Source organism: Mesorhizobium sp. GW821-FHT07A06 (genome assembly GCF_059419085.1).
In genome coordinates, this window is the sequence record NZ_JBWKRC010000001.1 from 1,029,207 (window position 1) to 1,075,717 (window position 46,511).

Consider the following 46,511-nt stretch of genomic DNA (forward strand, 5'->3'; position numbering starts at 1 on the left):
TGACGATCCGCCCGCTAACCCGGCCCAAAGCCAAGTCAAGGGCGGAAGCGATGCGTAAAGACCTCGCACCGCGTTCCTCGGCGTCAACCGCGAGACGCTCGTCGATCAGGCGCTTGCGCTCCGCCTTGCGCCATCGACAGACGTCGGGCCATGCGTCTTGGACGGCAGGCTCAGTGCCGTACCCGGGGACAAGCTCATGCATGAAGCATGGCGGAGAGGCGTATTCTCTCGTCTCGGGGTGAACATCCTCCTGGTCAGACATCGCACGCTCCATATCCGTCGCGGCGGAAACCCGCATCGCCTTGGCTTGGACGTTGCGCTGCAAAAAACAGAAAGGCAAACGGAATTAAATGCTGTATTGATGCAAGATTATTGCACTAAACCAGGAGCATTGATGGACATCGACCGCGCTCGCACGTTTTTAGAAATCGTCCATTCCGGCAGCTTTCTGAGGGCTGCCGACCGGCTCCACGTCACCCAGACTACGGTAAGCGCGCGGATACGCACGCTGGAAGATGAACTCGGACGTCAGCTCTTCATCCGCAACCGCAATGGCGCGCAGCTGACGCCAGCGGGCCGGGAGTTCGAGCGGTTCGCCCAGTCATTCGTGCAAATCTGGGAACGGGCACGACACCAGCTCGCCATCCCATCGGGACGGACAAGCGTCGTTGCCTTGGGCGGAGAGCTCAGCCTATGGAACCCGCTGCTGCTCGACTGGCTGGTCTGGATGAAGAAGGCCAGGCCGGGAATCGCTATCCAAGCCCAGGTCGGCGTGCCGGACCAACTCCTCGAGCAGCTCAGGACTGGCGTTCTGGACATTGCGGTGCTCTATGCGCCGAAGCTGCTGCCAGGTTTCAGGGTAGAGCTTCTCGTCGAGGAGCAGCTCGTCCTGGTCCGGACCACCGACAGAGACGGGGAACCGGTCAGCTCCAAGGACTATGTCTATGTCGACTGGGGGCCGCTGTTTGCGGCCCAGCATGGCGCCAGTTCCTCTGCCTTCGGAGAGCCGGGATTGATGGTCGGCCTGGGTCCGCTTGGGCTGAGCTACATCCTGCGCGCCGGCGGAATGGGCTATTTCCGCAGGGGCGCGGCGGCTCCCCATATCGAGGCGGGACAGTTGGAGGTCGTGGAAGGCGCGCCGGAATTCACCTATCCGGCCTATGCCGTCTATCCGGAAGCCAGCGAGGCGCGAGCCGACGTGCAGGAGGCGCTACGCGGCCTGAAGCAAGTTGTGAAATGATCGTCTTTCCAGGTACGAAGCCACGGTTCGCATGTCTGGAAGTATGGATCGCCACGGATTGACCGAACATGCCTTATCCGTTCCACACCATTGGCCACTCGACCCGGTCGATCGCCGAATTTGTCGCGCTGCTGCGGGTTGCCGATATCGCCCTGGTGGTCGACATAAGGACCGTCCGGCGATCGCGGGCGAACCCGCAGTTTAACAGCGAGGTGCTCCCCGAAAAACTGGCAGCGTTTGGGGTCGGATATGAATACATTGCCGAGCTTGGCGGCCTGCGCGGCAAGGCGCGCGACATTCCACCTACGCTCAACGCATTCTGGATCAACCAGAGTTTTCACAACTACGCCGACTACGCGCTGTCGGCGGAATTTCTTGACGGCCTAAACCGACTTGTATCCCTCGGCAGGCAACGGCGATGCGCCATCATGTGCTCGGAAACCCTCTGGTGGCGTTGTCACAGAAGGATCGTCGCGGACTACCTGATCAGCCGCGGCGAGTCCGTTTTTCATCTGATGGGCCATGACAAGGTCGAGCCGGCGAAGCTCACCGACGGCGTGAGGGCAAGAGCCGACAGAACGCTTGTCTACCCGCCTTCACAGCCTGCGGAATAGTCGAGCCCTCAGGCGGCTGACGGACCCGGGTCGTCGAACTCGGTGTCGAAAGCCGCCATGCCTTTGTTCTCCGCCTTGTCTTGCAGCTCATCAGAACGATGGACGACGCGGAGAACCGGTCCGTCCGGTCGCCACGAGCCCGGCGCAGCACCCCCGCCAGCTTCAATCTTTCGCGCCTTGCCGCTTCTGCGCATCGCCTGGGAAAACCAGCGTGACGGTTTTGGCATCGCCCGTGTCGGGCTTGAATGTCACCGCTGAGCCCATCTGAACGATGTCGGCGGAGACCCAGCCATCGGCGACAATGCGCGCGCGCTCCAGTTCGGCGAGCAGTTCATCGGACGCCTCCGGATTTCGTGCCGCCACAGTGCTCGCAAGCGCTGATAGACGCGTGTGGTCCGACTGTGAGATGCGGATGTTCGGCTTACGCCGGGTTTTCGCATCGTTTTGCATTTGAATACTCGTGCTTTTGCTCAGACCAGCCGCCCACCGAGGGAGCCGGGACCGAGCCAATTCGTAAAAATCTTGATGAAACGCCGATGTTCCGGAGGCTCGAGGCCCTGCGGGACCATCCCATGTGGGTAACGCACCGCCCCTCGGCTCGGGGCGCGCATGGCAGCCGATCCGGGGGCTACATTCCCGATAAGGTCACGATCGGTTGATCATTAGAATTGGGCTTGCTCTCGATACAGGGGACAGCAATGATCAGCGTTTACTCCGCTGGGCCATCGAAGGCTTAAAAGCCGACTGTTCATGCCATCGGCAGGAGACTGTCATGAAGAAGCTTACCTCTCGTGAGGCTACATCCGTCATCCTGTCGAACATGGGCAAGCTACTGCCCGATCTCGAGGCGCTCTACAAAGACATTCACGCCCATCCGGAACTGTCGATGCAGGAGACGCGAACAGCGGGCATTGCCGCTGACAGGCTCAAGGACGCCGGTTACGAGGTAACCGCCGGGCTGGGCAAAACGGGTGTCGTGGGACTGCTCCGCAACGGCAAGGGGCCGACGGTAATGCTGCGTGCCGACATGGACGCGCTTCCAATCGCCGAGAACACCGGCCTTGCCTATTCCAGCAAGGTCACGGCCACGGACCCGGAAGGGAAAACGGTCCCGGTCGGGCACATGTGCGGCCACGACATGCACGTCGCATGGCTGGTCGGAGCGGCGACATTGCTGTCGCAGGCGCGCGATCACTGGAAGGGCACCTTGATGGCTGTCTTCCAACCTGGCGAAGAAACCGCCCAAGGCGCACAGGCCATGATCGACGACGGTCTGCTTAAACGCTTCCCCACGCCCGATGTCGTGCTTGGCCAGCATGTCATGGTCGGTCCGTCGGGCACTGTTGCCGGTAGCGCGGGGCCAATCACCTCTGCGGCGGACAGTCTGCAGATCCGTCTGTTCGGGCGCGGCGCGCATGGCTCGATGCCGCAAGCAAGCGTCGATCCGGTCGTCATGGCGGCATCCGTTGTCCTGCGGCTTCAGACCATTGTTTCCCGTGAGGTTGCCGCCAACGACGCGGCGGTGGTCACGGTCGGGGTGTTGCAGGCCGGCACTAAGGAGAACGTCATTCCCGACGACGCCATCATCAAGCTCAACGTACGGACATTCGACGCCGGTGTGCGCAAGCACGTGCTTGCGGCGATCGAGCGGATCGTAAATGCCGAAGCAGAAGCCTCGGGCGCCCCCCGCAAGCCGGAGATCACGCCGCTCGACCGCTATCCCTTGAATGTGAATGACCAGACCGCAAGCAATCGCATCGCCGAGGCGTTTCGCGCGTATTTTTCTGCCGACCGAGTAAAACACACGGGCCCCGCGCCGGCGAGCGAGGATTTCGGCTGCTTTGGCACTGCCTGGCAGGTGCCTTCGGTATTTTGGTTTGTTGGCGGCAATGATCCCAAGATCTATGCCAAGGCCAAGGCAGCGGGAAAGCTGAACGAACTGCCGGTCAATCACAGCCCGCAATTCGCGCCGGTTCTTCATCCCACACTAGAAACCGGTGTGGAGGCGTTAGTGGTCGGCGCGCTGGCCTGGATTGGCGAGAACGCGAAGTGACGCCTTTGGGATGGGATGGGCGAAGGTTGTCGGGAACGGGCTGCCTTTTAAGTGTGGTCACGCTCATTTGAAAGCTGTTTCATGCCTTCGGGCCGATCCGCTAAGCTTGCAGGGGCGGAGCCGTCATGATCACCATTGAGACGTTTGTGCACGTTCTCGACCTGATCGGCACATTCGTCTTTGCCATCAGTGGCGCTGTTGCCGCCGTCAATCGTCGTCTCGACATTTTCGGCATCCTCGTTCTGTCTTTCGTGGCGGGGAATTTTGGCGGGATCACACGCGATTTGCTGATCGGCGCAGTCCCTCCGGCTGCTCTGACGGATAGCCGATATCTGCTGGTTTCTGTGCTGGCAGGGCTCATCACGTTCTTTTGGTATGCCGGTGTCGACAAGCTGCGCAGCCCGATGCTTCTTTTCGATGCAGCGGGACTATCGCTCTTTGCCGTCGCGGGCGCACAGAAGGCGATCGAGTTCGGTTTGAACCCGGTAATGGCCGCCCTCCTTGGTATGTTGACCGGTATCGGCGGCGGCATGACGCGCGACGTCCTTCTCGCAGAGATCCCACAAGTGCTGCGCTCTGATCTCTATGCCATTGCGGCACTCGCTGGCGCATCCATCGTCGTCATGGGCGATATGCTAGGGCTTTCCTATGGCATCTCGGCCTTTGCCGGAGGGGCCTTGTGCTTCGGCCTTCGCTTCATGGCAATCAGATACGATTGGCGTCTGCCTGTAGCACATCTGTCGGCGCGAGGACGGGCGGCAGCAGACCCTTCGAACGAGGAAGATCCGGGCTGAATTTCTTGAGGATGGCCGCGCTAGCTAAAGATGGCCTGCTGCCAGCTTTGTAGCGCCCGCCTGGCCAACATGGATATCCAGGCTTGTCATCGGCTTTGCGCACCCAACAGGAATTTGACTGGCGCCTGTCCTTGATTAAGCGGATACTGCTGTTGGGTGGGTGGTAAACGCCGGAGGGCCTGATGACCACACACAAGGTCGGCTACCTGATAGGCAGCCTCGCCAAGGCTTCGATCAACCGCAAGCTTGCAAAAGCACTCGTTCAGCTTGCCCCGCCAGAGCTTGAGATGTCGGAGATTTCCTTCAAGGATTTGCCGCTCTACAGCTACGACTACGATGCGGATTTTCCACCTGTCGCGCGCACTTTCAAAGACTCCATCGCCGCTGTGGAGGCAGTGCTTTTCATAACACCCGAGTATAACCGCTCGATCCCAGGCGGGCTGAAGAACGCGATCGATTGGGCGAGCCGCCCTTACGGCAAGAATTCCTTCACTCGCAAGCCATCGGCGGTCATTGGGACATCGCCGGGAACTATCGGAACCGCTGTGGCCCAGCAAAGCTTGCGCAGCGTGCTGAGCTTCTGCAATTCGCCGCAGATGAATGCTCCGGAAGCCTACATACAGTTCACGCCGGGCCTGATCACGGACAGCGGCGAAGTGACGGTTGAATCCACCGAGCAGTTTTTGCGCAACTACATGGCGGAGTTCCATATGTTCATTGCACGGGTACTTCAGGTTCTTCCCAAAGACGCCTGACGTGTCTGAGCGCTATCACGGTGTTGCGTCTTCCGATACCTTCACGGCTGACAACTGATCGTTGGCAGCCTTTCACCAGGGAGGTTCTCGTGATCGATCTTGTGACCGCGCCCTATGCGATATTGCTCCTTCGATTTTGCCTTGGGGCCATGTTCATTGCGCATGCGATGCCCAAGTGGCGCGTATTCACCATTCCGGGGACTGTCGCGTTCTTCAACTCCCTAGGTCTGCCAGGCTGGTTGGCCTATGCGACCATTGCCGCCGAACTGGGTGGAGCGGCGTTTCTCATTCTGGGTATTTATCCGCGTTATGTGGCTGTGCTGCTCATTCCCCTCATTATTGGGACGATCGTAACCGTTCACGGCAAGAAGGGATGGCTGTTCAGCAATACCGACGGAGGATGGGAATATCCAGCCTTTTGGGCGGCGGCTCGTTTAGCCGTATTTCTTCTGGGTGACGGCGCGGCCACGCTGGTGGCCTCGCCGCATCTTGGGTTTTGACGAGGAGAAATGCCGGACGCAAAATCGCGATCGTGTCACGGCGTCGCTGTAACCGAGGAAGGCCCATGGAACAGTTTGTCGATCAACCGAACGCCGCCCGCCGGCTGCTGCTTTTCGGGCTTGTTTCGGCATATGCAGCCTCCTTGATCCCGTGGGCGCTGGCTCAGGAAGTGACGGAAGCGGATACGGCGCCGTTCCTGGCGCTGTCGGCCATCCTTGCAGGTCGCCAATCGCTGGATTCGGCCCAGGCGTTGCGGCTCTACAAGGCCCTTGTCGCCGACGATCCCGGGTTCCCCGCAGCCGCGAAGGCGCTGCTCGACACGATCGAGCAGCGTAAGATCGATCCCATGCGGTTGCAGAAGACGCTGGACGACGAGAAGTCGCCTCTCAAGCTTGTACCTTGGCGGATCGTGACGGCCTGGTACATGGGCATTGTCGGCGACGGAGCCAAGGCACGCTGTCTGGCGTTCGAGACCGCGCTCAATGCCCAGGCGGTCTCTGACGTGCTGAAGCCGCCGACCTACGCTTATGGCGTGTATGGAAGCTGGGCCAACAAACCAATCTGAGGGAAAATCATGGCCGATGCCCTGTCAGCGGATTTTGTTGTCGTCGGCTCGGGCATCATTGGGTCGCTGGTGGCGCGACAGCTCGCGCTGACTGGTGCGTCGGTCATCATCCTCGAAGCGGGCCCGCGCGTTACCCGCGCAGAGTTGGTGGCCCGCTTTCGCAACTCGCCGCGCCGCAGCGACTGGATGTCCCCCTATCCACCGGCTGCCTGGGCGCCGCACCCGGTCTATCAGCCTGAGCCGAATAACTATCTCGTGCAAGCCGGACCCTATCCTTACGCCGCCGAATACATCCGACAGGTTGGTGGCACGACGTGGCATTGGGCGGCCCAAGCCTGGCGAAACCTGCCCAACGATTTCAAGATCAAGTCTCTCTATGGCGTCGGCGTCGACTGGCCGATGAGCTATGACGACCTTGAGCCATTCTATCAGGAAGCCGAGGAGATCATGGGGGTTTCGGGCGCTCCCAATACCGGTTCGCCTCGCAAAAAGCCCTTTCCGATGGAACCCGTCGCCGAACCCTATGCCATGCGGCGCCTGCGCGAGCGGCTCGCCTCCGACTATCAAGTTGTGTCCAACACCACGGCGCGCAACAGCCGCCCCTATGACGGGCGGCCAGCCTGCTGCGGCAACAACTCGTGCCAGCCGATCTGTCCCATCGACGCCCAATACCATGGCGGGCTTGCCGCGCACGCCGCCGAGGCGGCCGGGGCAAAGCTGGTTTCGAACGCCAATGTCTACAAGCTCGAACATGACGAGAAAGGCCATATCGCGGCGGCACTCTACTACGCTCCCGACAAGGTTTCGCATCGCGTTACAGGCAAGACCTTCATCGTCGCCGCCAACGGCATTGAGAGCCCGCGCCTGTTGCTCCTGTCGGCCAGCGACAAGTTTCCCAAAGGTCTTGCCAATAGCTCCGACATGGTCGGCCGCAATCTCATGGATCATCCCAGCACCTCGCTGACCTTCGACGCGGACGAGGACGTATGGCTGGGGCGCGGACCGCAAAGCCCGAGCTCCATCAACACTATGCGCGACGGCTCGTTCCGCTCCGAGCATGCCCCTTACCGGCTCGACTTCACCAACATCTCGCGGGTCGATGGCGCGACGAAGAGCCTGATCGCTGCGGGCGTCTATGGCAGCGAACTCGAAAAGCGGCTGCGCTTCAGCGCGGCTCGCGAGATGAACGTGAAAAACGTGCTGGAGGTGCTGCCGGACCCTGCGCATCGGATTACGCTAAGCTCCGAAAAAGACGCGATGGGCATCCCGAAGCCAGAAGCGCATTATGCCATCGCCGATTACACCAGGCGCGGTCACGAGCGTTCGCAGCAGGACTTTCGGCGCATCGCAGAGTTAATGGGCGGAACGAACCTACGCTTCAGCAGGGACGGCGACTTCGCCAACAACCAGCATATCTGCGGCACTCTAAGCATGGGCAGCGATCCCAAGACCTCGGTTTGCGACCAGTGGGGGCGCGCGCACGACCACGAGAACCTGTTCCTTGCCAGCACCGGCGTACTGCCGACCTCCGCGACCTGCAATTCGACGGAGAACGGCCTTGCGGTAGCCCTGCGCTCGGTCGCTCATATGCTGGGGCGGCAAGCTGCCTCGACCGGGGCCGCCGCGAGCGAGGCGAAGATATGAGCCGCGCGATGCCCAGTCTGTGCGCCCGTTTCGCGGTGACGATCGCGCTGTCGGGCGCTGCCACGGTTGTCGCGAGCCCTGCCTTTGCCGGCGATGCGGATCTGATCGCTCAGGGCAAGTACATAGCCACTGCGTCCGACTGTGTGGCCTGTCACACCACGGCCGGCGGGGAAACCATGGCCGGCGGTCTCGCCATCGAGACCCCGATTGGCTCGATCATGTCCACCAACATCACGCCGTCGAAAGAAAATGGCATCGGCAACTACACGCTGAAGCAGTTCGACGCGGCGTTGCGCAAGGGAGTGCGCGCCGACGACAAGCATCTCTATCCGGCGATGCCCTACACATCCTATGCCCTGCTTTCGGATGAGGATGTCGGGGCACTTTATGCCTACTTCATGAAGGGCGTGGCACCGGTCGAAACAAGGCCGCCGGAGACGAAACTGCCGTTCCCATTCAACATCCGCCTGTCGATGGCGGCGTGGAACCTGCTGTTTCTGGACAACGGCTCCTACAAGCCCGACCCGGCGCAGGACACCGAGTGGAATCGCGGCGCCTATCTGGCGCGCGGGCCGGCGCATTGTGGCACCTGCCACACCCCCCGCAATCTGTTCATGGCGGAAAAGACATCCAGCGAAATGGCGGGAGCCGGCATCTTCCCTTGGCACGCACCCAACATCACGTCCGATTCCAATAGCGGCGTCGGTGGATGGAGCGTGGAGGAACTGGTCGCATACATGCGCGACGGTCACGCAACAGGCAAGAGTCAGGCGGCCGGACCGATGGCGGAAGCGGTGGACAACAGCCTGCGCTTCCTGACACCCGAGGATCTCAAGGCGATCGCGGTCTACGTGAAATCTATACCCGCCGTTCACGATGCTGCGGACACCAAACCCGTCTTCGCCTGGGGCAGTCCGTCTAACGAACTGGCGAGCATTCGCGGCGTGGCGTTGCCGCTGGACCGCGACCAGATGAGCGGCCCGCAGATCTACGACGCGTATTGCGCGACCTGCCATCAGGCGGAAGGCCAAGGTAGCTTCGATGGTGGCCTGCCTTCGCTGCTGCACAACACCGCGCTGGGGCGGGCAAACACCGACAATCTGGTTATGGTGATGCTTGAGGGACTGCATCGTCAACCGGATGTGTTGATGCCGGGTTTCGCCAAGGAATTGTCCGACATCCAGATCGCCACCCTGAGCTCGTATCTCATCCAGCATTTCGGCAATCCAGCGGCCAAGGTGACAGTCGGACAGGTAGCCGAATTGCGGGCAGGCCCTGCCAAATCCGTTCTTGTGGCGGTGGCTCGGGCTGGCTTGGCGGTGGGGGCGCTGGCCGTGATTGGCTTTGTTGCCTGGCTCTTGCGACGCCGGAAGACAGTCGCGCGAACAGCGTAGATCGGAGCAGACGGGTGTTGGTTGGTGCTATTTCATTGCCGAGAAAGGACGGGGGGCGTCCTCATCCGCATTGCCGGTTTCGGAGAACGGTGCCACGCTCGACAGAAACTTCAGGCCGTTCCCAACCGAAGTTTCGGCAAGGGTGCCAAGTGACGATCAAATGGTTGGACAAAATTGCTGACCTCAGCCCATGAGCAGTGCTAGAATGCTGTATGCGGACGAAGTTGAACGAGTTGCGCCATCTACTTGAACAGGCGCGTACGGATTTGCGGGCTATCGAGGCGCATCTCTCAAAAGGCGAGAACAATGCAGCGCACGTTCGCGCCCAGGAGGCGATTGTGCGCTTGGCACAATTGATCGAAATCGCAAAGTTGCCACGTCGGACTTAGCATTCTAAGTCGCGCGTCAACGACCCGCCACAAATCCTTCGCTTGATCGTTCCTGACATAGGCATGCCTTGGCGTAGACGCAGGTCCTCCGAATCCAAATGGGGTTTCAGGTTGGATCCGAACTATTAAAAGTCGGCTCCAGAAATGAGAAGTCGATATCACAGGATAAGTGAGATGCTTGGCGGTCCCATAATTTTTCCAAATGCGGCTATCAGGTGAATAAATTTCCCTGATACGCCCCTTGATCGTAGCTTCCTGCATCAACCTCGCAGGGAAAAGCACGATGACTGAAGACATGTTACACGTGACGGCATGGCACAATGGCGAGAAGGAGTATTCGCCGTTCTCCGAAGCGGAGATGAATCGGCGCCAGAACGACATTCGCCGCTGGATGGCAGAAAACAATGTGGATGCAACGCTGTTCACATCCTACCATTGCATCAATTATTATTCCGGCTGGCTGTACTGCTACTTCGGTCGCAAATACGGCATGGTGATCGACCACAATAAAGCGACCACAATTTCCGCTGGTATCGACGGCGGCCAGCCTTACCGCCGCAGCTTTGGCGATAACATCACCTACACCGACTGGCGCCGCGACAATTTCTATCGTGCCGTGCGCCAGCTCACGGCGGGCGCCAAGCGCATCGGTATCGAGTTCGACCACGTCAACCTCGACTTCCGCCGTCAACTTGAGGAGGCACTGCCAGGCGTCGAATTCGTCGATGTTGCTCAGCCGTCGATGTGGATGCGCTCCATCAAATCGCTGGAAGAGCAAAAGCTGATCCGCGAGGGGGCCCGCGTCTGTGACGTCGGCGGTGCTGCCTGCGTTGCTGCCGTGAAGGCAGGCGTGTCGGAGCATGAGGTGGCAATCGCAACAACAAGCGCCATGATCCGCGAGATCGCGAAGTCGCACCCTTATGTCGAGCTGATGGACACCTGGACTTGGTTTCAGTCGGGGATCAATACCGACGGCGCCCACAATCCGGTTACCAACCGCCTCGTCCAGTCAGGCGACATCCTGTCGCTCAACACATTCCCGATGATCTTCGGCTACTACACAGCACTCGAACGCACGCTGTTTTGCGATCATGTCGACGACGCCAGCCTGGACATCTGGCAGAAGAACGTCGCCGTCCACCGCCGCGGGATCGAGCTGATCAAGCCGGGCGCGCGCTGCAAGGACATCGCGGTCGAGCTCAACGATATGTACCGCCAATGGGATCTGCTGAAGTATCGCTCCTTCGGTTACGGGCATTCCTTCGGTGTGCTCTGCCATTATTATGGCCGCGAAGCCGGCGTCGAATTGCGCGAGGACATCGATACGGTGCTGCAACCCGGCATGGTCGTCTCGATGGAACCGATGGTGATGTTGCCGGAAGGGATGCCTGGTGCCGGCGGCTATCGCGAACACGACATCCTGATCGTGAAGGAGAGCGGAGCGGAAAACATCACCGGCTTTCCTTTCGGCCCGGAGCATAACATCGTCGGCGGCTGACGAAGTGTTTTATATCCCACACGAATGGCATCGTGGGAGGTCGGGCCAGCCAAATCGGCCCGACCCATACTCTCCCTCGCCTGTTTATGGCCTCATCCACGAATTTGTCATCTATCTAATAAGCGTGTTCACGTCAGACAACCTGGTGAAGCGCAGCGATTCTGCTTTGAGTATACCTGACAAAGATGTAGGTGAGGAGATATCGCAGGCACCACCAAATTGGCCATTTCCGTACTGATGGAGCTGGTGGACCGGCAGACCTGGTACCTTGTTGGCGCAACTTGCCCGGTGGTGGTGACTAGTTTGAAATCAAGTATTGGGCAAACTATCGCGAAGCGCGAGTGATGTGCAGCCATGCTGAGTGCCGGCGTACTTCCACCGATAGCCTCGACGAGCTCTGGGTAGGCTTCAGGTCGTTCTCAATGATCGGCCCAATGTGCGGCGTGGCGCTCTGGCCTTTATGTCCGGTCGGGGTTGTACCTTTCCGCTCCTACATCTGTAAGCGTTTCGGCAAAATCCAGAGCGATCTCCTGCGCCTTGCGATAGGCTGCGCTCTCGTTCGGCATCGCTAAATATGCGTGCACCCTCGCTACTTGGCACGGACACACGCACGGAAATGGAGTCCGTGCCAATGGTCATGTCTACGACGTAGCTGTCGCTTCCAATCTTGCTGACGTTGATAAGGATCATCGCCATCCCTGCTTTGCGTCGCGCGCAGGTGTTTTCGCCTGGGTCGGCAGCGTGACAGGCATTTTCGGGATATTTTAATTGAAACACTGCCCTGGATAGGCGGCGATCGTTCGTCACAGGCATCGGGCGGCCGGCACGCAAAACGCATCCGGCCTCAGCCTCCGTGTGCAAGTCCGAAGGCAGAAATTCTGTCAGTAGATCCGATATAGTGTCCGCTGGACGGTGCGAGCCTCAGTGTGGAAATTCGACCTCTAGCGCCCTGACGATGCCGCTCACGCAAACATCCAGCAGGATGTCGCCCTTCGCCTTCGACGCCTCCTTGGGCGATGACAGTGTGCCGCTCGGCGGTGTCCATTCAGGCTTGGGCGGGTAGACATCATAAGGCGGGAAGCTCGCCGGTTTATGATCAACGGCGCGCTCAAGATGAACGAAGTTCGGATAGAGCGCCAGCATCAGCGACGTCTCGAGCACGCCGCCATGCTCGAGGTCCCAGCCGGCGAACCCGTCCGGATAGAGGCGTGCGATGGTCGCCTTGTCGACGAAATCCCAATACGACAGCACGACGATCTTCATGTCGCCAATGCCCCCCCAGCGTAGTTCGCGCAGCGCTAGATCTATGCCCTCGACGATGAACCACGAGTTCTCAAAATGTCCGTTCATCAAACAAATCTTGCGCACCCCGTGGCGGGCGAACTCCTTGATGACGTCGCGGAGTGCTGCGACCAGCGTCGCACCATCCAGGCTGGTCGTACCCGGCAGGTGATTGCCGCCGCCAGACTTCTGATGCGACTTGTAGCCATAGGTGAAGGGCGGTGCGACCAGTGCGCCGATTCTCCCGGCGACGCGTCGGGAGAATTCGACGGGCAACAGCACGTCGACATGCATGGGCATGTGATGACCATGCTGTTCCATCGAGCCGACCGGTAGGAGGATAGGCACCGAGCCGCCGCGAACCATTTTGTCATAGTCCGGCCAAGGGAGCTCGGCGGCAAAGACAATGGCATCCGGCATGATGGTCTCCCAATTTTTCGGCTGTCGTACTGCTGATTAACGGCAAGAGCTGTGATATGGAAAATTTATATTCATGATCCACGTATGAGAAATTCAAATTCATGCGCAGCATAATCAACTTCCAGACCGACCTCTTGCGGACCTTCGTTTCGGTTATCGATCTTGGCGCCTATACAAAGGCAGGTGATGCGCTTGGGCGTACCCAGCCGGCCATCTCGCTGCAGATCCGCCGGCTTGAGGAACTGGTCGGCGCGCCCCTCATCAAACAGGTCGGACGCACCCTGCTGTTAACCAGCGAGGGGGAGATGCTGCTCAGCTATGCTCGCGAGATGCTGCGTCTCAACGATGAGGCCGCCTCCTATTTCAACCGCGCGAAAATAGCCGGCGTACTGCGCATTGGCCTGCCCAACGACTATGCGGTCGCCTTCCTGCAGGGCGTCATCACCGAATACACCAGCCAGCATCCGGGCATTTCACTGGAAATCCATTGCGGCTGGAGCGCCGACATTCTCGATCGGCTGCGCGCCGACGAACTCGATCTGGCCGTGGCGATGGTCAACAACGAGCGTTCGCAGTACCTGTCCCGTTCCTGGATCGAGCGACCGATCTGGGCCGCCGCTGAAGGGGCGCGCTTCGATTTGGGAACTGGGGTGCATTTGGCGGCGCACCCGGAAGGCTGTGCCTATCGTGCCCGCATGATCCAGGCTCTTGATGCTGCAGAAATCCGGTGGCGGGTGGCCTACACGGGCTCCGGCATCGCGGGGTTGCAGAACGCCGTGGTAAATGGGCTTGGCGTCAGCGCGCTGACTCGCTACACGATGCTGCCTGGCATGCGCGTTCTTGACGAAATGGACGGGTTTCCAGCGCTTGCTGAGATCCGTGTCGGTCTGTTCTACAAGCATCCCCGCCTGTCTGACGCGGGTATCAGGCTGGTCAACCACATCGTCGCGCGTCTGGATGAAGCCGGTGTCTCCGGCGACCCCGTGCGGCGGCCGATCGAATTGGATCGGCAATAAGCGACGCAAATGCATTTATTATGAGAATTAATTTTCCAAATAGATCAACCCTTCCTAGGCTTGCTCGACAACAAGCCAAGGGGAACAACCATGACAATCAAAAAAAGCTTGTCCGGCGAACGCACGCGCCGCGATCTTCTAAAGGGTGCAACTATCCTGGGCGGCGGCGCGCTTGCAATGCCGTTCCTCAGTCGGCTGGCTTTCGCCGAGCCGGTCGAACTCAATATGCTCGCCTGGTATGGCCACGCCGAGCCTGACGTGGTTGCCGAGTTCGAGGCCGTCAACAACGTCAAGTTCAAGCCCAAATACTATACCGGGGGCGACAACATGCTCGGGCTGATCGCGCAATCGCCTCCCGGAACATTCGACGTCATCCTGTCGGATGCCGAATACGTGCAGCAGCTCAACGCGGCCGGCTATATCGAGAAGCTCGATCCCGCCGACTACCCGTTCGATGAATTCTTTCCTGAATTCCAGCGTTTTCCGGGGCATTGGCAAGGCAACGATCTCTATTCCGTCATCACGCGCTTCGGCTTCCTCGGCGTTGCCTACAATACCGAAGCGATCTCGGAGAAGGAGGCCTCGACTTACAATGTTTACTGGACCGAGAAGCTGAAGGGCAAGGTCGGGCATTTCGATTGGCATCTGCCCAATCTCGGCCAGATCAGCCTGCTCAACGGCAACGCCACGCCGTATGATGTCAATGATGCGGCCTGGCGCGTCGTGCAGGAAAAGACCAGATCGCTGCGCCCCCAGATCGGCGGGTTCTTCGACTACGGCGGCACCTTCTCGTCGCTCCAGAACGGCCAGATGCTGGCCATGGCGGGCATCGGCGACTGGATAACCGGCGCGTTGGAGAAGGGGGGCGCGAAGGTGCGCACCGCCATTCCGGAGGAGGGCGGCCTGCAGTTCACCGAATCTTTTTCGATCGGCAAAGGGTCGCGCAAGGCCGATCTGGCGAAGAAATGGATCCAGTACATCACCTCGGCGAAGGGCCAGGTGAAGTCGGCCAATATGGTGGCCTATCCGTGCCTTATCCCGAACAAGAAGGGCTGGGAGCTCTTGGCCACAGAAACCCCGGCGGAAGCCAAGCGGCAGGGCATGCTGCTCAACGAGAGCAATGTGATGGACATGATCCGCAACGGACGCATCAAATATCGTCAACTGCCCGTTCAGCAGAGCCTTGAAGACTGGAACGACTTCTGGTCCGAGTACAAGGGATCGTAACGGTCAGAAACTGCCAGGTGAGACTCGAAGGCTCGCCCGGTATCCTTTGAGGCCTCGCCGTGCCCGCGCGGACGGATGAGCCGTGTTCAATCGGGCAGGGCCTGTGCCAATGCGAAAGTCGATTACACTATACGGCCTGACATTTTCGCTGCCGATGCTGGTCTGGCAGGTGCTGTTCTTCCTGGCACCGCTTGTCTTTCTGATCGCTCTCAGCTTCTGGACGGTCAAAAACTTTCGTATGGAACCGGATTTCAATCCGGACAACTGGGTAAGGATGCTTGGCCGTGGCGTCTTTTGGGACGCCTATCTCCGCACGCTGTGCCTGTCGGGCGCCGCCGCGGTCATCACCAGCGCACTGGCATTCCCTTGCGCCTACGGCATCGCCTTCAAACTGTCCGAAACGGCTCGCCGCTGGGCCGTGTTCTTGATGGTCATACCATTCTTCACCTCTTATCTCGTGCGCGTCTATTCCTGGCAGATCTTCCTGTCCGACAACGGCATCATCAACGCACTCCTCACCCATGTCGGCGTCGGCCCGTTCGGGATGCTGAATACGACGTTCGGCACCATGATCGGTTACCTGACCCTGAGCTTGCCCCTGGTGGTGCTTTTGCAGCTGTTCAGCCTTGTTTTCGTCGACAGGACTCTGATCGAGGCCGCCCATAATCTCCGCTGCGGGCGGCTGCGCACCGTATTCGAGATTGTCGTGCCGGCGGCCAGGGTCGGACTGGTGATCGCGGCGCTGTTCTGCTTCATTCTCACCTTCGGTGATTTCGTCAGCCCGCTTTATCTCGGCGGTGGCGATCCGCCGACGCTCTCGATCCTGATCACGGACACGACCAAGTCGGGCCAGCAATGGCCGCGCGCTGCCGTCATCGCTCTGACGATGATTGCGACCTTGCTTGCGGTGGCGTTCGCGGCCGTGGGCTTTGCCTACCGGGAGCGCGGACGATGAATGACTTGAACCGCAGCCGGCTGGTCGACTGGGCGCTGAAACTCTACGTCGTCCTGTCATTCGCCTTCATCTTCGCGCCGATTGCGGCAAGCTTCGTCTTTTCGCTGAATGTCGACCGCTTCCCGTCGCTGCCGCTTGGTGGCTTCTCAACCATTTGGTACGAGGCCGCCTACGCCGACCCGTTGGTCTGGGAGGGCCTGCGCAACACTTTGATCGTCGGCACCGCCGTCTCGGTGTTGGCAACTGCGATCGGGTTTGGCGCCGCCTATACCGATTTCCGCTACAAATTCTTCGGCAAACCGCTTTATGTGGCGCTGGCACTGCTGCCGCCAACCATACCTGTCGTCATCCTTGGCCTCGCCATGCTGGCGTTTCTGTCGAACGTCAGCCTGTCGGGTGAAATCCACTCCGTCATCATCGCGCATGTTGTAATGTGCGCTCCCTTCGCCATGGCAATATGCCGCCTGCGCCTGTCGCAGATGGATCCTTCGCTGGAAGCCGCGGCGTGGAACCTCGGCGCCTCCGAATGGATGGCCATGCGGCATGTGATCGTCCCTTTCTGCCGGCCAGCGATCTTCGCAGCACTGTTCATCACCATGGCAGTGTCATTCGACGAATTTGCCGTCGCCTGGTTTGTATCCGGACTGCACGAAACGCTGCCGGTCAAGGTTCTCGGCTTCCTGCAAGGCCAGGTCAGCCCGCGCATCAATGTCATCGGCACCTTCGTCTTCCTGGCTTCGATGACCCTGGTGGTTCTCGCTCAACTCCTCCTCATGAAACGCAACGTCGCCCAGATCAGTGGCGACAAGGCGGAGACCCAGACATGACCGAAGAAGCTCTCGTCGTCTTTGACGGCGTGGTCAAAAGGTTCGGCGCTTTCGTCGCCGTCGAACGCATGGATCTCGATATCCGCAAGGGCGAGTTCCTGGCCATCATGGGGTCGAGCGGCTGCGGCAAGACGACGACGCTCAGGATGTTGGCCGGACTCGAGGCGCCGACCGAGGGCGAAATCCGCTTGGCCGGAAAACGCATCAACGATTTGCCGACCTGGCGTCGCGACACGCCAATGGTGTGGCAGAGTCTCGCGCTGTTCCCCTTCCTAACTGTCCGCCAGAACGTCGAGTTCAGTCTGCGAATGCGCGGCGTCGATAAGGCGGAGCGTACCCGCCGCGTCGACAAATGGCTCGAGCGAATGCAGATCACAGAATTCGCCCAACGCAACGTCGCGCACCTTTCCGGCGGGCAGCGTCAGCGCGTGGCGCTCGCCCGTTCGCTTGTGACGGAACCGGGGATCCTGCTGCTCGACGAGCCGCTATCGGCGCTCGACGCACATCTCAAGGTTCGCATGCAGACCGTGCTGTCGAACCTGCAGAAGGAACTCGGCATTACGTTCGTCTACGTGACACACAGCCAGTCCGAGGCTTTTTCCATGGCCGACCGGGTCGTCATCATGAGCCGTGGCCGTATCGAACAGATCGGTAATCCGCAGGAAATCTACCGGGCCCCGCGCACACGGTTCGTCGCGGAATTCCTGGGCTCTTCGAACGTCTTTGCCGGCAAGGTCTCCGGAATCACCAGCAATGCCGTCAGGATTGCCACGCCAGCGGGGGAGTTTGACGTCGCGCCGAACCCGGCAAAGGCGTTGGCTAAGGGTGACAAGGCGACGTTCGTCGTGTCTGGTGACCGTGTGCAGTTGAGCAACTGCCAGCCGGGCACCAGCAACGCGATGCGAGCCTCAGTGGTTGGCGAGGAATTTGTCGGTGCCACCGCAGTCATCCATCTCGAAGGGGTCGATGGCATCGAACTCAAGGCACAAAAGAGTCATGATGAGTTGGAGCAGCTGAATTTGATGCCCGGCGCTACGATCTGGGTGTCGTGGCGCGCCGACGCGAGCCACATCCTGCCTGGGGAATAGGAGGATTGGTGTTGCGTTTTGGCTTCCTGCTCGCCCGAAACTTTACGCTTTCCCCACTGTCGCTGTTTCTCGACACACTGCGACTTGCAGGCGATGACGACGACCGCAGCCGGCGTGGGACGTTCGACTGGCAAATTATTGGAGAGAGGGGTCTTCCAATCCGCTCGAGTTGCGGTGTTGAGTTACTGCCCACGAGGCAAATCACGGACCCGCAGGATTACGACAATATCGTTGTTGTGGGAGGATTGCTCAACGGCACGCAATACTTCAGTGGCGAAAAGGAGGCCTTTCTGCGACGCACCGCACAGCAAGATGTGCCTCTGACGGCTTTATGCACCGGCAGTTTCGTACTGGCGCACTATGGTCTGCTCGACAACTATCGAGCCTGCGTGAGCTGGTTTCACGTCAAGGAATTTCGGAATGCGTTCCCACACGTCCGCGCGCACGCGGACACATTATTTTCAATCGATGGAAGTCGCGCCACCTGCGCTGGAGGTGCTGGGGCAGCCGACTTGGCCAGTTACTTTGCGTCTAAGCATGCCGGCGGCAAAGCGGCAGAGAAAGCCGCGAAGATTTTGGTCCTCGACAGAATCAGAACAGGCCGTGACGCGCAGCCTAACGGAGAGCTGTTTCCAAAGGCCAAAAGCCGCCACATCAGGCGGGCTTTGCTCCTGATGGAAAGCAATCTGCAGGAAAAGATCACCGTGACGGAAATCGCCAGCAAACTTGGAATCTCTCGCCGCCAGCTTGAGCGATTGTTTGCCACGGAAATACAAACAGGCCCTGTGGCCGCCTATCTTGCGCTGCGCTTGCACTATGCGAGAACTCTATTGGGGACCAGCGACCTGCAAATCAGTGAAATCGCTTACAGGTGTGGTTTTCCAAATGCCGGACATTTTAGCCGCGTCTATCGTCAGCATGCCGGTGTTGCTCCGTCAGAGGTTCGACGGGCTTGATTGGCACTGGCCAAAGAACGAACGTTGGCCCCTTGAAGATCTGGCACAGTCAATATCGTTTTCAGAGTGGCCCGAAGGCGCGTCGCCGCAAAAATGAGGTGTTGAAGGCCGATGTACGCGGTTGCGTGTGATTTTTCGTGGAATGAGGACCCTGTTCGAGGGGTGATTTTCGTCCAAACGGTTTGCGCGAAAATACAGGGTCCCGATTCCACGGTCATTGACAACCAGCGCTTCCGCGAGGTGCTCATGACGGCACTCGCCTTCATCTTCGGGGTGCTCCCATTGGCGACATCGACGGGCGCTGGCGCCGATGCCCGCCAGGCTGTCGGCGCGACAATAATCGGAGGCATGCTGGGCGGCGACGACTGTTCGGATCTTCATCATCCCAACGCTGGTTGCGGTGATAGAGCGTATTTCCGAATGGGCGTCGCCCAGAAAAAGGCAGAGAGCGATCAACCCATATCGTAGACGGGTTTCGGTTCACGGGGTCGTCTCGGCCCCGCCGACACGAGCCGTACCGAAAAGTTGGATCGCGGGCCGGTTAGTCGCCCTTACGCCCTCAGCCTGCGCTCGGCGGCGAGGAAGTGTGTGACCGTCGGCTTGCCGAGCAGCTCGGAATGGACTTGGTCTTCGAGAATGCGGTCGGCTTTTGTCACGCGCTTGTGCTGGCGCAGATGTTCCAGCCATGATTCCACCAGAAAGGTTTCCATGTATCGGCCTTCCACGGCGGAGTCCTCGAATATGCCCCACGCGTAGGCTCCGTCGCGCTTTCGTTCCTGCGACAGTTGTTCCACTGCCGCAAGAAAGGCTTCTCGATTCTTGGGATCTATCCGGTACTCGACCGTTACCATGACCGGGCCCGCATCTACTTCAACCGCCCCGGTAATGATGGGTGCCGGCCAATGCATCGAAGGAGACAGGTCGATCCCTGCGTCGGTCTGCAGTTTCCAGCGCCAAGTGAGCGGGATTGCCAATAGGGCACCAGCCGCCGCGACGAAATGAGTGGCGGCCAATCCGGCATATTCAGCCATGCTGCCCCAGACCATACTTCCCAGGGTCATACTTCCGAAAAACACGCATACATACATCGCAAGGCCGCGACCCCGCACCCAGTCGGGCAGCGCGACCTGCGCCGACACGTTCAGATTGGCCAGGACAGCGATCCACGACATGCCAGCACCCAGGCTGGCCACCAGCGCGGTAAGAGGCTGCCTCGCTAGGCCGAACAGCACCAGAGTAACTGCCGTGCCAACTTCACCGAGTATTATAATGCCGTTCGGTCCAAGCTTCTTCGTCAAGCTAGGCAGAATGAATGCAAAGCCCAGCGCGCCTATCCCGATCGCGCCCAGCAGCGTGCCGTAGACCTCGGCGCCGCCGGCAATCTGGGTGTGGGCCACAAGCGGCAGTAGCGCCCAGTAGGCGCTGGCGAATAAGAAAAAGCCCACTGCGCGCACCAATGTCGCGCGCAGATGTCGGTTGTTGCGGGTATAGCGCAGGCCGGCGCGAATAGCGCTGCCGAACCGTTCTGCCGGGAGCCTGTGCGCCGGGCCTTTCGGCGGTCGCCACCATAGTAATACCGCGATCACTCCGACATTGCTGAACGCGTCGAGCCAGAACGGTGCGGCGATTCCAAATGCCGTGATGATGATTCCGGCCAGTGCTGGTCCCACCGCACGGCTGATATTGATGCCGGCGCTGTTTGCCGCCACGGCGGCTGGGAGGTCTTCCTTCGTGACAAGCTGCGGAACGATGGACTGCCAGGCTGGAGCTTCCAGCGCCGATAGTGTGCTGATCGCCAACATAAAAAACAACAGCGTTGCCGCCGTCACCAATCCTGTGGAAAGCAGCGCGGCAAACGTGACCGAGACGATGGCAACGAGAGTCTCGAGCATCACGATAAAGCGGCGCTGGTCAACAATGTCGGCCAATGCGCCGGCTGGCAACGCGAAGAGAAACAACGGCAGACTGGATGCGGCCTGCACCAGTGACACCATGAAGGGGTCGGCATTCAGGCTTGTCATCAACCAGCCTGCCGAGGCGTTGTACATCCAGCCGCCAACATTGGCGACGACAGTTGCCAACCAGAGCAGCCGAAACACAGGGTTGCGGAAAGGCGCCCAAGCCGAAACGACCTTGTGGAGTTCCTTATGCAGGCCCGGCGTCTTCTTTCCAGACTGCGTCATCGACGGTTTCCGACTGTGCAACGGAACTCGAGACCGCATTTCGTCACGTTTAGCATAAGAGAACCGATTCTCATCTCATGGACATCGGCAAATGGGGGTGGTGTCCAGCTCTGGCCTGACACCCGACGGTCCTGTCACACTAATTGCGCACATCGGCCACATTGATAGGCGCGCTGTTTGTCAGCGATCGCATGGAGGCGACGGTTATCGACGTCATGAAGCGCCCGATGGATTTCGTTTTCGGCCATGTCGTCGGCCGACTCCTCGAATTCCTGGATTTCACGTCCTTTCGCCTTGTGGCCTCTCCTGGATCGAGAATTTGCGCGCGTAGCGCCTCGAGGCGCCTGCGCTGCTGTTCGATGAAGGATTTCTCCATGTCGAATCCTTGTTCAGTAGCTGATGGTGAGGCTGCGGCGGTTGTGCTTCGTGTTGCTCCAGTTCATCGACCATCGCCAAGGCAAAATTTTCCATGGAAATATGGCTCTTGCCGATCGCGTCAATAAGCAGGCTATGGTCGCCGAGCCTGAATTTTCCGGTACGCTCGGGGCGCTTGCCGTTCGCAATTCACCGTCCGCATTGGCTCAATCTTCGAGGTGAGCATTTGCCGCTGACCAAGTGGCTTCCACCTTACGTGCATCTCCAAGCAGGGCATCAGCGCTTACCAGATCCCGCATACTCGAATGCACCTATAGGCCCCGCTTGGTTCCTGTGTCCTCGAAATGAGACTTCTGGAGAACTGTCCCCGACGGGCGGCGGTGTTCACTAGCGCGGAAGTGGACGAAACGCCAGCGCGACGCAGGCGGCGAACTAGAAACCGGGCCTAAGAGTCTGACTCACAATCCAAAACTGCGTGAAATCAGTAGTTTGCGATTCTGCGGGTGAGGAGTTGGACGGATGCGAGGAAGATCCAGGCAGTTGCGCTCTCAATCGTTGCTTCGAAGTTCTTCGCGAGCCGGCGATTGCGATTGAGCCAGGCAAGGGTCCGTTCGACAACCCAGCGGCGAGGGAGCAAAACGAACCCCGTGGCGGTGTCCGACCTCTTGATGATCTCGATCGTCCATTCGCCTGTCTTCGCAGCCTTTCCGGCGAATTGGTCGCCGGCGTACCCGCCATCGGGGAAGATGTGTGATAGCCACGGAAAGCGGCGACGTATCCGCTGCAGAAGCAGCGGGCCGCCATCGCGATCCTGAATGTCTGCGGTATGGACGACCACATCGAGCATCAGGCCCAGCGTGTCGGTGACGATATGACGTTTGCGTCCTTTGATGCGCTTGCCGGCATCATAGCCCCGCGGACCGCCTCCCTCGGCGGTCTTCACGGACTGGCTATCGATGACACAAGCGGTCGGACTTGCCTCCCGACCCTCCAGTTCGCGAACCAGCATGACCAATGCGTGGTTAATTGCACGCCATAAGCCGATTGTCCCGCCAACGATAAAACCACCGCTGCATCGTCGAAACCGGCGGAAACAGCCCAGGCGGCAGCATCCGCCAGGGTAGGCCACCGCGCAAAAGATACAGCATCGCGTCGAGCAGCGTGCGCCATCCCCACTTGCGTGGACGGCCAAGCCGCGTGGCCGCCGGCATCACCGGCTCCAGCACCAGCCATTCCGCATCCGTCAAATCAGTTGGCAGGCGCAGCCCAGTTCGCGCATGCTGCGCCCGGGTGGCATCGGTCCACATGGTGATCTCCGTCGTTGTCTCGCAACTCCGACTGAATCACATCTGCCTGATATCACCACCTTTTCCTCAACGCCGAGTTCTGGGTCAGACACTAAATTAGCGTCACCAGTGGCGTCGGAAGAAGAACCAACAAAGTGGACGACGCCGAATTCTTCGCGCAAGGTTAGTTAGTTTCTCACAATGCAGAGCAATCGCCGCCATTCCCCTACGGCTGGGTAGCACCTAGAGAGGAGGTTCCGGAGAACGGTCCAAGCCGGCATCGCAGAGACTGCAATGACAACAACGGCGCCAACGGCGTGCCGATCTAGGCAAGCCGTCTAGCTGGTTGGCACCGTCGGTCATTTACATTTCGATCAAAGCGTAGGCCAGGCCGAAGATTCCGGTCATGAGAACGGCGAAGAATGCCCAGCCTCTCAACGCGGCTCGCACATCTTCAGGCTTGGCGCCTTTCTGGTTGTCGTAATCGTCCATAATCAGATCCTATTTTGTCGAACTCACTTGGTACAGGCAACGGCTGACGGAATGCTTGTCTATCCGCCTTCGCAGCCTTCGCGATTGTCGAGCTTTCATGCGGCTGACGGACCTGGGTCGTCGAACCCGGTGTCGAAAGCCGCCGTGACTTGGTTTGCCGCTTTGTCTTGCACCTCATCGGAACGATGGACGACGCGCAGAACCGGTCCTTCCGGTTGCCACGAGCCCGGCGCGGCACCCCCCGCCAGCTTCAGTCTCTCGCGCCTTGCGGCTTCTGGCTGATAGACCACTTCATGCACAGTCAGCGTCTCAACGCCGCCGTCCGTTGTCGGGATGGACATGGACTGACCTTCGGCCAGACCAAGCAGCGCAAGGCCGCGCGGATTGGTGATCGGCAAAAGCATGCCAACCAGACCGCGCATCTCGTTATGTGCGACGATGCGGGTTTCGGTAGGGCCGTCGTTCACCCGATAAGCCACGCGGGTACTGAGTGTCACGACGGTGGCCGGGATGTCTTCCCGAAACATTACAACCGCGCTCGAAATCTTCCGTTGAAGTATAGCCGAGAAGGCATCGCCGCAGGCAGGGAGGCGCTCCTGCATCACTTCAAGTATCGTGTAGTCCTTGGTGGTCAGGTGGCAGCTATCGAAAGTGGACATGGCGCGTCTCCGGCCGGGCCCGTGAAAGGGATCCGGCGTCAAGCAATTGATCGGATGTGGAAAGCTACCCCTGTGCCGGGCCAGAATAGGCCGGCGCAGGGGTTACACTCCCGCGATCAGGCTGCCCGCGTGATTGAGGAGACGGATGGAGACGCCCATGTCTAGACGCTCGCCGCAATTGTCGATGACGCTGGCACGCGCCGATCAGCTATATCGCCTTCCGGAGCGGGCTGGCTCACCGCAAGCACCAGCAATTCGTGCCGACGCCCATCCCGGGCGGTCCACATGATCGACTGCCCAGCCGAGAGACCGATCAGGGCCGTGCCAATCGGCGTAAGGATCGAAACCTTGCCTTCTGAGATGTCTGCATCGCCAGGAAAAACCAGCATGACCGTTTTCCGATCGCCGGTGTCGGGCTTGAAAGTCACAGTCGAGCCCATCCGGACGGTGCCGGCTGAGACCCAACCATCGGCGACGATGCGCGCGCGCTCGAGTTCGGCGAGCAGCTCATCTGCCGCCTCCGGATTCCGGGCGGCAACGGTGTTCGCCAGGGCCGACAAACGTGCGTGATCCGACCGTGAGATGCGGATGTTCGGCTTGCGCCGGGTTTTCTTGTTATCTTGCATTTGAATACTCATGTTTCTGCCTCGCGTCCTGGACCCTCCACGGGATCGCCGACGATTGTCAGTGCGACGGAAATTTATTGCTGGATGCGCCGTTACTGCAGGGACCGATGCGGCCCTGCGCCAATGTCACATGTCGATTTTACATGTTCACCCCTCGGCTCGGGGCGTGCATGGCAGCCGAGCCGGGGGTTACGATCCCGCTATGGGGCAAACCCGGAAAAGAAAATCGCGACGGATTTTGGCGGCGGTGCTCATAAGGCTATAGTTGGTGAAGTAATCCGCGAAGTCAAGGCGACCGGCGCCAGCCTGATCCCTGATGCCGGCGGATCGAGCACTTCCGGAGGGATCTCGGCAACGTCCTGATTGGGGCAGCAGCGCTTGCGGCATGAGGGAGCAGCCGCCTAGGATGGCACGCAGGATATGCGCGAGCTCGTCAACTTAGATCACCAACTATCAAAAAATCTGCCGAGGGAGTTACAACCTCGCGAACGAAGAACACGGAGCTGACAATGAAAATCCTTGCGGCGACAGATTTTTCAACACGTTCACAGCGGGCATTGCGGCGGGCCGGTCTTTTGGCTCGCGACGTCAGCGCGGAACTCACACTCGTCCATGTCGTCGACGATGACCAACCCTCAGGCATGCTCGAACTAGAAAGACGCGAGGCGCAGAGATATCTTGAAGAACAAATGGCCTCGATCGTCGAACTGCAGGGACTTCAGTGTAATTCCGCGGTTGTCGCCGGCGATCCGTTCGACGGCATTCTGAAGGCGGCCGAGGCGCGTTCGATCGATCTCATCGTCATGGGCGCGCACCGCAAGCAGTTGCTACGCGATATTTTTGTCGGAACGACCATCGAACGGGTGATCCGTACAGGACCATGCCCGGTGCTCATGGTGAATGCAGAAGTAGAACATTCGTACAAAAAGGTGATGGCCGCCGTGGACATGTCCAAGCCGTCCGCGCGCGCGATCAGGACGGCGAGGGAAACTGGGCTGATTGGCGACGCCAGTCTTTCGCTGGTCCACGGTTTCGATGCGTTCGCCAAGGGAAAAATGTCAAATGCTGGAATAGGCAAGGACGAGATCGCGCGCTACGTGGCGACAGAACGTTTGCAGGTGGGCAGGGAACTGGTCGCGTTTCTGGAAGCGAACGACTTTGGCGTCGATAACTGGTCGCTGCGTATCAAGGAAGGAGGCCCCGTCGAAGCGATCATGGAGGCGATCAAGGAGGTGGCGCCCGATCTTCTGGTTATCGGAACGCACGGCCGTACGGGCCTCATCAAGGTACTTCTGGGAAGCGTTACGGAAAGCATTCTGCGATCGGTCGACGTGGATGTCTTTGCCGTGCCGCCCATCCGAAATTGATCGAGGCCTACGTGTTGGATGATCGTCGTTGTTCGTCCTGGGATACTGCGGCCGCCTCGAATGGCGGGACGCCAACGTTGCCCTCGCTGCGGTCCCGGTAGAGCGCCGCGCGCGCCAGGAGCATAAGCGAAACCGGTGTCGTGACAGTCACGAACAGTGCGATCAGTATCTCGTGCAGGACAGGTTTCGACTGAAGCACTGAATGAAAGATGATCGAGGCGGTTAGAACACCCCCCGTACCCCAGGTGGTCCCCAGCGTCGGCGCGTGTATCCGTTCGTAAAAGCTTCTGAACCGCAGGAGCCCGACCGACCCGAGCAGGGTCAGCGCCGATCCCAGGAGCAGGAAGAACGCCGTGAGCAGAGCCGCCCAGACCGGCAGGTCGGCTGGAGGTGTCATTCTATTACCTCGCCTCGCATGAGGAATTTCGCCAGCGCCACGGTCGAGACAAAGCCGAGAAGCGCGACCACGAGGGCGGCCTCGAAATAGACCGTGCTGCCGGCACGGATGCCTAAGGTCAGCAACAGAAGCATGGCGCCGACATAGAGGGCATCGAAGCTCAGGATCCGGTCTTGGGCGCGGGGCCCCCGAAAGAGGCGTAGCAGAGCGCATGCCATGGCGGCGACCAGAAGCAATTGAGCGATGGTGACGGACCATGCGATTATGACGCCGCTCATTCGAAAATCTCCATCAACCGCCGTTCGTAACGCTGCTTGATCAGGTCGATCCACGCCTGCTGGTCGACCAAGTCGAGAACATGGATCCGAAGCCGGCCGCTACCGGCATGATATTCGACCCAGGCAGTACCGGGCGTGCTGGTGATGATGCAGGCGAGTACGGCCAACGCAGTCCGATCGCGCAGTTCCAGAGGGATCATTACGAAGCCGGATGTGCGCTTATGCCTCCTTCCTTGCACTATGATGCCCGCCACGGCGATGTTGGAGCGAAGAATGTCCGCCAGGACGATCAGGACCAGTTGCGGGATCATGTCCCAGCGCCGTATTTTCGGTTTGGCGGGTTGAAGCGCTGCCGTCGCCAAGGACGCTGCAAGAGCGATCATGCCGCCGAGAATGACCTGGCCGACGGACAGCCCATTGAGCAGCAGCCACATGACGAGCAGCGCCGCGGTCAGCAGCGGATAGGGCAGGAAGGCGCTCATTTGTCCCTCGGCGCGTTGGGGCCTAATATCGGCTTGGCGGACAGAACATCTCGCAAATAGTTCCCTGGCGAATGCAGGGACTGGGCCGTCGCATCCATGTAGCGCATCATCTGTCCGCCTTGGACCGTCATCACCAGGCAGAGCATCAGCAGGAGGGCGACTGGCGCGATCTCCAGGAGCAGCACGCGCGGCACGGTGCCTTCGATCGGTGCCCAGAAAATCTGGATGCCAGCGCGCAACGTCGCAATCAGGGCGCAAAGGCCGGACAGGATCAGCAACGCGACCAGGATCCATGTCGAATCCGCGATTGCGCCGCCGCCCCCCACCGGATCGGGGCGCACCATCGCGGTCAGCAGCGCGAACTTTCCGACAAATCCCGAAAGCGGTGGCAGGCCCGCGAGCAAGAGGCCGCATGCCGCGAAACAGATGCCGAGAACGGCCAACGTGCCGGGAATGGCAACGCCGACTTCCTCCTGCTCTGCCACGTCCTCCTCCATCTCGTCGCCATAGGCTTCCATGGTCACCGATAGAACATTTGCGGCTGGGTCCTGCACCCGCTCGACGAGTTCAATCAGGAGAAAGAACGCGCCGATCGTCAGGGTTGAACTGACCATGTAGAAGAGGGCTCCGGCAGTGACCCTCGCGTCGGCCATGCCGATCGCGGCCAGCAGCGTGCCGGATGAGACCAGGATGCTGAAGCCGGCGAGCCGGCTCATCGCCTGCGACGCCAGCACGCCGATAGCGCCGAAGGCGATGGTGGCCATGCCGCCGAACAGTAGCCACGAGTCGCCAAAGCCCGCTGTGGCGCCGGCGTCCATGCCGAAAAGCAGCAGGGAGAGCCGAAGGAGGACGTAGACGCCGACCTTGGTCAGGATCACGAAGATCGCGGCGACCGGGGCCGCTGCCGCTGAATAGGCGCCCGGCAGCCAGAAGCTCAGAGGCCACATGCCTGCCTTGACCAGGAAGGCGATACCGAGGACGGCGGCGCCTGCTTCGAGCAGCATTCGATCCTGCGCCGGCACCGCTGGAATCCGCTGCGCAAGATCTGCCATGTTCAGCGTACCGGTCACGCCGTAGATCAGGCTGACTCCGATCAGAAACAGGGAGGAAGCCGCGAGATTGACTGCAATGTAGTGCAGGCCCGCCTTGACGCGGAGCGGTCCCGAGCCATGCAGAACGAGACCATAGGATGCAGCCAGAAGCACCTCGAAGAAGACGAACAGGTTGAACAGGTCGCCGGTGAGAAACGCCCCGTTCAGCCCCATCAGCAAAAGCTGGAAGAGCGTATGAAAATGCGGACCTCCCTTGTGCCAGCGCGCCAGCGAGAAGACCAGGGAAGCAAGCGCCAGTACACTGGTCAGGACAAGCATCAATGCAGACAGCCTGTCGAGCACGAGCACGATGCCGAACGGCGCCGGCCAATTGCCGAGCAGGTAAACGCTGGTGGTTACCGCGCCGGACGAGGCAGTGGCATTGTCGGCGGAGCGGAGCAGGCCGATGGCGATGGCCATCAGTGCAAGTGCCGAGCCGATGCTGATCACGGCCTTGATGAGATGGCGACGCTCGTCCTGCAGCAGCAGAAACGCCCCTGCCGCCAGCGGCAGGACGATCGGCATGATCATGAGATGACCTGCCGTTTCCATCAATTGGGCTCCCTGCCGTCGACATGGTCGCTGCCCGTCAGGCCGCGCGATACGAGCAGCACCACGAGGAACAAGGCAGTTGTCGCGAAGCCGATGACGATCGCGGTCAAAACGAGCGCCTGCGGTATCGGGTCGGCGTAGTCCGCCGGGTTGACCACCGCGCCGGACTGGAGAACGGGCGGCGTATTCACCCTAAGTCTGCCCATCGAGAAGATGAACAGGTTGACGCCATAGCCGATGAGCGACAGGCCGACGATGACCTGAAAGGTCCGCGGCCGCAGCAACAGCCAAACGCCGGACCCTGTCAGCACGCCGATCCCGATGGCGAGGATAAGCTCCACTATGCGATTTCCTCGTTGCCCTGCGCGGCGATCCTTGATGCGCGCAGTCGGCGGATGGACTGGTGAGCGAGAGCGACCAGCATCAGCACGGTCGCACCGAGAACGAGCGAGAAGACGCCGAGATCGAAAAGGGTCGCGGTAGCGGCCGGCACGGAACCGATCAGCGGCAGTTCGACATAGCGGGAATACGAGGTCAGGAAAGGGTATCCGAACAGCCAGGAGCCCGCGCCGACGAGGGCCGCCTGGAGAAGCCCGAAGCCGATCCAGTTCACCGGCAGGACGCGCAACCTGTCTTCAACCCAGCGTGTGCCCGCTGCCAGATATTGCAAAATGAAGGCGGCGGCCAAAGCGATGCCGGCGACAAAGCCGCCGCCGGGGAGGTCGTGGCCGCGCATGAACAGGTAGGCGGCGAACACGATGATCACCGGGAACAACCATTGCATGATCACCGCGGGGATCAGCAAATAGTCGCTCACCGTATCGCCCGCCTCGCGGTCGGGCCGGGCTTCGTCAAATGCCCCCTGGACGCGCTGCTGTTCAGGGGATTCCACGTTGTCGGGCGCCGGCCGGAACCGACGCAACAGGGCGAACACCGTCAAGGCGACGATGCCGAGAACAGTGATCTCGCCGAACGTGTCGAAACCCCGGAAGTCCACCAGGATGACGTTGACGACGTTGTTGCCGCCTCCTTCCGAATAGGCCCTTTTCAGGAAGAAGTCGGCGATAGTGGGCGGCGGGGACCGTGTCATGACCGCATAAGCGATAATCGTCATGCCGGTACCGCATGCCACAGCCATGGCCAGATCGCGGTAGCGGCGTAGTCTTGCCGCCGGCGTGACCAAGCTGGGCACGGCGTCTTCGAAACGCTTCGGCAGCCAGCGCAGGCCGAGAAGGATGAGAACCGTGGTCACCACCTCCACGAGCAGTTGAGTGAGCGCGAGGTCTGGCGCGGAAAACCAGACGAAGGTGATGCAGGTGACCAGTCCCGCTCCACCGAGCAGGATAAGAGCGAACAGCCGGTGGAACTTGGCTTGCCACGCAGCGCCAAGGGCGCACACGACGCCAATCACCCAGAGGCCGGCGAAGGTGACGTCGACGCCTTGGGCTGTTATCCGACCGGGATCGAGACCTAGCCTGTAAATTGGCCATGAGGCGGCGATGAAGGCCACGACGACCAGCAAACGAAGTTGCGGCTGGAGCCGACGCGTCCCAAGATGGCTTTCCATGAAGCGGGCACCTCTCCACGAGACCGCCACCACCACGCGCTCGAAGACGCGCTGGCCCCTGAGGCGGCGGAAGTAGGGCGGCCCATCCTCGCAGCGCGCCAGATAATCCTTCAGCAGCAGATAGAGGATTGCGCCCCCGGCGAGCGCCAACATGCTCATGAACAGCGGAATTGTGAACCCATGCCAAACGGCCAGGCTGTACTGCGGCGTTGCGGGTCCCAGGACGGAGGTGACGGCGGTGTGGAGGGACGGGCCAATGGTCAGGCCGGGAACGATCCCAACCAGGAGGCAGGCGAGGACAAGAAGTTGGATCGGAAACCGCATGAAAAACGGCGGTTCGTGGGGTTCGCGAGGCAGATCAGCCGGCAGCGGTCCGAAAAACACGCCGTGGATGAAGCGTACCGAGTAGGCAACTGCGAAAGCGCCGCCCAGGACCGCCGCATAGGGCGCGACGGTATCGAGAATCGAATCGGCGTGCGTTGTGATCGCCTCGGCGAAGAACATCTCCTTGGAGAGAAATCCGTTCAAGAGGGGGACGCCTGCCATGGCCGCGCTTGCCACCATGGCGAGCGTCGCGGTGTAGGGCATGAAGCGGAAAATTCCGCCCAGCCGCTGCATGTCGCGCGTGCCGGTCTCATGGTCGATGATGCCGGCGGCCATGAACAACGAGGCTTTGAACGTGGCGTGGTTTATCATGTGGAAGATGGCGGCGACCGCCCCCAGGGGGCTGCCGAGGCTGAGCAGCATGGTGATCAGGCCAAGATGGCTGATGGTCGAGTAGGCCAGCAAACCCTTTATGTCGCGCTGGAAGATCGCAAAATAGGCTCCCAAAACGAAAGACATCATGCCGGCAAGGCCGACGATCCAGAACCATTCGTATGTCCCTGCAAGCACCGGCCACAGGCGCGCCAGCAGGAACACGCCGGCCTTCACCATGGTCGCCGAGTGCAGGTAGGCCGAGACCGGGGTGGGCGCGGCCATGGCGTTGGGCAGCCAGAAATGGAATGGAAACTGCGCGCTCTTCGTGAGCGTCGCGAGAAGAACAAGAACCAGGATAGGCACATAGAGTTCGTGGGAGCGGATAAGGTCGCCCGAGACCAAAACATGATCGAGGTCGTAGCTTCCAACGACATGGCCGATCAAGAGGAAGCCAGCCAACAGACCGAGGCCCCCGATGCCGGTAATCGTCAGCGCCATGCGAGCGCCATCGCGGGCGCTGGCGTTGTGGTGCCAGTAGCCGATCAGTAGGAAGGAAAAGATGCTGGTCAATTCCCAGAAGACAACCAGCAGGATCAAGTTTCCGGAAATGACGACCCCGAGCATCGATCCCATGAATGCGAGCAAGAACGAAAAGAACCTTGGGACCGGGTCTTCCTGCGCCATGTAGTAGCGCGCATAGATGACGACGAGGAAACCGATGCCGCTTATGAGCATGGCGAACAGCCAGGCAAATCCGTCAATTCGCAAGGTGAAATCAAGGCCGAGCGTGGGAAGCCATTCGATATCGCTGCGGACCACACCTCGGTCGAGAACGGACGGGTAAAACATAACCGCCAGACCCAAGCAGACAAAAGCGACTGCGCCGGCGAGAATCGCTGCGGCGTTGCGCGCGTTTGTCGGGAGTATGATAGCTGCAAGGCTGCCTGCGAAAGGCAGGACGATCATCAGAATCAGCGCTGTGTCGTCTGTCATCTATTGCTGCCCAATGTCATCGTCTTGCCCGGCTCGGCCCATTATGGTTCTCCGATGACATTGGGCAAGGCATCGATTGGTGCGTTACTCCGGAACAACCGCGCGGCGCGCGAGGATGAGTCAGCTGGAGGCAGGAGCAGCTTGGAGAACTCGCTGACAACGATCAGGGCTTCGCGTCCCACGCACTGTACCGTGCTGGGAGCCCCTGTCGGGACTCTCCGAGGAAGGTGGAGTTCAGCTGCTTCCGGCATGCCGCCAGCGGCACCTGTCGCTAGATGTTATCCAGTCCGTTTGACGCAGGCCTAGTCGCGGCGGGCGCCAAGCAAGGTGCCTATCACCAGCTCTCTTCCAGCCCTGTTTATCCCGGTTCCGCCCGGTCTTTCTTCCGCCAGTCCGCGAAAAACAAGGCGTTCGGCCAAGGCTTTCGATAGAGACGGGTAAGGTCCGCGGTTCATTCGCTTGAGTGCCGTTTGCTCGTCCTCGGTGAGATCGTCCCAGATAACCGTCATGAAGAACTCCTTGCTTGCGCCTGCGCAGCCAAGCGGGGTCTGAACTGCCCAGCAGCGGACTGCGAGCGTCGATCCTTCGGGCTTCGAAGACCTTGGACCTATGGAACGGCGTCCGTTCCGACGATGCCGCCTTCATTTTCTAAAACGCCGATTCGTCTGACTTCGGAGCGGTTGAGTTTCAGGCGAACGCCGACACCGCCGCCGTTCTCGGCGATGAAAACGGCGCCGGCACTTTCAAGCGCGGTTTGCAGCGTGTCGCAGATATCCTGGTCGGGAAGGTTGATCCGGCGCTCGAATTCTTCGATGACCAACGCATCCACGCCTGAATTGCCGGCGAGCTTATCACGGGTCCATTCGACCAGCGCGCGAGCGGCACGGCATTGAGCACCAGTGATCATCATAAAATCTCCTGCTACCGTTTTCGGGCCCGAAATCACCGCTTGCTGAAAGCCAGGACACTCCGGGTGCGCAGCTTCATCCAATCAAAAGTGCATATCGAAACCGAAAAGGGAAGGGCTGCGCCACTCACCGCAAATGAAATCTCGATGTAAAATAATTGTGCTAAAGCGGCAATAAATTTCGTTTGTCTTGCAGGCAAGGATAAGGGAAGCTCGGCCGTAGCGAAATTGACAGGATCGGGTGCCAGCACGTCTCAACGCCAGGGGGAACTCTTGGCGATATCGCGCGAAGGGCACCTTGGGCTCGGCGATGATGATAATGGACAGGCTTGAACACGATTTCGGCAGAATACTTTCCGGCCCGGACATTCGGCGTCATGTGGTCGGTTGACGACATCCCAATCGCAGCTGCGGATGACAACGCTCTCAAAACGCGGCTGCGCGAGGAACTGCTCCTGCAAGCACAGACCCGGCTGCCGATCACCTATGCAAGACTGGTCGAGAGCATGGCTGGTTCGGAAGCAACAGGCGTGATCCGGGGTGCACTCGAACAACTGATGGACGACGATGCGGACGAAGGCCTGCCATTGCTTGCGGCTGTTGCCGTGAAGGCGCTCGATCCCGGTTTGCCCGCTCCCTGGTTCTTCCGGAAAGCCGAGGATATGGGGCTGTTCGCTGGCGATCCGGCCGATCTGGAAGCGTACGCTTTCCATGCAACGGAGTTTTATCGCGCGATCCATCGCCATGCTGGCAACGGGCAAGGCTCTGGAACGACCTTGCCGCCGGTCCTGCCGCCTGCAGACCGGTGAAGGAGAACGAAATGCTGATCGCCAAGGACGTCATGACGTCGCCGGTCATCGCGGTAGGGCCTGACAGTACGGTGGATGAGGTCGCCGATATTCTCCTGTCGCACGGGATCAGCGCCGTGCCGGTGATTGATCGAGGTGCGCTGCTGGGCATCGTCAGTGAAGGAGACCTGATCCGCCGGGCGGAGATCGGTACGGCGCCGCAGGGTCGTTCCGGGTGGCTCCGGTTTTTCACCAACAACGCGGCTCAAGCGGAAGGCTACGTCAAGTCTCATTCCGAGCATGTGATCGACGTCATGACGCAGGAGGTTGCGACGGTGGTCGAGAGTACGCCAGTCGTCGAGATCGCAACCCTGCTTGAACACAATCGGATCAAGCGTGTCCCGGTGCTTCGCGACGGACAGGTGGTGGGGATCGTCAGTCGCGCCAATCTAGTGCGAGCGTTGGTCGTTGCCAGGAAAGGTTGGCGCGCTCCGGTCTCGCATGACGACAGCAGCATCAGGCTGGAGATTGTTGACGCCTTGCGATCCGAATCGTGGCCCTCGACCGGAAGCTCGGACGTGACCGTGTCCAACGGCGTGGTCACCTTCTGGGGAGCTTACCTGTCGGAGCAGGAGCGGAAAGCCTCGCTCATCCTGGCTGAAAACACCGCTGGCGTGCGGGCTATTGATGATCACCGCATTCCCCTCGATATGACCTATGTCGTGGTCTGAAGGGGCGGATAGCGCTGGACCAGAGTATGCCCTTGATGCAGACAGTCCCGATTTCCGAAGAGCAGATTCGACAACTCGTCGACTCCATCTACGGCAAGATCCGCGCCGACGCGGATCTCGAGCCGATTTTCGAGCGTGTCGTTGCCGGCGATTGGGAAACGCATCTGGCGAAGATGTACGATTTCTGGTCCTCGGTCATGTTGACCACCGGGTCTTACAAGGGAAGTCTCCTCGCGGTCCGCACGCACATGGGCGGGTTGGAGATCGGTCTGTTCGACCGGTGCCTCGCCTTGTTTGGCGACAGTTGTGACGAATTGCTGGACAGCGAGACTGCGGGACTCTGTTGGCTGAAGGCCGCTCACATAGCTGAAAGTCTGAAGCTGTTCTTGTTCTATCGCCCTGAACGGCCATGGCTGAGAAACGCCGCATGACGTTCGTGGTCACTGACAATTGCATCAGATGCAAATACATGGACTGCGTGGAAGTCTGTCCCGTGGACTGTTTCTACGAAGGCGAGAACATGCTCGTCATCCATCCCGATGAATGCATCGACTGCGGCGTCTGCGAACCCGAATGCTCCGCGAAGGCCATTTTTCCCGGCACCGCGCCTGGTCTCGACTATTGGCTCGCGCTGAATGCTAAGTATGCGCCTGTGTGGCCTAATATTGCGACCAAGCGTGATCCGCCCGCCGACGCCAAGGCGTACGACGGCGAAGCAAACAAGCTCGCGAAATATTTCTCGCCTGAACCCGGGCTTGGTGATTGATCAAAATGAACGCATATGCGCACCAGCCGTCACCTCTGTATCTGGGCATCGATACCGGCGGCACGTACACCGATGCCGTGCTGTGGTCGGAATCTACAGGCATCGTGGCCAAGGCCAAATCGCTGACCACGCGGCACGATCTTGCCGAGGGCATCGCCGGCGCCGTCGACGCCGTTTTATCCGAGGCTGCCATCGAACCAGGCGCGATCAAGCTCGTCTCGATGTCGACCACGCTCGCAACCAACGCCCTCGTCGAAGGGCAGGGCGGACGGGTCGCGCTGGTGATGATCGGCTTCGCTGAAGCCGATCTTGCCCGGAACGGATTATCAAAAGCCCTCGGCTCCGATCCCGTGATCTTCTGCCCGGGCGGACACGACGTCCATGGCGATCCGCGTCATCTGGTGCTGGACGCTCTCGCGGCCGATTTGCCGTCTCTTGCCGAAACGGTCTCAGGCTTCGCCGTGGCCTCCTATTTTGCGGTTCGCAATCCCGAACATGAGATCGCGGTACGTGACGTCATCCGCGAGCGCACTGGGCTTCCGGTGACCTGTTCACACGAACTATCGTCGAAACTCGGCGGTCCGCGTCGGGCGCTGACCACGCTTCTCAATGCGCGACTGATCTCGATGATCGATCGCCTTGTCGACGCCACCGAGGGCTTTCTGGCAAGACGCGGGATCGTCGCTCCGCTCATGGTCGTGCGCGGCGACGGCGCGCTTATCACCGCTGAATTCGCTCGCGCCAGGCCGATCGAGACCATCCTGTCAGGACCAGCGGCAAGCCTGGTGGGGGCGCGGTACATGACCGGCATCGATGATGCGGTGGTGTCCGACATCGGCGGCACCACCACCGACATCGCCGTTCTGGACGGCGGCCGCCTGCGGCTCGACCCGGAAGGCGCTACCGTCGGCGGAATGCGAACCATGGTGGAAGCCGTCGCCATGCGCACCTTTGGCCTCGGTGGAGATTCGGAAGTCTCGCTCCATGAGCGGTCGCTGACTTCGACGATCGTTCTCGGCCCCCGTCGGCTCGTGCCGCTAGCGCTGGCCGCGGTGGAGCACGACGATGCCATATACAAAGGCCTCAAGCGGCAATTGCTCAGCCCTAACACCAGCCGGCTGGACGGCCGCTTTGCATTGCGCACAGGAGTGCCCGAGCGCATGGCTGCGGGCCTGACAGTTACCGAGGAGCGGCTCTATGCTGACATTTCGGCAATTCCCGCAGCGCTTGATCGGCTGCTCGTATCGACGTCACAGGTCGCGACACTCAATCGCCTGGTCGCGCGCGGTCTGGTGCATATCGCGGGCTTCACGCCATCCGATGCGGCCCATGTGCTCGGTCGGCAGGACAACTGGGATCCTGTCGCCGCTCGACTGGGCGCCGAATTGTTCGCACGCAAGCGCGACGGCCAGGGGCATCGTATCGCCAAAGGCGCAGAAGCATTTTCCGAGATGGTCCTCATAGCCGTCACCCGGCGTTCTGCCGAAGCCATTCTTGAAACAGTCTTTGCCGAGGACGGGCTGGACGGCGGCGTCTCTGTTGCCAATCCGCTGGTTCAGCGTGCGGTTGGCCGACGAGGTGGCATGGCGCAGTTGTCGATCGCACTCGACCGGCCGGTGATTGGCCTAGGGGCCTCCGCCGCGCTCCATTATGCCGGTCTACCGCAATTGATCGGCAATGACTGCAGCATCGCCGAACACGCCGATGTCGCAAATGCGTTGGGTGCCGTCGTCGGGCAGGTGCGGATGTCAGCGGAAGCGCGCGTCAGCCAACCCGAGATCGGGCTTTTCCGTCTGAATTCAGGCGAGCGGCTGGACGACTATGATACCGAGGACGAAGCAATGGCCGCCGCCGAAGCCCACATTCGTGCCTTGGCGGCAGGTCTTGCTGAGCGCGCCGGGACCGATCAGGCGCGAATCGAAATCGCACGGGACATAAGGGTTGCTACAATCGAAGGCGAGCGCAGTTTCGTGGAAGCCATCGTCGTCGCGACAGCCACCGGGCGGCCTCGTATCGCGTCCTGACCTAGATCGGGGCCGCCCTGTGGCCACGGCCGGCACGTTACGCACGCTGGAGCCCTTCGCCGATCCGAAGACCGATGTAGGCCTGGTGCCAATCAATACTCCGCACGCCAGCGGGGCTTCGCAGCGGGTGCATGTGCTGTCGACCGCCAGCAAATGGTCGCCGACGCGTACCAGGACCACCAACTGACCGGCGGCATGGGCATTATCGCGATTGCCACGATGAACACACCAACAGCGAGGTCGGGGTCGGTTTCCACGGACTGTTTCGATGCCATCTTGGTTCTCCTTCACGATCCTGACGGCGTGCGTCGACGATGCGCCAGACATGAAATTGGATGCCGCGCTTTTCGGAAAGTTCCCGTGGTCCGCCACGGGTGGGAGCCTTCCTCCCTGTGTCGTGCCCGTCGGGAACCAATCCACGATAGGCGCATCCAATGGTTTCGAGCGTGTAACTGGAGAGACCGATGGACCTGCATTCGCAAATTCTGGACGGCGCCGAAGACGGCGTCTCCGCCCACGGAAGTTCAGCGGGAAACGGGATGCCCAGGACAGTCGGCCGTGCCCGCCCGACGCGCCTCGATGCAGAGGCCGCGGTCAGGACGTTGATCTCATGGGCCGGCGACGATCCGGCCCGGCCCGGGCTTGTCGATACTCCTGCGCGTGTTGTGCGGGCTTATGAAGAGTGGTTTGCCGGCTATCGGCAAGATCCTGTGAGGCTGCTCGAACGGACGTTCGATGAGATCGGCGGCTATGACCAGGCGGTCGAACTGCACGACATAGCGTTTCATTCTTTCTGCGAACACCACATGGCCGCAATCCACGGCAAGGCGTACATCGCCTACATGCCCGTCAACCGAGTGGTGGGCATCTCCAAATTGGCAAGAGTTGTCGAAGCCTGCGCCCGCCGCCTGCAGATGCAGGAGCGGCTCACGGATGACATCGCCCGCGCTATCCAGGATGCCCTGCAGCCGGGTGGAGTGGCCGTCGTGCTTGTTGCCGAGCATGGCTGCATGACATCGCGCGGCGTCCACGCGCACGGCACCCGCATGGTCACCAAACGCATGCTGGGCGCTTTCGAGACGAACGTTGATCTGAGGCGCGAATTCCTGTCGTCGATTCCGGTGTGACGAATTTTCGGGAACCCTTGTTGTTGAGACCCATCTATTGAAGGGCAAGGAGACTGCTCATGTCGTACATTCGGCGAGACGCAACCGAAATCATTACTGCCTCTAGCGATCTGGAATTGGCACACCGCGCCATGGCGCGCGACGGCGCTGCCTTCCGCACCATCATCAAGACGCATAACCAGCGGCTTTACCGCATCGCGCGCGGCGTGGTGCGCAATGACAGCGAGGCCGAGGACATCGTCCAGGAGGCCTATGTCAGGGCCTTTGCCCATCTCGATAGTTTTCGCGGCGATGCCTCGCTCGGCACGTGGCTGTCGCGCATCGTCATCAACGAAGCGCTCGGCCGGCTGCGTAAAAGACGGCGAACGGTGGCGATGCCCCAGAACCCGCAGGCAGAGATTATCCAGTTTCCCCTCAACCCCAGCGACGATCCGGAGCGGACGATGGCGCAACGGCAGATCCTGGCCCTTGTCGAACGCGCGACCGACAGCCTTCCAGATCTCTACCGGATGGTGTTCGTGGCGCGGGTGATCGAGGGCCTGAGCATTGAAGAGACTTCAGAACTACTCGGCGTGCGGCCCGAAACCGTCAAGACCCGCCTGCATCGCGCCCGCGCCCTGCTGCGCAAAGCGCTGGACGACCAAATCGGGCCAGTGTTGCTCGAGGCCTTCCCCTTCGCCGGCCGGCGCTGCGAACGGCTGACAGCTGCCGTGATGAAGCGGCTCGGCCTGGAAGGCTGACCCTCGTCAGATTCAGCCGATTTTTGCGGGAACGTTTGCCGCCGCCCCGCATCCAATGACCGTCAACCGAAAAAACTGGCCGGCGCGCTTCCCGCGTCCGGAGAAGGAGATTTCATGCTTATTCGTCACACAGCTACCCTGGCCGTGCTGCTTCTGCTCGGCACTGCCCCGCTCGCACAAGCTGCCGACAAACCGACCGACCCGCAGATCGCCCACATTGCCTACACAGCCGGCGTGATCGATGTCGAGGCGGCCAAGCAAGCGCTCAAGAAGTCGAAGAACAAAGAGGTGCTCGCGTTCGCTAAGGACATGGTGCGCGACCATGAGGCGGTGAATGTGCAGGCGCTCGACCTGGTCAAGAAACTCAAGGTGACGCCGGAAGACAACGCCACCAGCAAGGCGCTGACCAAAGCCGCGACGGAGGAGCGGGCCAAACTCGCCAAACTCAAGGGCGCGGCCTTCGACAAGGCTTATGTCGACAACGAGGTGGCCTATCACAAGCAGGTCGACGGCGCTCTCGAAACGCTGCTCATCCCGTCAGCCAGCAATGCCGAACTGAAGAGCCTGCTGGAGACCGGCCTGAAGATATTCCAGGGCCATGAGCAGCATGCCGAACACGTCGCCAGTATGCTGAAATGAGGCCGGCGCTGATGGTGCCGAAACGTCATCTTTGGATTGCACTGGCGCTGACAGTCATTGCTGCGCCGGTGAAGGCCGAAACCATCCAGGTCACCATCGACAAGCTGGTGTTCTCGCCAGCCACCGTCGAGGCGAAAGTCGGCGACACGATCGAGTGGGTGAACAACGACATGTTCGCCCACACGGCCACCGTCAAGGGCGGTTGGGAGGTGATGATCCCGCCGAAGAAGTCCGCAAGCCTGACATTGAAGGCTGCGGGAGCGGTCGACTATTTCTGCCGCTTCCACCCCAACATGAAGGGCCACATCGCGGTGACACCATAGCAGGAGCGTGGGATCGCGGCAGTGGCCGCGATCCCACAATCTTGGAGGTGGTTCGTGCTCAAGTTGGCATGCTGCGCTGGCTGGCACGCAGAAGAAATCCGATCGTCGCCTTCATCCAGGCTACCAATCAAAGGTGGCCGCTCAAAGGACCAGCAGAAGGATTTACCGCTAGGCGAACCGCTTCTCACGCCGCAGAACGAAACGAGGGTCAGACGCCGGAAGTGCCAAGCTCTACTCTGTCGCTTCCTTGTCTTCCTTCGGCAGCGTGGACTTCGCCACCTTCTTCAGTATGCGGTCAAAGGTTTCCTCTGACTCGTCGGGTTCAGCTTTCTAGCGACCGGGTGTCTTTGCGCAGCTAAGCATGCGCAAAAACGCGAGTTACGTGCGCGCGCTATCTCAACAGAGCAAAAAACGGGAATCGGTCAAACGCATTTTTCGACCACGGAAGGCATCGTTTTTAGAAGGAACGATACGTGATCGCAACAATCACAGGATGGGCTTTTCAAACAGTCATTTGCAACAAAATTCTTGCATCAAACTAGCAATATCATTCGTTTGTCTTCGCCAAAACTCAAATGCAATGGTCGCGCCTGGTAGTCGGCAGGGCTCTCGGACACGAGCCTTCGGCACGCTCTCTAGTTAGGCAAAAAGCACAGCCAGGACTGTGCCGAAGGAAGCGATCAGATGACGGCATTGGAGTTTCCTGGCCCAGGCTTTACGGCCGAGCAATGGGAGCGGATTAACGCCCTGACGATCTCGCTGAAGCCAGGACAGGGGCTCTGGATCAGCGGTTATTTCGCCGGGATCGATCACGGCGCGCGCTCACTGCTTGGAGACATTGCTTCCCCCTCACCATCTGATCACTCTCTGTCGGTCACGCCGCGAGCGATTTCCTCAAGGTCGCTGACGATCATTTTCGGCGGCGAGACCGGCAACAGTTCCGGCCTCGCCAAGACACTTGGCGAAGTCGTCCGCAGGCAAGGACTTGAGCCAATTCTGGTTGACATGGCTGACTACAAGCCGCGCAAGCTCAAGGACGAGCAGGACATTTTGATCGTCACAAGTACCCACGGCGAGGGCGATCCGCCGCTTTCAGGCATGGGCTTCTTCGAATTCGTTGAGAGCCGAAAGGCGCCGCGCCTCGAAGGCGTGCGTTATGGCGTGCTGGCACTCGGCGATTCCACTTATGAACGCTATTGCGAAGCCGGCAGACGCCTAGATAAGCGGTTGGCTGAACTCGGCGCGGTGCGACTGCAGGACCGGGTCGATTGCGACGTTGATTATGAAGATCAAGCCGCCGGCTGGATCGCCGCTGCCGTCACCAATCTCGCGCCAGCCGCTTGCGAACCAGGTTCGCGAAACAGGGCGGCTGGTCCTGCAAGCGCATCTTCGGTGGCAGTGGTTGAAGCGCCGACATTCGACAAGCGCACGCCATTCCCAGCGGCCATCATCGACAATCTTGTACTCACTGGACGCGGATCGTCCAAGGAAACCCGACATATCGAACTGTCGCTGGCGGGCTCGGGACTTGCATTCGAACCGGGTGACGCACTTGGCGTCATGGCGCGCAACGATCCGGCCTTGGTCGAAATGCTGTTAGATAAGCTGTACCTGGGCGCCGACGCAAACTTGTCCGTCAAGGGGCTCGAGACCACGCTCGGTGGCGCTCTGACTGAGCACCTGGAAATCACCGCCGCCACGCCGCGTTTCCTCGATCACTGGGCAGAACTCACAGGCGCAAGCAAGCTTCAGGAATTGCGTGGCGAGCACCAGTTTCAGGCTCGCGCCACGTTTCTGCGTCACCATCAGGTCATCGACATCGTCCGCGAATTCCCGGTTCCGGGAATCGATGCGCGAACCTTTGCCGCAGGACTGAGACCTTTGCAGCCACGGCTCTATTCGATCGCATCGAGTCCTTCCGCCGTGCCCGACGAGGCGCATCTGACGATCGCCACCGTGCGCTATGATCTGCACGGTCAGCCGCGTGCGGGCGTCGCTTCTGGGCACTTCGCAGAACGTGGCGCACCGGACACGACGATACCGGTCTATGTCCAGGCCAACCCGCATTTCCGACTGCCGGACGGTGACGTTTCCATCATCATGATTGGGGCAGGCACCGGCGTCGCACCTTACCGCGCATTCCTGCAGGAACGCGAAGCGAAAGGAGCCGCGGGTAAATCCTGGCTCGTTTTTGGCGAACGCAATTTCAGCAGCGATTTCCTCTACCAGACCGAGTGGCAGGGTTTTCAGAAGGATGGTGTGCTCAGCCGGATGAACGTCGCCTTCTCCCGCGACAGCGCCACCAAGACCTATGTCCAGCACCGCCTCACTGAGCACGCGCGCGATGTCTACGCCTGGCTGGAGGAGGGCGCGCATGTTTACGTCTGCGGCGATGGCACGCATCTCGCGCCCGACGTGCACGCCGCTCTTGTTGGTGTGGTGCAACAGCAGCGGGCATGCGGCAAGGCCGAAGCCGTCGACTATCTCGGCGCCCTGCAGCGCGATCACCGCTACCAGATCGATGTCTATTGAGGTTCGCGCATGACAGTGCACCAGTCAAACACGGACCGCGGCCGAGACCTCTCGCAGCCGCTGGAAAAACTCGGCCCCGACGAGAGGATGAAGGCGAACAGCGATCAGCTGCGTGGCACCATAGCGGCGGGCCTCGCCGAAGAGCTCACCGCCGCCGTGCCCGGCGATGACATCAAGCTGATGAAGTTCCACGGTCTCTACCAGCAGGACGACCGCGACATCCGCGACGAACGCCGTCGTCAAAAGCTTGAGCCGGCCTACACCTTCATGGCCCGGATCCGTCTGCCAGGCGGGGTCTGCAGTCCCAGCCAATGGCTGAAGCTGGACGAACTTGGGCGCGCTTATGCAGGCGAGACGCTGCGGCTGACAACGCGTCAAACGTTCCAGCTGCATCGCGTCAAGAAGCAGAATTTGCGATCGACCATGCAGGGTTTGCGCGGCGTGCTTCTGGACACCAAGGCAGCCTGCGGCGACGATTCCCGTGGCGTCATGTGTTCGGTCAATCCTCAGCTCTCAACATTGCACGCCCAGGTCTACGCGCTAGCCAAGCGCGCCAGCGATCACGCCATACCCAAGACAGGGGCTTATCGGGAGATCTGGTATGGCGAAGAGCGCACGGAGGTTTCAGGGCCGGAAGAACCGCTCTATGGCCGCACCTACATGCCGCGAAAATTCAAGATCGGCTTCGTCATTCCGCCGATCAACGACATTGACGTCTACGCGCAGGATCTGGGCTTCATTGCCATAGCGAACAACGGCAAGCTTGAAGGCTTCAACATTGCCATTGGCGGCGGCATGGGCCGCACCGACCAGGCGCCAAAGACCTATCCGAGGCTGGCCGACGTGATCGGCTTCGCCGACGTCGACAAGGTGCTGCAGGTCTGCGACGCGGTCATGCAGGTGCAACGCGATTATGGCGACCGGGTCGATCGTGGCCGCGCACGCTTCAAATACACAATCGACGACAAAGGCCTCGACTGGATCAAGGCCGAGATCGAGGCAAGGCTCGGCTTTTCGCTGGCGGCAGCTCGGTCGTACGAATTCATATCGAACGGTGACCCGATCGGATGGACGCGTGGAGAGGACGGGCGCGAGCACTGCACCCTCTTCATCGAGAACGGCCGTGTCATCGGCACTGTCATGGATGGCCTGCGCGCCATCGCCCGCATTCACGAGGGCACGTTCCGCATCACGCCGAACCAGAACCTGATCATCGCCGATATCGCGCCGGAGGTCCGGCCTGGCATCGAACGTCTCATGAAGAAATTCGGGCTCGACCGTCTAAACGGGGCAAGTGGGTTGCGCCTGAATTCGATGGCGTGCGTAGCGCTGCCGACCTGTGGTCTCGCCATGGCCGAAAGCGAGCGCTATCTGCCCGGCCTCATCGATCGGATCGACACCATCCTGGCCACACATGGCCTGACGGACGAGCCGATCACCGTTCGCATGACCGGCTGCCCCAATGGCTGCGCGCGTCCCTACATCGCTGAGATCGCCCTGACCGGCCGCGCGCCTGGCAAGTACAACCTCTATCTCGGTGGCGGCTTTCACGGTCAGCGGCTGAACAAAATGGTTCTCGAGAACGTCGGCGAAGCCGCCATTCTCGACATGCTGGGGAAGGTGATCGCGCACTTTGCGCGGGATCGGCAGTCACGCGAGCGTTTCGGCGATTTCGCCATCCGCGCCGGCTATGTCGCGGAGGTCAAGGAAGGCCGGCATTTTAACGACTGACGCTTCAAGATCAACAGGAAGGACGAAATCATGTCATTGCAACTGGGCCAGATTGCTCCGGACTTCGAGCAGCAAAGCACGCAGGGAAAAATCCGCTTCCACGAATGGCTGGGCAATTCGTGGGGTATCTTCTTCAGCCACCCGAAGAATTTCACACCGGTCTGCACCACCGAACTGGCGGAAGTCGCCCGTCTAAAGCCGGAATGGGACAAACGTGGCGTCAAGCCGCTTGGCCTCTCGGTCGACGATGTGAAGGCCCACAATCTTTGGGAAAAAGACATCGAGGAAACGCAAGGGCACGCACTCAATTTTCCTATGCTTGCTGATACCGACAAGAAGGTCGCTAACCTCTACGGCATGATCCACGCCGAGACTGATCCGAATGTGACGGTGCGTGCGGTGTATGTCATCGACCCAAACAAGAAAATCCGCCTCAGCCTGACCTATCCACCAAGTGCCGGTCGCAATTTTTCCGAAATCCTGCGCGCCATCGACAGTCTGCAGCTCACGGACACCCAGAAGGTCTCGACTCCGGTGAACTGGGTGCCGGGCCAGCCGGTGATCATTTCGCCAAGTCTCACCAACGAGCAGGCGAAGGAGCGATTCCCCCAGGGTTGGAAGGAGCTGCGGCCTTATCTGCGCATGGTCCAGCTGCCGAACTGATTCCCGACCAACCTTGGCTCGTCTAGTGGGAGATAGTCGTCATGACAAAGCCCAAAGATCCACAGACCATTGCGGCGGCAAACGGCATTGCTGCCGACCGTGGCTTCGGTGCGGTCACGCCGCCGGTTTATCTTTCGAGCACCTTCGTTTTTCCGGGCTATGACCAGGCGGGGCGCTACGAATATACGCGAGCCGGCAATCCGAGCCGCGACATGCTGGCCGACACGCTGGCCAGGCTCGAAGGTGGCGCCGGTGCGGTCGTCACCTCCTCCGGAATGGCGGCGGTCGACCTGCTGCTTGGGCAATTGGGGCGAGACGATCTCGTCGTTGCGCCGCACGATTGCTATGGCGGCACCTACCGTCTGCTCTCGGTGCGTCGCGACAAGGGGCATTTCGACGTCCTCTTTGTTGATCAGGGCGACACAGCAGCTTTGTCCGCAACGTTGTCGAGGAAGCCAGCTCTCGTCCTCATCGAGACACCGAGCAACCCACTGATGCGCGTCGTCGACATCCGCTCGATCGCTTCTCAAGCAAAAGCCGTCGGCGCGAAGGTTGCCGTAGACAATACCTTCCTGTCGCCGGCTCTACAGCGGCCGATCGCGCTGGGTGCGGATTTCGTCGTCCATTCGACCACCAAATACCTGAATGGCCATTCCGATGTGGTAGGGGGCGCCATTGTCGCGACGCAAGCGGGCGATGTGGACGCACTCGCCGAGTGGGCCAAGATCACCGGCGTGTCAGGTGCGCCTTTCGATGCCTACCTGACACTCAGAGGCCTTCGCACGCTGTTCCCGCGCATCGAGCGGCAGCAAACCAACACAGCGGCGGTCGCCGCATTCCTGCAAAGACAGGCACAAGTCAGCGCGGTCCATTATCCGGGTCTCGAATCCCATCCAGGCCATGCGATCGCCAAGGCTCAGCAAGCCGGGTTCGGAGCGATGCTGAGCTTCGAACTGGCTGGAGGCGTTGAGGCGGTTCGGCGCTTCGTCGAAGCGGTCGAAGTCATCACGCTGGCCGAGTCTCTCGGCGGCGTCGAAAGCCTTATTGCCCATCCGGCTACCATGACCCATGCGGGAATGGGCGCCGAGGCCCGAAAGGTCGCCGGAATAAGCGACAGCCTGCTGAGGCTATCGGTCGGCCTCGAAGCGGAGACTGATCTGATCGCCGACCTTGAGCTGGCGCTTGCCAAAGCCGCTGGTTAGAGCGTGTTGCTGTTGATTTGAATCGGTTGGGATTCACGCCGAGGTGATTTTGTGATTCAAGATGCTGGCTGGGC

General features: G+C 60.3%; 47 protein-coding genes (1 of these 47 only partly in view). 31 read left to right on the top strand and 16 right to left on the bottom strand.

The window, feature by feature from the left end; genetic code table 11:
* Positions 1 to 262, bottom strand: the 5' end (the start) of a protein-coding gene (locus tag AC07SZ_RS05215) for a 5-formyltetrahydrofolate cyclo-ligase (RefSeq protein WP_494913577.1). 401 nt of this gene lie to the left of the window's left edge; 262 of the gene's 663 nt are visible here — the first part of the coding sequence; it begins with the start codon at positions 260 to 262; the stop codon falls past the left edge of the window.
* A 132-nt stretch (positions 263 to 394) separates the two neighbouring features.
* Here AC07SZ_RS05215 and AC07SZ_RS05220 point away from each other — a divergent pair, with 132 nt between their 5' ends.
* The gene (locus AC07SZ_RS05220) at positions 395 to 1,240 is read left to right on the top strand and encodes a LysR family transcriptional regulator (RefSeq protein ID WP_494913579.1); all 846 of its coding nucleotides are present in this window, start codon (positions 395 to 397) and stop codon (positions 1,238 to 1,240) included.
* Between the two features lie 68 nt (positions 1,241 to 1,308).
* Positions 1,309 to 1,854 (top strand): DUF488 domain-containing protein, encoded by a 546-nt coding sequence (locus AC07SZ_RS05225; RefSeq protein WP_494913580.1) that lies wholly within the window; start codon positions 1,309 to 1,311, stop codon positions 1,852 to 1,854.
* A gap of 162 nt (positions 1,855 to 2,016) precedes the next feature.
* On the opposite strand, the gene AC07SZ_RS05230 is transcribed toward AC07SZ_RS05225, so the two are convergent.
* Positions 2,017 to 2,304 (bottom strand): GreA/GreB family elongation factor, encoded by a 288-nt coding sequence (locus tag AC07SZ_RS05230; RefSeq protein ID WP_494913582.1) that lies wholly within the window; start codon positions 2,302 to 2,304, stop codon positions 2,017 to 2,019.
* A 322-nt stretch (positions 2,305 to 2,626) separates the two neighbouring features.
* On the opposite strand from AC07SZ_RS05230, the gene AC07SZ_RS05235 reads away from it, so the two are divergent.
* From AC07SZ_RS05235 to AC07SZ_RS05270, 8 genes are all read left to right on the top strand, one after another.
* Positions 2,627 to 3,907, top strand: coding sequence for a M20 family metallopeptidase (locus AC07SZ_RS05235; protein WP_056567083.1), 1,281 nt, complete (start codon positions 2,627 to 2,629; stop codon positions 3,905 to 3,907).
* Positions 3,908 to 4,032: 125 nt separating this feature from the next.
* A complete protein-coding gene (locus AC07SZ_RS05240; RefSeq protein WP_056567080.1) occupies positions 4,033 to 4,701 on the top strand; it encodes a trimeric intracellular cation channel family protein in 669 nt (222 codons plus the stop codon).
* A 182-nt stretch (positions 4,702 to 4,883) separates the two neighbouring features.
* Positions 4,884 to 5,456, top strand: coding sequence for an NADPH-dependent FMN reductase (locus AC07SZ_RS05245; protein ID WP_056567077.1), 573 nt, complete (start codon positions 4,884 to 4,886; stop codon positions 5,454 to 5,456).
* A gap of 89 nt (positions 5,457 to 5,545) precedes the next feature.
* Positions 5,546 to 5,956, top strand: coding sequence for a DoxX family protein (locus tag AC07SZ_RS05250; protein ID WP_494913585.1), 411 nt, complete (start codon positions 5,546 to 5,548; stop codon positions 5,954 to 5,956).
* Between the two features lie 65 nt (positions 5,957 to 6,021).
* Positions 6,022 to 6,522, top strand: a complete 501-nt coding sequence (locus AC07SZ_RS05255) for a sugar dehydrogenase complex small subunit (RefSeq protein WP_494913586.1) — start codon at positions 6,022 to 6,024, stop codon at positions 6,520 to 6,522.
* 9 nt (positions 6,523 to 6,531) lie between these two features.
* The gene (locus AC07SZ_RS05260) at positions 6,532 to 8,166 is read left to right on the top strand and encodes a GMC family oxidoreductase (protein ID WP_056567061.1); all 1,635 of its coding nucleotides are present in this window, start codon (positions 6,532 to 6,534) and stop codon (positions 8,164 to 8,166) included.
* Complete coding sequence (locus tag AC07SZ_RS05265; RefSeq protein WP_056567060.1) at positions 8,163 to 9,560, top strand: cytochrome c; 1,398 nt, start codon at positions 8,163 to 8,165, stop codon at positions 9,558 to 9,560. The genes AC07SZ_RS05260 and AC07SZ_RS05265 overlap by 4 nt, the downstream gene beginning before the upstream one ends.
* A gap of 672 nt (positions 9,561 to 10,232) precedes the next feature.
* Complete coding sequence (locus tag AC07SZ_RS05270) at positions 10,233 to 11,447, top strand: M24 family metallopeptidase (RefSeq protein WP_056567059.1); 1,215 nt, start codon at positions 10,233 to 10,235, stop codon at positions 11,445 to 11,447.
* 921 nt (positions 11,448 to 12,368) lie between these two features.
* Here the strand turns inward: AC07SZ_RS05270 and AC07SZ_RS05275 are convergent.
* Positions 12,369 to 13,148: a creatininase gene (locus AC07SZ_RS05275; RefSeq protein WP_494913588.1), complete on the bottom strand. Its 780-nt coding sequence runs from the start codon at positions 13,146 to 13,148 to the stop codon at positions 12,369 to 12,371.
* Positions 13,149 to 13,282: 134 nt separating this feature from the next.
* Here AC07SZ_RS05275 and AC07SZ_RS05280 point away from each other — a divergent pair, with 134 nt between their 5' ends.
* The 7 genes from AC07SZ_RS05280 to AC07SZ_RS05310 all read left to right on the top strand — a co-directional run bounded on the left by AC07SZ_RS05280 (position 13,283) and on the right by AC07SZ_RS05310 (position 19,685).
* On the top strand, positions 13,283 to 14,164 hold the full coding sequence (locus tag AC07SZ_RS05280; protein WP_244493964.1) for a LysR substrate-binding domain-containing protein: 882 nt from the start codon (positions 13,283 to 13,285) through the stop codon (positions 14,162 to 14,164).
* Between the two features lie 90 nt (positions 14,165 to 14,254).
* Positions 14,255 to 15,391: an extracellular solute-binding protein gene (locus AC07SZ_RS05285; RefSeq protein ID WP_494913590.1), complete on the top strand. Its 1,137-nt coding sequence runs from the start codon at positions 14,255 to 14,257 to the stop codon at positions 15,389 to 15,391.
* A 109-nt stretch (positions 15,392 to 15,500) separates the two neighbouring features.
* Positions 15,501 to 16,346, top strand: a complete 846-nt coding sequence (locus tag AC07SZ_RS05290; RefSeq protein ID WP_056567043.1) for an ABC transporter permease — start codon at positions 15,501 to 15,503, stop codon at positions 16,344 to 16,346.
* A complete protein-coding gene (locus AC07SZ_RS05295; RefSeq protein WP_082582555.1) occupies positions 16,343 to 17,173 on the top strand; it encodes an ABC transporter permease in 831 nt (276 codons plus the stop codon). The genes AC07SZ_RS05290 and AC07SZ_RS05295 overlap by 4 nt, the downstream gene beginning before the upstream one ends.
* Positions 17,170 to 18,261 (top strand): ABC transporter ATP-binding protein, encoded by a 1,092-nt coding sequence (locus tag AC07SZ_RS05300; protein ID WP_056567039.1) that lies wholly within the window; start codon positions 17,170 to 17,172, stop codon positions 18,259 to 18,261. The genes AC07SZ_RS05295 and AC07SZ_RS05300 overlap by 4 nt, the downstream gene beginning before the upstream one ends.
* 8 nt (positions 18,262 to 18,269) lie before the next feature.
* Entirely contained in the window at positions 18,270 to 19,217 is a 948-nt protein-coding gene (locus AC07SZ_RS05305) for a GlxA family transcriptional regulator (RefSeq protein ID WP_244493963.1), read from the top strand.
* A 111-nt stretch (positions 19,218 to 19,328) separates the two neighbouring features.
* Positions 19,329 to 19,685, top strand: a complete 357-nt coding sequence (locus AC07SZ_RS05310; protein WP_494913593.1) for an efflux RND transporter permease subunit — start codon at positions 19,329 to 19,331, stop codon at positions 19,683 to 19,685.
* 83 nt (positions 19,686 to 19,768) lie between these two features.
* On the opposite strand, the gene AC07SZ_RS05315 is transcribed toward AC07SZ_RS05310, so the two are convergent.
* The 5 genes from AC07SZ_RS05315 to rnk all read right to left on the bottom strand — a co-directional run bounded on the left by AC07SZ_RS05315 (position 19,769) and on the right by rnk (position 24,838).
* Positions 19,769 to 21,400 carry an MFS transporter gene (locus AC07SZ_RS05315; RefSeq protein WP_056567032.1) on the bottom strand — a complete coding sequence of 544 codons (1,632 nt, stop codon included), beginning with the start codon at positions 21,398 to 21,400 and terminating at the stop codon, positions 19,769 to 19,771.
* Between the two features lie 856 nt (positions 21,401 to 22,256).
* Positions 22,257 to 23,082 (bottom strand): IS5 family transposase gene (locus AC07SZ_RS05320; protein WP_494913594.1). Its coding sequence is split into 2 segments (ribosomal slippage): positions 22,257 to 22,817 and positions 22,819 to 23,082, totalling 825 coding nucleotides; the frame shifts between segments, so codons are not numbered across the junction.
* Between the two features lie 342 nt (positions 23,083 to 23,424).
* A complete protein-coding gene (locus tag AC07SZ_RS05325) occupies positions 23,425 to 23,553 on the bottom strand; it encodes a hypothetical protein (RefSeq protein WP_256753415.1) in 129 nt (42 codons plus the stop codon).
* A 95-nt stretch (positions 23,554 to 23,648) separates the two neighbouring features.
* Positions 23,649 to 24,212: a GreA/GreB family elongation factor gene (locus AC07SZ_RS05330; RefSeq protein ID WP_494913596.1), complete on the bottom strand. Its 564-nt coding sequence runs from the start codon at positions 24,210 to 24,212 to the stop codon at positions 23,649 to 23,651.
* A 161-nt stretch (positions 24,213 to 24,373) separates the two neighbouring features.
* On the bottom strand, positions 24,374 to 24,838 hold the full coding sequence (gene rnk / locus AC07SZ_RS05335; protein WP_056567019.1) for a nucleoside diphosphate kinase regulator: 465 nt from the start codon (positions 24,836 to 24,838) through the stop codon (positions 24,374 to 24,376).
* 509 nt (positions 24,839 to 25,347) lie between these two features.
* On the opposite strand from rnk, the gene AC07SZ_RS05340 reads away from it, so the two are divergent.
* Entirely contained in the window at positions 25,348 to 26,205 is an 858-nt protein-coding gene (locus AC07SZ_RS05340; protein WP_056567016.1) for a universal stress protein, read from the top strand.
* A gap of 7 nt (positions 26,206 to 26,212) precedes the next feature.
* Here the strand turns inward: AC07SZ_RS05340 and mnhG are convergent, their stop codons facing one another.
* The 8 genes from mnhG to AC07SZ_RS05380 form a co-directional block, all read right to left on the bottom strand.
* On the bottom strand, positions 26,213 to 26,602 hold the full coding sequence (gene mnhG / locus AC07SZ_RS05345; RefSeq protein ID WP_056567009.1) for a monovalent cation/H(+) antiporter subunit G: 390 nt from the start codon (positions 26,600 to 26,602) through the stop codon (positions 26,213 to 26,215).
* Entirely contained in the window at positions 26,599 to 26,880 is a 282-nt protein-coding gene (locus tag AC07SZ_RS05350; RefSeq protein ID WP_494913599.1) for a K+/H+ antiporter subunit F, read from the bottom strand. The genes mnhG and AC07SZ_RS05350 overlap by 4 nt, the downstream gene beginning before the upstream one ends.
* Complete coding sequence (locus tag AC07SZ_RS05355) at positions 26,877 to 27,362, bottom strand: Na+/H+ antiporter subunit E (protein ID WP_056567003.1); 486 nt, start codon at positions 27,360 to 27,362, stop codon at positions 26,877 to 26,879. The genes AC07SZ_RS05350 and AC07SZ_RS05355 overlap by 4 nt, the downstream gene beginning before the upstream one ends.
* On the bottom strand, positions 27,359 to 29,005 hold the full coding sequence (locus AC07SZ_RS05360) for a monovalent cation/H+ antiporter subunit D (RefSeq protein WP_494913601.1): 1,647 nt from the start codon (positions 29,003 to 29,005) through the stop codon (positions 27,359 to 27,361). Before AC07SZ_RS05360 ends, AC07SZ_RS05355 begins: the two co-directional genes overlap by 4 nt.
* Positions 29,005 to 29,346, bottom strand: a complete 342-nt coding sequence (locus tag AC07SZ_RS05365) for a Na+/H+ antiporter subunit C (protein WP_056566997.1) — start codon at positions 29,344 to 29,346, stop codon at positions 29,005 to 29,007. The genes AC07SZ_RS05360 and AC07SZ_RS05365 overlap by 1 nt, the downstream gene beginning before the upstream one ends.
* Positions 29,346 to 32,264: a monovalent cation/H+ antiporter subunit A gene (locus AC07SZ_RS05370; protein ID WP_494913603.1), complete on the bottom strand. Its 2,919-nt coding sequence runs from the start codon at positions 32,262 to 32,264 to the stop codon at positions 29,346 to 29,348. Before AC07SZ_RS05370 ends, AC07SZ_RS05365 begins: the two co-directional genes overlap by 1 nt.
* Positions 32,265 to 32,566: 302 nt before the next feature.
* Positions 32,567 to 32,773, bottom strand: a complete 207-nt coding sequence (locus AC07SZ_RS05375) for a hypothetical protein (RefSeq protein WP_199645854.1) — start codon at positions 32,771 to 32,773, stop codon at positions 32,567 to 32,569.
* A 98-nt stretch (positions 32,774 to 32,871) separates the two neighbouring features.
* On the bottom strand, positions 32,872 to 33,255 hold the full coding sequence (locus tag AC07SZ_RS05380) for an XRE family transcriptional regulator (RefSeq protein WP_244493962.1): 384 nt from the start codon (positions 33,253 to 33,255) through the stop codon (positions 32,872 to 32,874).
* 245 nt (positions 33,256 to 33,500) lie between these two features.
* On the opposite strand from AC07SZ_RS05380, the gene AC07SZ_RS05385 reads away from it, so the two are divergent.
* The 13 genes from AC07SZ_RS05385 (at position 33,501) to metB (ending at position 46,437) form a co-directional block, all read left to right on the top strand.
* Entirely contained in the window at positions 33,501 to 33,980 is a 480-nt protein-coding gene (locus tag AC07SZ_RS05385) for a hypothetical protein (protein ID WP_056566988.1), read from the top strand.
* 11 nt (positions 33,981 to 33,991) lie between these two features.
* Complete coding sequence (locus tag AC07SZ_RS05390; protein WP_156394359.1) at positions 33,992 to 34,690, top strand: CBS domain-containing protein; 699 nt, start codon at positions 33,992 to 33,994, stop codon at positions 34,688 to 34,690.
* Between the two features lie 35 nt (positions 34,691 to 34,725).
* Positions 34,726 to 35,121 carry a group III truncated hemoglobin gene (locus tag AC07SZ_RS05395; RefSeq protein ID WP_494913606.1) on the top strand — a complete coding sequence of 132 codons (396 nt, stop codon included), beginning with the start codon at positions 34,726 to 34,728 and terminating at the stop codon, positions 35,119 to 35,121.
* Positions 35,118 to 35,456 carry a ferredoxin FdxA gene (gene fdxA, locus AC07SZ_RS05400; protein ID WP_199645973.1) on the top strand — a complete coding sequence of 113 codons (339 nt, stop codon included), beginning with the start codon at positions 35,118 to 35,120 and terminating at the stop codon, positions 35,454 to 35,456. The genes AC07SZ_RS05395 and fdxA overlap by 4 nt, the downstream gene beginning before the upstream one ends.
* Positions 35,457 to 35,461: 5 nt before the next feature.
* Positions 35,462 to 37,480, top strand: coding sequence for a hydantoinase/oxoprolinase N-terminal domain-containing protein (locus AC07SZ_RS05405; protein ID WP_494913608.1), 2,019 nt, complete (start codon positions 35,462 to 35,464; stop codon positions 37,478 to 37,480).
* Between the two features lie 539 nt (positions 37,481 to 38,019).
* Complete coding sequence (gene folE, locus AC07SZ_RS05410) at positions 38,020 to 38,607, top strand: GTP cyclohydrolase I FolE (RefSeq protein WP_494913646.1); 588 nt, start codon at positions 38,020 to 38,022, stop codon at positions 38,605 to 38,607.
* A 59-nt stretch (positions 38,608 to 38,666) separates the two neighbouring features.
* Positions 38,667 to 39,347, top strand: coding sequence for an RNA polymerase sigma factor (locus AC07SZ_RS05415; RefSeq protein ID WP_494913610.1), 681 nt, complete (start codon positions 38,667 to 38,669; stop codon positions 39,345 to 39,347).
* A gap of 114 nt (positions 39,348 to 39,461) precedes the next feature.
* Positions 39,462 to 39,986, top strand: coding sequence for a DUF4142 domain-containing protein (locus AC07SZ_RS05420; protein ID WP_494913611.1), 525 nt, complete (start codon positions 39,462 to 39,464; stop codon positions 39,984 to 39,986).
* 11 nt (positions 39,987 to 39,997) lie between these two features.
* Positions 39,998 to 40,309, top strand: a complete 312-nt coding sequence (locus AC07SZ_RS05425; protein WP_494913612.1) for a cupredoxin domain-containing protein — start codon at positions 39,998 to 40,000, stop codon at positions 40,307 to 40,309.
* A 684-nt stretch (positions 40,310 to 40,993) separates the two neighbouring features.
* On the top strand, positions 40,994 to 42,841 hold the full coding sequence (locus AC07SZ_RS05430; RefSeq protein WP_494913613.1) for an assimilatory sulfite reductase (NADPH) flavoprotein subunit: 1,848 nt from the start codon (positions 40,994 to 40,996) through the stop codon (positions 42,839 to 42,841).
* Between the two features lie 9 nt (positions 42,842 to 42,850).
* A complete protein-coding gene (locus AC07SZ_RS05435; RefSeq protein ID WP_494913614.1) occupies positions 42,851 to 44,572 on the top strand; it encodes an NADPH-dependent assimilatory sulfite reductase hemoprotein subunit in 1,722 nt (573 codons plus the stop codon).
* Positions 44,573 to 44,602: 30 nt separating this feature from the next.
* Entirely contained in the window at positions 44,603 to 45,235 is a 633-nt protein-coding gene (locus AC07SZ_RS05440; RefSeq protein WP_494913616.1) for a peroxiredoxin, read from the top strand.
* Between the two features lie 41 nt (positions 45,236 to 45,276).
* Entirely contained in the window at positions 45,277 to 46,437 is a 1,161-nt protein-coding gene (gene metB / locus AC07SZ_RS05445) for a cystathionine gamma-synthase (protein ID WP_494913618.1), read from the top strand.
* Positions 46,438 to 46,511 lie beyond the last annotated feature (74 nt).

Bases quoted from the DNA above. Each gene is read 5' to 3' on its own strand.
- AC07SZ_RS05220 (WP_494913579.1), top strand. From the start codon at position 395: ATGGACATCGACCGCGCTCGCACGTTTTTAGAAATCGTCCATTCCGGC.
- AC07SZ_RS05225 (WP_494913580.1), top strand. From the start codon at position 1,309: ATGCCTTATCCGTTCCACACCATTGGCCACTCGACCCGGTCGATCGCC.
- AC07SZ_RS05230 (WP_494913582.1), bottom strand. From the start codon at position 2,304: ATGCAAAACGATGCGAAAACCCGGCGTAAGCCGAACATCCGCATCTCA.
- AC07SZ_RS05235 (WP_056567083.1), top strand. From the start codon at position 2,627: ATGAAGAAGCTTACCTCTCGTGAGGCTACATCCGTCATCCTGTCGAAC.
- AC07SZ_RS05240 (WP_056567080.1), top strand. From the start codon at position 4,033: ATGATCACCATTGAGACGTTTGTGCACGTTCTCGACCTGATCGGCACA.
- AC07SZ_RS05245 (WP_056567077.1), top strand. From the start codon at position 4,884: ATGACCACACACAAGGTCGGCTACCTGATAGGCAGCCTCGCCAAGGCT.
- AC07SZ_RS05255 (WP_494913586.1), top strand. From the start codon at position 6,022: ATGGAACAGTTTGTCGATCAACCGAACGCCGCCCGCCGGCTGCTGCTT.
- AC07SZ_RS05260 (WP_056567061.1), top strand. From the start codon at position 6,532: ATGGCCGATGCCCTGTCAGCGGATTTTGTTGTCGTCGGCTCGGGCATC.
- AC07SZ_RS05265 (WP_056567060.1), top strand. From the start codon at position 8,163: ATGAGCCGCGCGATGCCCAGTCTGTGCGCCCGTTTCGCGGTGACGATC.
- AC07SZ_RS05270 (WP_056567059.1), top strand. From the start codon at position 10,233: ATGACTGAAGACATGTTACACGTGACGGCATGGCACAATGGCGAGAAG.
- AC07SZ_RS05275 (WP_494913588.1), bottom strand. From the start codon at position 13,148: ATGCCGGATGCCATTGTCTTTGCCGCCGAGCTCCCTTGGCCGGACTAT.
- AC07SZ_RS05285 (WP_494913590.1), top strand. From the start codon at position 14,255: ATGACAATCAAAAAAAGCTTGTCCGGCGAACGCACGCGCCGCGATCTT.
- AC07SZ_RS05290 (WP_056567043.1), top strand. From the start codon at position 15,501: ATGCGAAAGTCGATTACACTATACGGCCTGACATTTTCGCTGCCGATG.
- AC07SZ_RS05295 (WP_082582555.1), top strand. From the start codon at position 16,343: ATGAATGACTTGAACCGCAGCCGGCTGGTCGACTGGGCGCTGAAACTC.
- AC07SZ_RS05300 (WP_056567039.1), top strand. From the start codon at position 17,170: ATGACCGAAGAAGCTCTCGTCGTCTTTGACGGCGTGGTCAAAAGGTTC.
- AC07SZ_RS05310 (WP_494913593.1), top strand. From the start codon at position 19,329: ATGTACGCGGTTGCGTGTGATTTTTCGTGGAATGAGGACCCTGTTCGA.
- AC07SZ_RS05315 (WP_056567032.1), bottom strand. From the start codon at position 21,400: ATGACGCAGTCTGGAAAGAAGACGCCGGGCCTGCATAAGGAACTCCAC.
- AC07SZ_RS05325 (WP_256753415.1), bottom strand. From the start codon at position 23,553: ATGGACGATTACGACAACCAGAAAGGCGCCAAGCCTGAAGATGTGCGA.
- AC07SZ_RS05330 (WP_494913596.1), bottom strand. From the start codon at position 24,212: ATGTCCACTTTCGATAGCTGCCACCTGACCACCAAGGACTACACGATA.
- rnk (WP_056567019.1), bottom strand. From the start codon at position 24,838: ATGCAAGATAACAAGAAAACCCGGCGCAAGCCGAACATCCGCATCTCA.
- AC07SZ_RS05340 (WP_056567016.1), top strand. From the start codon at position 25,348: ATGAAAATCCTTGCGGCGACAGATTTTTCAACACGTTCACAGCGGGCA.
- mnhG (WP_056567009.1), bottom strand. From the start codon at position 26,602: ATGACACCTCCAGCCGACCTGCCGGTCTGGGCGGCTCTGCTCACGGCG.
- AC07SZ_RS05350 (WP_494913599.1), bottom strand. From the start codon at position 26,880: ATGAGCGGCGTCATAATCGCATGGTCCGTCACCATCGCTCAATTGCTT.
- AC07SZ_RS05355 (WP_056567003.1), bottom strand. From the start codon at position 27,362: ATGAGCGCCTTCCTGCCCTATCCGCTGCTGACCGCGGCGCTGCTCGTC.
- AC07SZ_RS05360 (WP_494913601.1), bottom strand. From the start codon at position 29,005: ATGGAAACGGCAGGTCATCTCATGATCATGCCGATCGTCCTGCCGCTG.
- AC07SZ_RS05370 (WP_494913603.1), bottom strand. From the start codon at position 32,264: ATGACAGACGACACAGCGCTGATTCTGATGATCGTCCTGCCTTTCGCA.
- AC07SZ_RS05375 (WP_199645854.1), bottom strand. From the start codon at position 32,773: ATGACGGTTATCTGGGACGATCTCACCGAGGACGAGCAAACGGCACTC.
- AC07SZ_RS05390 (WP_156394359.1), top strand. From the start codon at position 33,992: ATGCTGATCGCCAAGGACGTCATGACGTCGCCGGTCATCGCGGTAGGG.
- AC07SZ_RS05395 (WP_494913606.1), top strand. From the start codon at position 34,726: ATGCAGACAGTCCCGATTTCCGAAGAGCAGATTCGACAACTCGTCGAC.
- fdxA (WP_199645973.1), top strand. From the start codon at position 35,118: ATGACGTTCGTGGTCACTGACAATTGCATCAGATGCAAATACATGGAC.
- AC07SZ_RS05405 (WP_494913608.1), top strand. From the start codon at position 35,462: ATGAACGCATATGCGCACCAGCCGTCACCTCTGTATCTGGGCATCGAT.
- folE (WP_494913646.1), top strand. From the start codon at position 38,020: ATGCCCAGGACAGTCGGCCGTGCCCGCCCGACGCGCCTCGATGCAGAG.
- AC07SZ_RS05415 (WP_494913610.1), top strand. From the start codon at position 38,667: ATGTCGTACATTCGGCGAGACGCAACCGAAATCATTACTGCCTCTAGC.
- AC07SZ_RS05420 (WP_494913611.1), top strand. From the start codon at position 39,462: ATGCTTATTCGTCACACAGCTACCCTGGCCGTGCTGCTTCTGCTCGGC.
- AC07SZ_RS05425 (WP_494913612.1), top strand. From the start codon at position 39,998: ATGGTGCCGAAACGTCATCTTTGGATTGCACTGGCGCTGACAGTCATT.
- AC07SZ_RS05430 (WP_494913613.1), top strand. From the start codon at position 40,994: ATGACGGCATTGGAGTTTCCTGGCCCAGGCTTTACGGCCGAGCAATGG.
- AC07SZ_RS05435 (WP_494913614.1), top strand. From the start codon at position 42,851: ATGACAGTGCACCAGTCAAACACGGACCGCGGCCGAGACCTCTCGCAG.
- AC07SZ_RS05440 (WP_494913616.1), top strand. From the start codon at position 44,603: ATGTCATTGCAACTGGGCCAGATTGCTCCGGACTTCGAGCAGCAAAGC.
- metB (WP_494913618.1), top strand. From the start codon at position 45,277: ATGACAAAGCCCAAAGATCCACAGACCATTGCGGCGGCAAACGGCATT.